The organism is Citricoccus alkalitolerans, from assembly GCF_039528175.1.
Lineage (GTDB): Bacteria > Actinomycetota > Actinomycetes > Actinomycetales > Micrococcaceae > Citricoccus > Citricoccus alkalitolerans.
On sequence record NZ_BAAALH010000002.1, the window covers coordinates 773,630 to 831,300 of the forward strand.

Consider the following 57,671-nt stretch of genomic DNA (forward strand, 5'->3'; position numbering starts at 1 on the left):
CCGGTCACCTCGCCGCGGTGCCCGGCCGGCCGCCGTCGGGCACCGGGGGCGGTGGCACCGCCGCCGTGCTGAAGTTGTTCCTGGGCAAGCTGTTCTCCGACCGCCAGGTCTGGGGGCTGCCGGTCACCGCCTTCGCGATCGTCGGCACGCTGGCCCTGCTCGTGGCCGGCGGCGCCGCCTCGTTCTGGACGATCGAGGGAGACCTGGCCGGCTTCTATCTGATGCTCTCCGTCTTCGCGCTGATGCTGCTCGTGTTCCCGATGGTCGGCCTGGCCGGCGCCGCGGCCAAACTGCTCGCCCGGCGCCGTGACGAACGACTGTCCTCCCTGCGCCTGCTGGGTGCCGGGACGGGAACGGTGCGCACTCTGGCCGTCGTCGAATCCGTGGTGCTGGCCGCGGCCGGGCTGCTGCTCGGCGTGGTCGGCTACCTGGTGTTCATGCCGCTCGTGGGGCTGATCCCGTTCGCGGGGCGGCCGATCGGGCTGGAGGGGATGTGGCTCGGTACCGGTTGGCTCTTCGCCGTGGTCGGCGCCCTGCTGGTGATGGCCGCCGCGAGCTCGATGGCCGGGTTGCGGCGGATCGAGATCACCCCGCTGGGGGTGCGCACCCGCCAGGAGGCCTCGAAGGTCCACTGGGTCCGCGTGGTGCTGGCCGTGGCGGGCCTGGCACTGGCCCAAGTGGTGCTCAATGCCTTCGGGGCAGCGAACATGATGGTGCTGCTGATCGTCATGCTGGTCGGCTTCAGCCTGCCGATGATCGCCCTGCACTTCATCGGCCCCTGGCTGGTGGGCGTGGTGACGCGCCGGACCTGGCGCCGCGCGGACACCGCTGAGAAGCTCGTGGCTGCCCGCAACGTGCTCGAATCCCCGCAGCAGGCCTGGCGGCAGATCGGCGGGCTGGCCGTGACCGTGTACATCGGTGTGGTCGGGGGAGCGGGCATGGGACTGGCCGACTCTGTCTCGGCCGACGGCATGCGGACTGAGGACCTGATGCTGGTGGCCGACCTGCGTACCGGGGTGCTGCTGACCATGCTCATCGCCTTCGTGCTGACCGCCTGCTCCGTGGGCATCACCCAGGCCGCGCAGGTGCTCGACCGCGCGGACATGTACCGGGGCCTGGGCCGGCTCGGCATGACGGAGTCGAGCATGGAGGCCATCCGCCGGCGTTCGGTGATGGGGCCCTTGTGGATCGTGCTGGTGTTCACCCTGGTGGCCGCTGTGGTGACGACCCTGCCCGTGATCGGTGCCGCCGTGATCTTCAGCCCCCTCTCCATGGGCCTCGTGGCGGCCGTGCTGGTGCTCGGCGTGGTGCTCGTCCGCCTGGGCGTCACCGCCTCCCGGCCCACGCTGCGCGGGGTGCTGGCGGAGGGCTGACGCCCCTGAGCTGCGCTCGCCTGACGCTGTTCGGAACGGCCGTGGCGCAGGTCAGAGAGGCCGCGGTGACGAGATCGTCCCACACAGGGCCGAGGCGGGTGAGTGCGTCAGCGCTGGGTGTTGTCGTAGCGCTGGAGGAAGGCGGAGATCTCGCCGCGGGTGACGGGGTCGGCTGCGTTGAAGTGGCCGTGGGTGTCACCGATGGTGATGCCCTGGGAGGCCAGCCAGGTGATGGCTTCGTAGTGGTGGTTGGTGGTGGGCAGGTCATCGAAGGGGCTGGTCTGGGGTGCGTTGTGTTCCGGGGTGGCCAGTCGGTAGAGGAAGGTGGCGAACTCTCCGCGGGTCACGGGGCGGTGGGGTTGGAAGGTGCCGTTCTGATAGCCGAGGGTGATCTGCTCGGTGGCGGCCCAGGTGATGGCCTCGTAGTGGTTGCTGCCAGGGTTGAGGTCGTCGAAGGGGCTGGTGTCGGGGGCGGTGAAGTCGGGCTTGATGTAGCGGTGGAGGAAGGCGGTGGTCTCGGCGCGGGTGACGTCGTTGCCCTTGCGGAAGGTGCCGTCGGTGTAGCCGGTGGAGATGCCGTGGGTTGCCATCCACTGGACAGGGGCGTAGAACGCCGAGCCGGGCGCATTGTCCGAGAACACCAGGGCGGCCCCGGGTGTCACCCCGGGCGACACGGCACCGGCGGAACTGCCCACCACGTTCGCTGCACTCACCGAGAAGGAATACTCCTCTCCGTTGGTGAGCCCCTCAATGGTGCACATCGTGGCGGACGTGGTGCATATCGCTGCGCCGTCGGCGTTCCGCACCGTGTAGGTGACGTCCGGCAGAGGTGAGGCCGATGCCGGCCAGGAGAGCAGGACGGCGCCGTCTGCGGCCGCCGCCTCGACGTGGTCCGGTTCCGAAGGATTGGTCAGCTCGTGGTCGCCTCCGTCGAGTCCGAGGGTGACGGTGTCCTCGCCGCGGGCCAAGGTCAGTTCGGTCTCGCCATCCGTGGCCACTCGAACCGTGCCCGGAGCGGACCGGTCCAGCTGCGCCCGATCCAGATCAACCGCCATGGTCGCCACGTTCTCGGCGTTCAGGTCGACTTCGTTGCGCGGGGCCCTGTCCCCCTGGGCGACACGCTGTTGCTCCCGCACATTGACGGTCCATCCGTCGATGGTCTGCATCGTATCGGTGTGGACCGGTGCGAACTCGGTGGTGTCCAGCACTCCCGAGGTCGCAGTGGCCCGGCTCCACCGCGCTGAATCATCGCGGGGGTCGAGTCCGGTGAGCCAGTAGGCACCGTCCGTCTCCAGGCCCAGATCCGGGCGGTCATCGCCCGGTTCCCAGCGGTAGACGATGTCCGCCGGGTCGGTGGTCCGGGTCATTCCGGACAGGTACCGGGCCGCGTCCGACCATCCGAGCCAGCCGAACGCACCATGGTCGGCACCCTCGTAGTAGTTGGCCTGATAGGGCACACCGGCGTCTTCCAGCTCGGCGTCCCATACCCGTGTGTTGGCCAAGGCGATGTCCTCGCTACCCGAATCGATGAAGGTGTTCACGTGGCCAAGGTTCTCCACCCGCCCGGGAGCTCCTTCACGGTCGCGCTGGCCCGCGGCGTTGTAGTAGCCCGCACCGGAGGCGATGACCGCACCGGCGAACACGTCGGGATAGTTGGTCAGCAGTCGAGTTGACCCCACTCCACCCATGGAATGGCCGCCGACGACCGTGGATTCGCTGTCGAGGGTGAAGGTTTCCGCGGTTCGGTTCCACACTTCCCAGACGTCCAGTTCTGCGTGGTTGATGTACCAGGTGGACAATCCTCGGCCGAGCGGGGAGACGCAGATAGATCCCCGCTCCTCACACATCGGACCGTAGAGCTCGTCCTTGCGGCTGCCGAGGAAGGCGTTGTGATTCGAGTCGCCACCGTGCAGCAGGATGGTGAGCGGGGCGGGCTCGTCGGCGGAGTACGTCGTCGGAACATAGACCGTGTAGGGCTGGACACGGCCCCAGAAGCTGGCCGGGAGCAGCCCTGGTCCCGGACTCTTGCGCGCCTCCGCGTCCATGCCCTGTGCCAATTCAACTGAGGAGACGAACCATCGGGTCGAGTACCCGGTCGGTGCCGCCTCCGCCGTGGACTCGCGAGCGTCGATGGCGCTCCAGTCGAGGTCGAGCGCGAAGTCGGACAGGTCCCCGTCGGCCAGCAGTTCGGACTGCCTGCCGTTGTTCCAGTGCGTGGCGGCGCTGGAGTAGTCGCCGACCAGGTGCGGCTCGTCCTCCATGTCTCGGAAGGAGGCGTTGTAGATCCGGGTCCCCTCACCGGACTGCGGTGCGGGGGCGAATGCCGTACCGGTGGAATCCGCGAGTCCCGACGCCAATCGGGTCGTCCAGGAGCCATCGGCGGGGAGCACGTCCCTCGGTACCGCGACGACGAAGGACCTCGCGTCCGCGTCCACCGTGATCTGGCCGCCCTCGGACACGACGTCGATCTCCTCGCCGGACTGCAGATCCGTGACCCACGCGCCGCGAGATGACACCACGAGAGACGTGTCGATTCCGGGGGAGCTCGCTCCGGCAGCGGCCGGCCAGTCCTCCACTCCTGTGGTGGTGTCCCGGTCCGTATCGAAGGTCCAGGCAGCGATGGGCACCTCGGGGTCAATCAGGGTGTTCCAGTCGATGCGCCAGTACGTGAACGAGTCGTCCGCCGCGATGGCGGCTCGGAAGATGTCTGCACCGTTGGATCCGGTTGACTCTGGATCGTCGTAGGTGAAGTTACCGGTACCGGTGTCGTCATAGAGCCAATCGGTCCACAGGTAGGCGCCGTCGTCATAGCGGCCCGTCCCCGATGTCCGTGCGAAGGTTTCGGAGAAGTCCCATCCGGAGGCTTTCGGGAGAGTCGGCTCTGGTGCCAAGGCGGCGTCCGGAACACCGTTGGGCAGGCCCGTGCCGCCGGGCGCCGTAGGCCGCTCCAGGGGTGCCGTCGGGTTCGCGGGACCGGATGCGGCGACGGCGGGCAACGCCGCCAGTGGTGTCACCGTGAGGGCCGCAGCCGCGGTGGTTGCGACGATGACTCGCTGCCGCGATGTCGTGTGCCGACGTGTGGGTGCCTGGGACCGGTGTACGGGCGGGATCATCGCGGCTTCTCCTCGGGGTGAGACCGATAGGGATATCAAGTAGCATGAGATTCTGCATCGGGACGCTATTCGTTGAGTGTCAGCGCGTCAATGGTCGACTGGCGCGCGCAGCACGGGGCCGCATTGCCATGGGTATCGTTTAACGATAGGTTGTCATCGATACGCAATCGATGGAGGTCCCTTTTGCCCGCTCCCGTTCCGCGTCCGCTCGTGATCATCCTGCGGGCCATGTTGGTTTTGGCCGCCACTGGCTCCCTGGTCGTCCTGGCGGTGATCCTGCCCTTGTTGTGGATCGACCTCGGCGGTGTGACCGTGGCGTATTCCATACCCCTGGTGGGCGCCCTCGGCCTGGGGGTGCTGTGCCTCCAGGTGGTCGGGGTCTGCCTCTGGCATTTGTTGACGTTGGTGCTGCGCGGTCGGATCTTCTCCCGCGCGGCGTTCCGCTCTGTCGATGTCATCACCGGAGCGGTGGCCACCGGCGGTCTGCTCCTGGTGCTCCTCGGTGTGATGCTGAGCGGGGGGACTGCGGCTCCGGGGATCGTCCTTCTGATCGGTGGGGCCGCCCTGTTGGCCTTCGCGGCGGCCCTGACGGTGAACGTCGCCCGGCGCCTGCTGGCCCAGGCGGTCGATCGGGACGCCCAGGCCAGAAGGCTCGAGGACGAGCTCTCGGACGTGATCTGATGCCGATCATCGTGGACGTGGACGTGATGATGGCCCGGCGCAAGATGTCGGCCGGAGAGCTGGCGGAGGCCGTCGGGATCACCCCGGCGAACCTGGCCGTGTTGAAGAACGGCCGAGCCAAGGCCGTCCGGTTCACCACGCTGGCGGCCTTGTGCCGCGTCCTCGACTGCCAGCCCGGTGACCTCCTGCGCTGGGAGGACCCTGGTCAGCGCACTCTGGAGGACGAGGGCCGGGAGGGTGATGCTGGTGGCGGGTGAGCGGACCGCGAGCGTGGACATCCTGGTCATCGGAGCGGGCCTGGCCGGACTGCACTGTGCCACGCAGTTGGCTCGCGCCGGCCACCATGTGCTCCTGGCGGAGCGACGGCCCACGCTGACGGGCACCGTCCGGACCACGGGAATCTTCGTGCGCCGCACCCTCGAGGACTTCGTGCTGCCCGAGGAGCACCTGGGACCGGCCATCCGCCGCATGGTGCTCTACCCGCCCGGGTTGGCCGGCCCCGTGGAGTTGGCGAGCGATCGGGATGAGTATCGGGTCGGTGACATGGGGCCGCTCTATACGGCGGCCGCCGACGATGCCGTACGTGGTGGTGTCGACTCCCGGCTGGCCACGCGTTTCATCGGCCGGTGGGACGGCGGCTATCACCTGGAGGATGCCGCGGGCCCACTCGAGGTCCGCGCGCGCTTCGTGGTCGGTGCCGATGGCGCGCGGTCCAGGGTGGCGCGGGAACTGGGATTGAGTCGTAACCGCCACCTGCTGGTCGGGGCCGAGGAGGTCTTCGTCGATCGCCCCGATGGTTCTAACCCCGCCTTCCACTGCGTGATCGATCCGAGTGTGGCTCCCGGATACCTCGCGTGGGTGTTGCGGGACGGTGAGCATGTCCACGTGGGCACGGCAGGTCATGCACACCGTTTCCCGCGGGGTCTGTACAGCGCCTTGCGCTCCTTCCGCGAACGGGCGCCGGGATTGCAGGGCTTCGTGAGGCCGGAGCAGGTGGAGAAGCGTGCAGGGCCGATCCCGGTGGGGGGAGTGCTGCCCCGGATCGCCTCCCCGGCGGGGTTGCTCGTGGGTGATGCCGCCGGGGCGGTGTCACCCCTGACGGCCGGCGGCCTCGATCCGTGCCTGCGGCTGTCCGGGCATGCCGCCGAGGTCCTGGACGCGGCACTCCGAGAGGGTCGGCCTGGCGGGCTGGCGGCGTATGACGGCCAGGTCCTGCGGGCCCGGTTTCGGAGGCGGTTGCTGATGCGTAAGGGTCTGGACGGATTGCGTACCCCCGCTCTTGCCTCCACTGCCTTCACCGCGTTGAGGACGCCGCCCGGACGGGCCCTGGCGCGCCGCATCCTTTTCGGCGACGGCTCCTTCCCCTTGCCGTAGCCGGTGCGCGGTCCAGCGCGCCGGGGCCTGCGGCGGCGCCCCGGCCTGGAGCCGCCACCGCAAACTCCCGACCCTGGGCAGAGGTTCGCGGCGAGAGGGCAGTTCATTGAAATCTCAAGGAATGAATGCCGGTGGGGCGGCGTTCCCCTGGTGTGACCGAGAACCCCATCCCTCAGCCCGAGTCGAGGCCCCGAGCGGCAACACCACGCGCCGAGCACTCTGAGCCCGCGACCACCGCCGAACGTCCCGCAGCCCTGACCGCCCCGAGGCCCAACCCGTCCACTGAGCACGCCGACTCTGTGCCCGCCGGCACGGTCGAGTTCGGCTTGCACACCTTCGGTGACGTCACCCAGGATCTCAGCGGTCATCGGCTCGAGCATCCCCAGGTCCTCCGCAATGTCGTGGCGGAGGCGGTGCTGGCGGACCAGACTGGCGTGGACGTCATCGGGATCGGTGAGCACCACCGCCCCGACTATGCAGTGTCCTCGCCGGAGATGGTCCTGTCCGCGATCGCCGGACAGACTGAGCACATCAAGCTGATCTCCGCCGTCACCGTGCTGTCCTCGGATGACCCGGTCCGCGTCTACCAGCGCTTTGCCACGCTCGATGCCGTCTCGAACGGCCGCGCCGAGGTCTCCCTGGGCCGCGGTTCCTTCATCGAGTCCTTCCCGCTGTTCGGTTATGAGCTCTCCGACTACGAGATGCTCTACGAGGAGAAGCTGGATCTCTTCGCCCGCCTTCGGACCGAGAGGCCGGTGACCTGGCAGGGCAACACCCGGGCCGCTTTGCAGCGCCAGTCCGTGTTCCCGACGACGGCCCACGAGTTCGGCCTGCCCGCCTGGGTGGCGGTGGGCGGCACCCCGACCTCGGTGGTGCGCGCGGCCACCTACGGGCTGGGGCTCGAGTTGGCGATCATCGGCGGCACCCCCGATCGGTTCCAGCCCTTCGCGCAGCTCTACCGCCGTGAGATCGAGGCCCGCGGCTTCGAACCGCGCCGGGTGGCCCTGCACTCCCACGGCTTCGTCGCTGCCACGGATGAGGAGGCCGCCGAGCGGTACTACCCGTACTGGGAGGCCGCTATGACGAAGATGGCCGCCGAGCGGGGGTGGCCCGCGCCGACGCCCACTCAGTTCCGACAGGAGATCAGTCACGGCGCCCTGCATCTCGGGTCCCCGGAGACGGTCGCCCGCAAGGTCGCGACCAGCGTCCGTGCGCTGGAGGCCGGCCGCTTCGGCATGAAGTACGGCAACGGTCACCTGCCGCACGAGTACATGATGGAATCGATCGAGCTCTACGGCTCGAAGGTCAAGCCACTGGTCCTGGACATGCTCGCCGGTTCCTGAGGGTTCGGCGGCCGGCTCGTGATGCGATTTCGGGGTCTACCGGCGGCGGGAGAGTGAAGTCGCCGGGTCGGGTGAAATTGTGGGTGAAGTGGGGTGTAACTTTCTGGGTACATGCCTCGTCGAGGCCTGCGATTGCCTAAGCTTCCGTGGGTGACCTCGACGCGTCACCGTCTACGACGCACTGAGTGCTGGCGATCCGCCGAGCTCTGCTTATCTCTCAAGCTTAGGAAACCACTTGTCTGTGCAGACCTTGCCCGTCCCCTCTCAACAACCCCCGACGGGAGCGGTGGAGAAGCAGGATCGGATTCTCTTCCGCCGAGCGCTGGCCTTCAGCGTCAGCCTCGCTGTGCTGGCCGCCAGCTTCGTGGCGGGGATTGCGCCCGCGAGCGCCGTGGAATCCTCGACTCCTCCGGATCCCAATCCAGCGGGAATCCAGCAGTGCGAAGACATCAACCTGGCTATCAGCATGGACCTGTCCAACTCGGTCACCGATTCCCAGTTGACCCAGATGAAGAACCAGCTGGAGAGCCTGGTCAATGACCTGCAGCCCTACCCGATCAACCTCTCCATCCACAACTTCGCGACGAATGCGCCGGCGACGACGCAGACCTCCAACCGCGCCTTGCCGCTGACCTCAGTCGGTGACAACGGCCAGACGGTTGTCAACCACATCCAGGGAGTCCAGCGGCCTGCGAGCAGTGTGGGTGGGACGAACTGGGACGCCGCTTTCGACGCCATTCGCACCAGCCCCGAGGACTACGAGGCGCTGCTGTTCCTCACGGACGGCAACCCGACGCAGTACACGACCTCTAGCGGTGGAATCGGTGGTCCGGGCAACTCCACAGACGTAGCAACCATTACCGCCGCCGTCGAGAGTGCGAACGCGCTGAAGGCGGAGGGGACCCGCATCGTCACTGTCGGCCTGACGGACAATCTTTCCGGCCCCGGCCTGGAACAGTTCCATGAGCACGTCCGCCAGGTCTCCGGCGAGGTGTTGGACGAGGACTACTACGTTGCCGACTTCGCCCAGATCGCACGGCAGATCGCCAACGACCTGAACACGCACTGTGCCACGGTCGACTTCTCGAAGTCCGGGGCGTTCGAGCCGGGGTCCTACGGTTCCGTCGGCGAGATCGTCACCTTCGATTTCACGGCCCACAACTCCGGCGCGGTGCCGATGTCCGATGTCCGCGTCTCCGACGCGATGGAAGGCCTTTCGGACGTCGTTTACGGCGAGTGGCCGACCGAGGAGAACGTGCTCTATGGCGGCGAGACGATCACTGCCACCGCGACCTATGCCATCACCCAGGAAGACATCGACCGTGGCTACGTCCGCAACGTGGCGACCTTCACCGGCGCTCCGCCGGCCGGCGACGAGGTCGATACGCCAGACGAAGTCGAAGTCCCGGTCCCGGCTCCGAGCGTCACCCTAACGAAGTCCAATGCACTGGTGGAGGGTTCGACCGGCCGGGCCGGTGATGAGGTCCAGTACACCTTCACCGTGACCAACGACGGCAACACCGAACTGACCGACCTTGTCATCGACGACCCCCTCGAAGGGCTCTCCGAAATCAGCTTCGGAGACTGGCCCTCCACCGAGGGAACGCTCCTGGCCGGCGAATCCGTCAGGGCCACCGCCACCTACACTCTCACCCAGGCGGACGTGAACCTCGGGGCCGTGGACAACACCGCCACGGTGAGCGCCAACCCGCCGACGGGTCCGCCCGAGTCGGTCGTGACCGACGAGGACAGCTCCAGTCTCCCGGTGGACGAATCCGCTGCCCTGACCGTGGAGAAGAACGGTTCTCTTGCCGTCGGCGCGACCGGGGTGGCCGGCGACACCGTTACCTACGACTTCACCCTCACCAATAACGGCAACGTCACCCTCACCGAGGTGGGCCTTGATGACCCGCTCGATGGGCTCTCCGAGATCAGCTTCGGGGCCTGGCCCGCAGACACCGGAGTCCTCCAGCCGGGCGAATTCGTGACTGCCACTGCCACGTACGGGCTCACCCAGGAAGACGTGGACGCTGGCGGCGTGGACAACACCGCCACCGCGGCCGGCACCACTCCCTCCGGCAACCCTGCCACGGGCGAGGACACCGAGACCGTTCCGGTAGCGGCCGCCCCGCAGGTCTCGCTGCTGAAGTCCGGCGAACTGCCGGACGGCGCCAATGCCGCCGGGGAGACGATCGACTACACGTTCGATGTCACCAACGACGGCAATGTCACCCTGTCCGGCGTCACCATCGCCGACGAACTCGAGGGTCTCTCTGACATCACCTACGGTGCATGGCCCAACGCCGAGACTCCCGGAGTGCTCGCCCCCGGCGAGATCGTGACCGCGACCGCGACCTACACCCTGACCCAGTCCGACGTGGACGCCGGCGGAGTGGACAACACCGCGACCGTGACCGGCACCCCGCCGGCCGGCGATCCTGTCACGGACACCGCGAGCGACACCGTGGAGGTCTTCTCGAATCCGCTGATCGACCTGATCAAGACCGGCGGACTCGATGCCGCTGCGGAGGGCCGGGCGGGCGACACCGTCACCTACGGTTTCACCGTCACCAACAACGGCAACGTCACTCTCGGCGGCGTGGGCATCACGGATGAGCTGGACGGCCTCTCCGGCATCAGCTACGGCCAGTGGCCCGATGCCGAGGCCCCGGGCGTCCTGGCCCCCGGCGAACAGGTGACCGCCCAGGCCACCTATGACCTGACCCAGGCGGATGTGGACGCGGGCAGCGTGGAGAACACCGCCACCGTCACCGGCAGCACCCCGGGCGGCGACCCCGTCGAGGATGACGACGGCAACACCGTGTCGGTCGAGCCCGGCCCCGTGCTGGAACTGGGCAAGACCGGGGCCCTGGCTGACGGATCCACCGGTTCCGCGGGCGACACGGTGGAGTACACCTTCCAGGTGACGAACTCCGGCAACGTCACGCTGTCCACCATCGACATCACCGATGAGATGGACGGCGTCTCCGGCATCACCTTCGGCGCATGGCCAGGTGCCGAGGGCACCCTGGCCCCGGGCCAGCAGGTCACCGCAACCGCCACGTACGTGCTGACCCAGGACGATGTGGACGCCGGCGCTGTGGAGAACACTGCCACGGTGACCGGTACGCCGCCGAACAGCGACGATCCCATCGCGCCGGGCGACGGCGTCAGCACGGTACCGATCCCCGCCACCCCGGGCGTGGAGATCACCAAGACCAGCGACCTCGAGGGCAATGCCGGCGACGGCTACCGCATCAACTACACCTTCGATGTGGTCAACACCGGCAACGTCACGCTGACCGCCGTGGCCGTCACGGACGGATTGCTTGACGAGCGCGGCATCGCCCTCGAGTACGGCAGCTGGCCGGATGCCGACGGTGTACTCGCACCCGGTGAACGAGTCACGGCCACCGCGACCTACCCGCTGACCCAGACCCAGGTGGACTCCGGCAGCGTCGAGAACACCGCCTCCGTGACCGGCACCCCGCCGAACGAGCAGACGGAACCGCCCACGGACGAAAGCACCGTCCTCACGAGGGTTCCGGCTGAACCGTCCCTGGAGCTCACCAAGTCCAATGCCCTCGCCGAGGGTGCCGCCGGCATCCCCGGTGATGAGGTGACCTACACCTTCGAGGTGGAGAACACCGGCAACGTCACCATCGCGGGCGTCGAGGTCACCGACGAGATGGAGGGTCTCTCCGAGATCAGCTTCGGGGAGTGGCCCGATCCCGAGGCAGCCGGCTCCCTGGCCCCCGGGCAGACGGTCACCGCCACGGCGACCTACGCGCTCACGCAGGCCGACCTGGATGCCGGTGTCATCGACAACACGGCAAGCGTGACGGGGACACCGCCGAACTCGGACACCCCCGTGGAGGACGAGGACGGCAGCACCCAGCCGCTGCCCCAGGCCCCGACCATCGACGTGGCCAAGTCCGGGGCCATCGACGAGGCCGACGAGCACGTCGCGGGAACCACCGTCGGGTACGACTTCACCGTCACCAACACCGGCAACGTGACCCTCACGGGCGTCTCCCTGTCCGACGAGCTCGCGGGGATCTCCGAGATCACCTTCGGAGCATGGCCCACGGACGGCGCTGCGGGAACGCTGGCCCCCGGTGAATCCGTCACCGCCACGGCCACCTACACCCTGACCCAGGCTGACGTGGACGCCGGCCAGGTGGACAACCTCGTCACCGCGGCGGGCACTCCGCCCTCCGGGGACCCCGTCGGGGATGAGGACACCGCAACCGTGCCGGTGAACGCGAACCCGGCCCTGGCCTTGGCCAAGACCGGCCTGCAGGACCCCGACGCCGAGGGTCGTGCCGGCGACGTCGTGACCTTCACCTTCTCCGCCACCAACACCGGCAACGTGACCCTGAGCGGCGTGGCCATCACGGATGAGCTCGACGGCCTCTCGGGGATCACCTACGGTGCGTGGCCCGCTCAGGCCGGTGTGCTGGCGCCGGGTGAGCGGGTCGAGGCCACCGCCACCTATGAGCTGACCCAGGCGGATGTGGACGCCGGCAGCGTCGTCAATACCGCCACGGTGACCGGTACGCCTCCGAACAGTGACGAGCCGATCGACCCCGCGGAGGCAGACAGCACCGTCCCCGTCGAACCCGGTCCCGGCATGGAACTGGACAAGATCGGGATGCTGTCCCCAGGCGCCTCCGGCACGGCCGGTGACACGGTGGAGTACACCTTCACCGCCACCAACACCGGCAACGTGACCCTGAGCGGCGTGGCCATCACGGATGAGCTCGACGGCCTCTCGGGGATCACCTACGGTGCGTGGCCCGCTCAGGCCGGTGTGCTGGCGCCGGGTGAGCGGGTCGAGGCCACCGCCACCTATGTGCTGACCCAGGCGGATGTGGACGCCGGCGGCGTCGTCAATACCGCCACGGTGACCGGTACGCCTCCGAACAGTGACGAGCCGATCGATCCGGCGGAGGACGGCACGACCGTTCTGGTCCCGCAGGATCCGCTGATCTCGGTGGACAAGGATTCGGTCCTACCCGAGGGCGCCACGCCCCACGCCGGCGACCGGGTGGACTACACCTTCACCGTGACCAATGAGGGCAACGTCACGCTGGATGGCGTCACCCTGTCCGACGAGCTCGCCGGACTGTCCGCACTGGAGTGGGGTGAATGGCCCGGAGTTGAAGGCGTGCTGACGCCAGGCCAGACCGTCACCGCCATCGCAACCCTGACGCTGACCCAGGAGCACATCGATGCCGGCGGTGTCGAGAACACCGTCGACGTGCGCGGCACGCCGCCCACCACCGATCCGGGGACTCCTGCGGACCCGGTGACCGGCGAAGACACCCGGGTTCAGCCGTTGGCGCAGAACCCGGGCATCGCGGTGGAGAAGTCGAGTGAGACCGCCGCCGGCGCCGGCAGCGTCGCCGGGGACACCGTGACCTACACCTTCGAGGTGGAGAACACGGGCAATGTCACCCTGGAGGACGTCGCGTTGGCCGACGAGCTCGAGGGGCTCTCCGGCATCACGGTCGAGAACTGGCCGAATGCCGAGGGCGTGCTAGCTCCGGGCGAGACTGCCGCGGGCACGGCGACCTACACGCTGACCCAGACTGACGTGGATGCCGGCGGTGTGGACAACCGGGTCTCCGCGACCGGAACCCCGCCGAACGACCTGCCCGCTCCAGTGGCGTCCGATGAGGATCACCTGCCGCTGCAGGGGACGCCCCGCCTGTCCCTCGAGAAGTCGGCGTCCCTCGATGACGCTGCGAACACCGCAGCCGGGGACACCGTGACCTTCACCTTCGAGGTGGAGAACACCGGTACCGTCACCCTCTCGGACGTGGGCATCTCGGACGGACTTGAGGGCCTGTCCGAGATCAGCTTCGGGGACTGGCCGGCCGGAGTGGGCACGTTGGCCCCGGGCGAGACCGTCTCGGCGACCGCCACTTATCAGCTGACCCAGGCCGATGTGGACGCCCACGGGGTGGACAACTCCGCCACCGTCACCGGCACCCCGCCGAACAGCGGCACCCCGGTCCGCGGCACCGACGACGTGCGGATCGCCGTCAGCCCAGAGCCGGCCATCTCCCTGGAGAAGACCGCAGACCTCGCTGAGGGCTCGACCGTGGCCACCGGGGAGACCGTGGACTACACGTTCCGGGTGGTCAACGACGGCAACGTCACCTTGACCGATGTGGCGGTTGCCGATGAGATGCCGGGCCTCTCCGAGATCAGCTATGGAGACTGGCCGGGTGCGGCCGGCACGCTGGCCCCGGGCGAGGAGGTCGTCGGCTCGGCCACCTATGTGCTGACGCAGGCGGACGTGGACTCTGGCACGGTGGAGAACACCGCGACCGTGTCCGGGACCCCGCCCACGGGCGGTCCGGAGAACCCGGAGCCGGCCGCTCCGATCGAGGCGGAGGACAGCAACACGTACCCGCTGCCGCAGCTGCCGGAACTGGACCTGACCAAGACCGGCAGCCTGGCCGAGGGCGCCACCGGTGCGGCCGGTGATACGGTGCACTTCAGCTTCGAGGTGGAGAACACCGGCAACGTCACCATCACCGATGTCACGCTCACGGACCGGATGGATGGCCTCTCCGAGATCAGCTACGGGGACTGGCCGAGTGAGGCCGGCACGCTGGCTCCGGGCGAGACCGTCACGGCGTCGGCCACCTATCAGCTGACGCAGGCCGATGCGGACGCCGGTGGGGTGGACAACACCGCCAGCGTGATCGGAACCTCGCCCACCGTGGATCCGGGTGCCCCGGGTCAACCGGGGCAGCCTGAGGGTCCGGTCGACGAGGACAGCGTGACCGTCCCGGTCGGCGGCGCTGCCGGAATCGAGCTGGAGAAGTCGGCAACGCTGGACAACGGTGCGGCGTCGGTTGCCGGTGACACGGTGCGGTACACCTTCGAGGTGACCAACGCCGGCGCCCAGACCCTGAGTGGGATCGTCCTCACCGATGAGATGGACGGCCTGTCCGAGATGGCGTGGGGTGAGTGGCCGGGCGAGGCCGGCACCCTGGCGCCGGGTGAATCCGTCACCGCCGCGGCGGACTACCGGCTCACCCAGGCTGACCTCGATGCCGGAGCCGTGGTCAATACCGCGGATGTCACGGCCACCACTTCCGGTGGCGATCCGGTCAGCAGTACGTCGACCAGCAACCAGGACCTGCCCCGAGCCACGGCACTGGGCCTGGTCAAGCTCGGAGCCCTGACGGACGGCGCCATCGGGGCCGTGGGAGACGAGGTTGTTTACACCTTCGAGGCCGCGAACACCGGCAACGTCACCATCACCGACGTCGTCGTGCACGACGAGAAGGACGGGGTCTCCGAGATCTCCTACGGCGAGTGGCCGGCGGAGGTGGGGGTGCTCGCACCGGGTGAGAGCATCACCGCGACTGCCCTGTACCGCCTCACCGAGGCGGACGTCGCGGCCGGCACGGTGGACAACCAGGCCACCGTCACCGGCACCGATGCCCTACCGGGTGAGGACTCGCATCAGCTGGACCTGCCGCCGTTGGCGCCAGCGGACCAGCAGGACGACCAGCCAGCGGACCAGCAGGCGGGTCACCAGGACGGGACGTCGACGGACCTGGCGACCACCGGCACAGTCCTCGGTGGGCTGCTGGGAGTGGCTTTCCTGCTGCTCCTGATGGGCCTGCTGGCCATCCGGTACGCGAAGCACTCCACAGCAGGACACTGATCGGCTGACATAGCCGCCAGCGTGAGGGGCTCGGAGGGATTTCCTTCCGAGCCCCTCAGCGTCTCCGGGGCTGGTCAGGACCCGGCGCGCAGCGCGGCCGCGATGACCTGGACCAGGTGGCGGCCGTCGAGACCAGCCAGGTCCTTCACCTGGGTGCGGCAGGAGAAGCCGTCGGCCAGCAGGGCACGGTCGGGAGCCGCCTCCGCCTTGGAGAGGATGCCCTGGCGGGCGATCCTCTCAGAGACCTCGTAGTGCCCCTGCTCCATGCCGAAGTTCCCGGCCAGGCCACAGCAGCCGGACGAGGTCTCCACGTCACAGCCCATGGCGTCCAGGATCGCCTCGTCGGCCGAATAGCCCATGACGGCATGGTGGTGGCAGTGCGGTTGGACGAGGAGCCTCCCCTCCGCGCCCCGGACCTGAGGCGGCGTCCAGTCGACTTCGGTCAGCAGTTCGGCCATCGTCCGCACGGCCGACGCCACCTCCCGAGCGCTGGGAAGACCGGGCAGCAGCTCCACGAGATCCGAACGCAGGGCTGCCACACAACTCGGTTCCAGCCCGACGACGGCCCGTCCCGCCCGTACGTGCGGCAGCAGGATCTCCACGGTCCGGCGCAGCTTCTCCTTGGCCGCCGTGAGCTGCCCGGTCGAGATCAGCGTGAGCCCACAGCAGGCCTGCTCACCGGTCGACTGCCCGACCACCTGCACTTCGCACCCGGCGGCATCCAGCACCGTCAGGGCATCGGCGGGGATCTCCGGGGAGAGGGCGTCCGAGAAGGAGTCCACCCACAGCACCACCCGACGCCGGCCGGTGCCGTGCGGCGCGGGCGTCGCCGCCGCAACCCGGCCATCAGCGAACGGTGCCCGGCCGTCGTCGTGCTCCGGGTCCGCCTCGGCCGCCTCCGACCACCGGAAGGGTGCCCGCGGCAGCAGCGGCAGCGACCGCCGGGCGTCCGCCCCCATCAGCGTCATCATCGCTCGGCGCAGCACCGGCACCCGGCTGGCGGCATTGACCAGCGGCGCCATCGGTGCCGCGAGCCGTAGCCAGAACGGCAGCCGCCCCAGGGTGTAGTGAGCCAGTGGCCGCACCTTTCCCCGATAGGTCCGGTGCAGGGTCTCGGACTTGTAGGTGGCCATGTCCACGCCGGTGGGGCAGTCGCTGGCGCAGGCCTTGCAGGACAGGCACAGGTCCAGGGCCTCATGGACCTCGGGGGACTCCCACCCGAGCGTGACGACCCCGCCGTTGAGCATCTCCTGCAGCACCCGGGCGCGGCCGCGCGTCGAGTCCTTGTCATCGCCGGTGGCCAGGTAGGACGGGCACATGAAGGTGCCCTGCTGGCGCAGGTCCGCCCGGCACTTGCCGATGCCCACGCAGCGGTGCACGGCGTCGGCGACCGAGCCGTCGTCATCGGCGAAGGCGAAACCATCCGCGGCCCGCTGTTCGGAGGAGGCGGGGCGGCGCAGGGCCGCGTCGATCGGATCAGGGTCCACCAACACCCCCGGGTTCATCAGCCCCGCCGGGTCGAACAGGGCCTTGAACTGGGCGAAGGCGTCCAGGGCCTGCGGCGAGTACATGGCCGGCAGCAGCTCGCTGCGCGCCCGCCCGTCCCCGTGCTCACCGGCCAGGGATCCGCCGTACCGGGCCACCAGCTGGGCAGCGGCCTCCATGAACTCCCGGAACTCCGAGGAACCGGAGGCGAAGGGGAAGTCGATGCGCATGTGGATGCAGCCGTCACCGAAGTGCCCGTAGGCCAGGCCGGAGAGGCCGCGATCATCCATCAGCTCCTTCAGGTCCCGTAGGTAGGATCCGAGGTGCTCCGGCGGCACGGCGGCGTCCTCCCAGCCGGGCCAGGCGTGGGCGCCAGCGGCCGTCCGCACCGCCAGTCCGGAGCCGTCCGCGCGGATCTGCCACAGCCGGGCGGCCTCCGGGCCGGAGGGCAGCACCACCGCTTCCAGGCCGTGTGCGGCACGGACCATGGCCTCCGCGGCGGCCACCGCCTCCGCGGTGTCCGCTCCACCGACCTCGACCATCAGCCAGCCTCCGCCGGCCGGCAAGGCCGGCACGTCGTCACCGCCGGGGGACCGCCGCACCACCTCGACCATCTCGCCGGACAGGCCCTCCAGCGCCAGCGGCCGATGGGGAAGCAGTGAGGGGACGTCATCCGCCGCCGCGGGCATGTCCGGGTACCCGATCACCGCCAGTGCGGGTGCCGGGGCCCGGGGTACCAGCTCGACCTCGGCCTCGAGCAGCACCCCGCACGTCCCCTCTGTCCCCACGAGTGCCGCGGCCAGGTTGCGGCCGTTCTCCGGCAGCAGGTGCTCGAGGCTGTAGCCGGAGATCTGGCGGTTGAACCGCCCCAGCTCGGTGCGCAGCAGCTCGAGGTGTTGTTGGACGAAAGATTCCAGCCCGGGCACCTGCTCCAGCGCGTAGCGCCCCGGCACCACGTCCAGGATCCGCCCGTTCGGCAGGAGCCAGCGCAGGCGGCGGACGTTGTCCGCGGTCCGTCCGTAGGCGAGTCCGTGGGGGCCGCACGCGTTGTTCCCGATCATCCCGCCGATCGTGCAGCGGCTCGCCGAGGACGGGTCAGGACCGAACCGCAGTCCGTGCGGCGCCGCGGCGGCCTGCAGGTCCGTCAGCACCACTCCCGGCTGCACGACGGCGGAGCGGGACTCCGCGTCGATCCGCATGATCCGATGCAGATGCTTCCCCACATCCAGGACCAGACCGGGCCCGACTGCATTGCCCGCGATGGAGGTGCCGCCGCCGCGCACGGTCACGGGCAGCCCGTGCCGGGCCGCGATCCGGACGGCGGTCACGACGTCGGCCTCGTCCAGCGGGCAGACCACCACCTGTGGGGCAATCCGGTAGTTTGAGGCGTCCGAGGAGTAGAGGGCCCGCCGCAGCGCGGAGGTGTGCACCTCACCGCGTACCTGCCGTTCGAGTGCACGGACCACGGTGTCGGTGCCGGCCTGCTGATCGGAGTCCGGGCCGGCGCTCAGGTCGGCGATCGGGTCGCCAGATAGACGGTCATCGTGGCGTGCGGTCGGCTGGGCGTCCGGATCCAGGTCCGTCTCACGGTCCATGGGTGGGTCCCTTCGGGGTACGGGCGGAATCGGGTCCTGTCCCTGCACTGTGCCGGACCGCGAGGACACGGGCAAGCGTGGAGGACCCTGTCTGTTGTGCCGGGCTTGGGCAATACTGGTCCCATGAGTGATCCAGCCAACACTCCCGCCGCCCCGTCCCCGCACCCCTCCGACGCCGCCCCCGACTGGAAGCCGATCCTCGCCGCACTGGGCAACGAGGCTGCCCGCACGGTCTTCGCCCGGGCAGCCCTCGGCACCCTCGACCCCGTGGCCCGCGGGGACCTGACCACCAAGGAGCAGAAGTCCGTGGCGGGCTGGCTGAAGCTCGGCATCCTGACGGAGGATGACATCGGCTCCGTCACTGTGGACGGCAACGCCCTGCGGGCACCCCTCATCGTGCCCGCCAGTGGCGGTCGGCGGGAGGCGAGGGCCGGCATCGGGAGATTCCTGGTGGACGGACGCGGGCCGCGGATCGATACGATGCCCGCCTCGCCGGCCGAGCGCACCGAGGTGCTGCGGTGGGTCCGCGACCATGCCCTCGGGGCGGACGAGGTCCTCACGGAGGCGCAACTGAACCAGCGATTGCATGTGTTCCACTCGGACGTGGCGATGCTGCGCCGTTACCTGGTGGATGCGTCCCTGCTGGAGCGGACCGCGACGGGCACCGAATACGCGATCCCGGCGGATTCCCGGATCCCCTAGCCGCGGCGGGCGAGGGCCTCACGGATCGTGCGGGTCACCGAGAGGGCTGTCATGCCGGAGGTCTTGGGGTTCTCCGGGCTGGGCGCCGATTCGAAGCCCAGCTCGATCCGACCGGCAGGGCCGGTGGCCAGGATCTCGTGGCGGCTGCGCACGGCGGCCGCGTCAGCGACCAACTCCACCTGGACTCGCTCCAGGGACCGCCGCAACAGGTCCGCGTCCTCCGGCAGATCAGCGCCGCCAACTCCGACGTCGGCCCCCGGCCGCCCGCGCGTGGCCCACGCGAGCCCGACGGCGACGTTGACGTTGGCGGGGAACTGTTCGATGGCCTCGGTGGGACCTCCGGCGAAGACCGACCAGGGGCCGTCCTCCGGGCGGAGTTCGTGCAGCCGCTCCACTTCTGCTGGGGCCATCCAGGGCCGGACCAGGGAGGTGGGCAGCTTGGTGGTGCGGATGCGGACCGAGTCCAGGCCGCCGGCGTCGGCCGCCGCGGAGAGGGCGTCGAAGCCGCCGATGGCCCCGTTCGTGACCCAGAGCCGCCCGGGGCCGGCCAACAGCGTCCGGGCCAGGTTCGGATCGGCGAGGGCTCCGACGCTGGTCAGGACGAGGTCGATTCCTGCGGCGATGACCTCGGGGCCGTGCTCACCGGCTGCGTCGACGCCGGCACACTCCACCACCAGATCGGCCTCGGCCAACGCCTCGGGCCAGGTGGGGCAGCCGGTGTCCTGACCGGTGGTGACCAGCTCGACTCCCGGGACGGTCCGGTGACCGTGGGTGGCCACGTTGCGCTCGGCCGCGCGCAGTTGGAGCCGTCCGGCGTCCCGCTCCGGTGCCAGCAGGGTGGCGACGTGGCGGCCGATGGCGCCAAAGCCCAACAGGAGGACGCGGGCGGGTGAGGATCGAACGGTCGGGGACATGTGGAGTCCTTCGCGGGTGGGGTCTGAGATCAGAGGGGAAGATCTGGGCCGGCATGAGGGCCGTCCGGAGTTCCCAGTCCACACCATCGCCTCGAATGTTCAGACCATGTTGCGTCCCGCCGGTCCGGTGGTCAGGCGACCGCCCGCCGGATCGTCGGCTGCGCGGTCACACCATGTGGCGTGCCGCCTGCTGCACGGCGGCGGTGAGGCGGTCCAGCGCCTCGGTTCCCGCGGACCAGCGCTGCCAGTGCAGGGTCACGCGTGACTGACCCAGTTCGGGGATGGCCACCAGGTCTGGATGGGTGCCCTCCAGGACTCCCTCGGGCAACTGGCCTGCCGGGACCATGCCCCAGCCCAGTCCCGCTGCCACGGCCGCGTTGAACCCGCCGACGGTGGGGACCTGGTGGAGCGGGGGCCCGGCGCCGTCCGTTCCCACGCCGAACGTGCCCAGTCCGCCTGCTCCGGCATCGGACGGCCGGCCGGACTGGCTGGCGCGCCACGCGGCCAACCGGCTGCGTTGCAGGCTGTCCCGGGTACCGAACTCCTGCATGGGAACAGACCCGAAATCCACGGACCCGTCCTCGCGGCGGTACCGGTCCAGCAGGGTGGACGCCGCCACCGCGTGGTAGTCCATGACGCCCAGTTCCATGGAGAGGCAGCCCGAGACCGGAGCCGGGTCCTCGGTGATGGCCGCGATGACTGTGCCAGAGCGCAGCAGCTCGTGCGTGTGCTCCTGGTCCTCGAGGTGTAGTTGCAGCACCGCGTCATCCCAGGTGGCCGCCTGCCGCAGCACCTCCACGAACCAGGTCGCCATCGAGTCGGCGTTGACCGCCACGGACAGTACCGTGCGCCCGCCGGTGCCCTGGCCGAGGGAGCGCCTCGTCTCGTCCTCCAGCACCGCGACCTGCCGGGCGAGACGTAGCATCCGGTCCCCGGCGGACGTGGTGCCCACCGGAACGGTACGCGTGAGAAGGACCTGGCCGGCGTCCTTCTCGAGTGCTTTGATGCGCTGGGAGAAAGCGGAACCGGAGATACGCAGGGACGCGGCGGCAGCGTCGAACGTCCCCTCGTCCACGGCGGCGGCCAGAGCCCGGAGGTGGTCGGTGTTCATGAAGCAAAGCTTAATACCCTGAAGGATATGTAGGTGGAGCGGATAACTCGCCCCGTCCTACCGTGGCTTCGTGACGATCTTCCTTACCGGTCTGCTGACCTGCCTCGCCCTCATTGTGGCCATCGGTGCCCAGAGCCTGTTCATCATGCGCCAGGCCATTCGGCGCGACCACCTGTTCCTGGCGCTCGCGGTCTGCCTCCTCGGGGACTTCCTGCTGATCGGCGCGGGCACGGTAGGCATCGGCGTGATCACCGAGAGGGCGCCGTGGTTGCTCGAGGTGCTCAAGTGGGGCGGGGTCGCCTATCTGCTCTGGTTCGCCTACACCTCCTTCCGCTCGGCCTTCGGCAACCGGCGCCGCATGGCCGTGGAGCCCGACGACGGCACGCGCTCGGGTGCCGAGGCTCCAGAGGAACGGGGTGAGCCGGCGCTGGTGGGCGCCGGAGCCGGCGTCGGGACCTTTTCCGCGGCCGGCCAGGAGGCCCGAGACCCACAGGTCACGGGCCCGTCCACGGAAACGATGGCGGTGGTCTCGGCCCCATCGAAGCCATCCGTGACGTTACACCGTGATTCGCGTCCGTGGCGGGCTCTGACGCCCGCGCTCGCCGTGGTACTGACCGCCCTGTCCGTATCCCTGCTGAATCCGCACGCCATCCTGGACACCGTGGTCATGCTCGGCACCATCGCCAACTCCTACGGGGCGGAGAAGTGGGTGTTCGCCGGTGGCGCGTTGACCGGCTCGGCCCTCTGGTTCCTGGTCCTGGGCCTCGGAGTCCGGGCACTGGCACCCCTGCTGGACACGCCACGGACGTGGAAGATCGTGGACATCGTGGTCGGCTCGATCATGGTCTTCATTGCAGGGTCACTGGCACTGGGCTGATGGTGATCCATGGTGCTCATGCCCCGAAGCGGTGCGGGAATGGCCGCGGGCTGTGCGGCGTTGCCCTGGTGGTTGACCCATCAGCAGCACCCACGAGAATGACCAGGAGCGGGACATGAGAATCGGAATCATCGGCGCCACCGGCATGGCCGGCCAGGAGATCTACCGTGAGGCGGTGCGCCGCGGCGAGGACGCTGTCGCCATCGTTCGAGACGCCGCCAAGGCGAGGGAGGTGCTGGGGGCGGACACCGCGGTGGTGGAGCAGGACGCCTTCGCCTTGACGGCTCAGGATCTGGCCGGCTTCGAGGCCGTCGTCGATGCCTTCGGCACCACACCAGACCGGGCCCGGACCCACAACGAGCTGGTGCGGCAACTGGTGGAGGCCGCCCTGGCCATGGAAGAGTCCGCGCCGCGTCTCGTGTTCATCCTCGGTGCCGGATCCCTCACCGATCCGGAGACCGGTGCTCTGGCGATCGAGGGTATCCGGCAGGCTCCGGGCGCAGAGGCCTGGATCAGCATCCCCGAGGCGGCGTTGGAGCAACTGGAGTACCTGCGGACCGTGGACACCGCTGATTGGGTGGGCATCTCCCCGCAGATGATCTTCTCCCCGGGCAAGGCCACCACGCCGCAGCTCGGCACCGACTTCCTGCTGACTGCCGCCGACGGCGCTCTCACACCACGGCCGGCACCATGGCAGTGGCGATCCTGGACGAGTTGCAGAAACCGTCCCACCACCAGACCCGCTTCACCGTCTCGGACGCCTGAACCGGACTACCGGCGCTGGGACGGTTCGTGTCCTCGGGCGTCGAAGTCGTAGGCCCCAGAGCCCGCGAAGCGCTCGGCGGGCACCGGCCGGCCGGCCAGGGCGAGAATCAGGTCCAGGGCAGTGCCCTTGACCTCGGGTCCGGTGCCGACCCAGTGGTTCACATCCGTGGCCACGAGCGTCAGCCCTCGGGCGCGGGCCTTGGACGGGACCGTGAAGTTGGAGGACTCGAAGAAGTCGAGCAGGGTCACCAGGACCTCGTCCGAATAGGCGCGGCGCAGCCCCAGGGGCACCCGGATGTCCTCACCGTGGATCACCACCTCGCCGAGCCACGCCGGCAGCGTCCCGGTGGGGGAGACGGTCGAGTCGATGGTCTGACGGAACTGCGCCAGCGTTTCTCCGGGGGTGGTGCCGAGCCGTTCCTCCAGCCGGCGCTGGTTGTGCAGGTCGGGTTTGAAGCCAGCGCCGGCGATGCTCCGGATCCAGGCCCAGAAGCCGGTCGAGGCGCCCGCGGTCAGGTGCGCCACGACCTCCTCCACTGTCCACGCCGTAGACAGGGACTGCCGATGCCACTGCTCGTCGTCGAGTCCGGCCAGGTCGTCCGCGAGGGCCGCTCGCTCGGTGTGGATGAGGTCCCAGATGGCGTTCACGTTCCCACCCTAGGCCACTACACTCGGCCCATGGTTCTGCCCCCGAAGCCGGAGTCCCGTCCGACGCCCACTCTGTCCTCCCGCCCGTTCTCGCAGGTCAACGTGTTCTCGGCCCAGCCCGTGGCGGGTAACCCCGTTGCAGTGGTGCACAGGGCGGACGGGATGGATGAGGCGGAGATGGCGGCGTTCGCCCGCTGGACCAACCTGTCCGAGACCACGTTCCTGCTGGCGCCCACCGATCCCGCTGCCGACTACCGTCTGCGAATCTTCACGCCCGGTGGCGAGCTGCCCTTCGCCGGCCATCCGACCCTCGGCTCGGCGCACGCCTGGCTGGCCGCCGGCGGTCGTCCGGCCTCGGCCGGAACGGTGATCCAGGAGTGCGCCGCCGGATTGATCACGCTCCGGCGGGACAATGCCGGCCGCCTCGCCTTCGCCGCTCCGCCCCTGGTGCGCTCCGGTCCAGTCGACAGCGCCGCGGTGGAGCTCGCCCTGGCAGAAGTCGGCCTGGAGCCGGCAGACCTGGTGGATGCGGCCTGGGTGGACAACGGCCCCGGCTGGATGGGCCTGTTGCTCCGTGATGCCGAAGCGGTTCTGCGTGCCCGCGTGGACGGCGTGATCACGGCGGATATCGGACTCGTCGGACCGTCCTCGGCCGGCCCGGCCGACGTCGAGGTCAGGGCGTTCGTCCCGGGCGCCGACGGCCCCGAGGACCCGGTCACCGGGAGCCTGAACGCCGGCCTGGCCCAGTGGCTCATGGGCACGGGCCGGATGCCCGGGAACTACATCGCCTCACAGGGGACCGCCCTCGGCCGTTACGGCCGGGTGCACCTGGACCGGGACCCGCAGGATCCGGGCACCGTCTGGGTGGGCGGCGAGTGCGTCACCGTGGTCGAGGGCACCGTCCACCTGCCGGCCGGGTAGCCGCTCCCATCGCTACCACCCGGTACAACACGCCCTCCGGTGGCGCGTACGGCCAATCCGGCGGAGTCGCGAGAAGATGAATCAATGGAGAACAGAGCCCCGGACGGAGTCAGCGCCCCTCAGCCGATCGAGGTCGCCGCAGTGGTGCTGTACCGTCCGGACGGCAGGGTGCTGACGGTGCGCAAGGCCGGCACCACCATGTTCATGTTCCCGGGTGGCAAGCACCAGGACGACGAGACCCCGTTGGACACGGCGATCCGCGAGTTGGCGGAGGAGACGGGCCTGGCCGTGCCCCCAGAGGACCTCGAGCACATCGGTGCCTGGAACACCCCGGCCGCCAACGAGAACGGTCACCAGCTCCACTCGGAGGTCTTCGTCCTCCTGCGTCCGCTGGCCCGCAATGAGGTCCCAGAGGCCAATGCCGAGATCGAGGAACTGGTCTGGATGGACCCGGCAGCCCCGGTTGCCCCGGCCGGGCACGGCATCGCGCCGCTGCTGCGGGCCGTCTTCCCGGAGCTGGCGCGGCGCCGCCCGTTCTGAGCCGATTCTGACCGGTTCAGAGCCCCCCGCGCCAATCAGGCTCCTGCTGTCCCCGTGTCGGCTGGGCCGTGCTGGCCGTGCTCACGCAGGAACCGCTTCTGCATCCTCGCATCCACCAGGAGCAGGACGGCGACCACCGCAAAGCCGGCCAGGAACAGCAGCGCCACCAGGCCTGCGCCCTCGCCGGGGGCGTGCAATGCCCGGCTCTCGTCCTGCCAGGGCCACAGGGTGCGCAGACCGCCGACCATGACACCGCTCAACACGGCCAGGGTGACCGTGTGGCGGTGGTCCAAGAGCCACTTCAGCAGCTTCACCACCAAGACCATGCCCAGCACCATGCCGAGCGCGAAGACGCCCAGATAGGCGAGATCGAGCTCGTCCACGGCGCGCAGGGTCGGCTCATAGAGTCCGAAGGTCAGCAGCAGGAATGAGCCGGAGAGTCCCGGCAGCACGAGGGCGGACACCGCCACCATGGCGGCCGGGACCAGCACGAACGGGTTGGCCTCCACGGACGCCGGCGGCAGGGAGACGAGCAGGAACGTGGCCACGGCGGCCCCGAGGCCCGCGACAACGTGGATTGCGCGCAACCGGACTCCAGCGGGATCGCGGCCGGACGCCACGGCCTTGAACCGTTCCGTGGTCAGCCCCTGGAGCATCATCCGCACCGGCACGGCCACGGACGCCAGGACCATGCCGAAGAACAGGGCACGCATCTGCACCGGGTGGTTCTCCATGGCATCCGCCATGGGGCCGGCCACCGTGAACACGGCGATCAGCATGCCGAGGGCCACCGGAAGGACGACCTTCCAGTGCACCAGAGCCAGATGCTCCCGCATCCCGGCGGCGCGGTCCGGGCCGGTGATGAGCCGGCGGATCGCGGAGATCACGTGCGCCGCGGAGTCGATGATCTGGTGGTAGATGCCCACCACCAGCGCGACAGTGCCGCCGGAGACACCAGGAACGGTCTCCACGGTTCCGATCAGTGCTCCGCGGACGAGGTTGCCCAGCAACGACGTCGGTCGCTCGGCCGGAATGGAGGGTCCGGCTGCCGGGGTGGTCACGGATCCCGCGGCTGACGTGGATGCTTCAGAGGATTCCGATGCGGAGGTGCGTGCGGTTGCAGGCACGGGATCGGACGCGGGGGTGTGTTCGGAACTGGACATGAGGTGGTGGGACTCCGTGGGTCGCTGCGGGTCGCGGACGGCGGTATGGGCGAAGTCCTGAGTGTACCGATCCTGGTACTGGTCGGATTCTCCAACAGGTGGGACCATGTCACCCATGACTGACGCGCCGCCGCCCTCGCCCACAGATGCGCCATCCGCGCCGCCCACCGGCGCGGAGGCTGACGGTGGGAGCAAGGCCGTCCTGCACTGGTACCTGAAAAGCGCCCGCCGTAACCTGCGCTGGAAGCTCGAGGGGCTCACGGAGCGTCAGCTCCGCACCCCCATGACCCCCACCGGCACAAACCTCCTGGGAGTCCTCAAGCACGTCTGCTCGGTGGAGGTCGAGTACTTCACCGACTGCTTCGGCCTGCCCTCCGGGATCGAGATGCCATGGTTCGATGATGACTGCGAGCCCAACGCGGACATGTATGCCACCGCCGAGGAATCGGTGGAGTGGGTCTTCGCGCTCGCGGACCGCTGCGCCGCAGCGTCTGACGCGGCGATTGACCGGCTGGACCTGGCCGCCGTCGGGACCGTGCCGTGGTGGACGAACGGAACGGTGACGCTCGGCCGGCTGCTGGTGCACATGGTGGCCGAGTACCAGCGGCACCTGGGGCACGTGGACATCCTGCGGGAACTGCTCGACGGTGCCGCGGGACTGGCCCCTGGCAACTCCAACCTCCCCGGCGAGGTTGACGGTGCTCCGGAGGTCTGGTGGGCCGGTTACCACGAGCGGCTGCGGCAGATCGCGGCGGACGCGCCGGACACGCTGCCGAAAACGCCCACCACGTGAGTTCGCTACCCGGCCGGTAGCTCTGAGATCTGGAACGTGGCCCCGGCCGGATCGGCCACAGTGGCCAGGCGTCCGAAAGGCGTGTCCATCGGGCCGTCCAGCACACTTCCACCCTGCGCGCGGACCACGTCTGCGGCGGCATCGGTGTTCTCGACGATGAAGTACGGGCGCCAGTAGGAGTCGGTGCCCTCGGGGAACCAGTCGCGGGGGGCATCGCACAGCCCGGCCGTTGCGGTCTCCCCCGGGTGGTTGTTGGCGTAGCGTCCACCCTCACCACCCTCCTCGGCCTCCCCCGGCTGCTCGCTCGGAACGGCGCCGGCATCCGCACCGGCCTCTTCGCCATTCTCCCCGAGTAGCGTCGGCTCCCATCCCCAGACCGTCCGGTAGTACTCGGCATCGGCGTCATAGTCGAAGCTCATGACCTCGAACCAGGCCGGGGCGCCGACGGCGCCGTCCAGGACGAAACCCTCGAAGCCGTCCGCCTGCCAGATGCCCATGCCCTCTCCGCCAGGGGTGATCACCACGCCCATCGAACCGAGTCCGGGCATCGGCATGGCGGGGACGATCACGCTGCCGCCGGCCGCGGCGGTGTCCGTCAGGGATTTCTCGATGTCGTCGCTCTTGAGGTAGACGGTCCACGCGGCGGGCTGGTCGGCGTCTGACTCCATCTGGGACATGGCCCCGCCCACGGGCGCACCGTTGCGGGTGATCATGTGGTAGTTGGCGAAGTCAGGGCCCATGTCCTCGAACTCCCAGCCGAACAGGGACTGATAGAAGCCCTGGACGTCGCCGAGGTCTGGGACGCCGAGGTCCACCCAGACGGGGGAACCGGCGGTGATGGCGGTCGACTCGGGATAGCGGGGGGTACCGGAGGTGGGGACGGCGTTCTCGGTCATGGCGGTCTCCTGGTGTGGCGCAGGGTGGTGGGGTCGATTGAATGCGGCTGGGTGGTGCGGCCGGCTGGTCGGGCGCGATGCGGACGGTTCAGGCGAGGGAGCGGTAGTGGGGCATCATCGACGGGAGCGCGCTGAGCATCGGGAACTGCCAGGGGGCCGCGACCTTCAGGCTGAGTTCCACGGTGGCTGAGGCTGTGAGGGGCTGGGGATGGACGCCGACGGCGGGTCGAGGGTTGGCCAGGTGCTCCACCGGTTCGGCGGTGGCCGGCACGGCCGTGGCCAGCAGCCACGGTGCGGAGGAGACCAGGGGCAACCGGAACGAGCCTTCGCCGAGGCGGAGGACTCCGGTCACCGGCAGCCCGGCCGGGGACGGAGCCGGGTAGAAGCCGATCCAGACCAAGGACTCCAGTCCCGGGCCGCCGCGTAGGTGAGGCGGCAGGCGGACGGTGCCGTGGACAGTCCCGAGCTGACCGGTGGTGGGATTCGGCATCCCTGCGGTCAGGTCGGCCTCCGTGATACCGGGCGGGAGCACGGCGAACGGGGAAAGCGTGGTGGTGGTGAGGGTGTCCGCGAGGCGGCGCAACTCCGAAGGGGCCACGCCGACCGCGTCACGGAAACGACGGGTGAAGGTACCGGGGGAGGAGAATCCCACCTCGTGGCAGATGTCCACCACCGAATGGTCCTCGGTCAGGAGTAGTTCCTTGGCCCGGTGGAACCGGACTCCGGCGAGGAAGCGGTTGGGGGTGACATGCAACCGCTCGGCGAACATCCGGGTGAAGTGGAACTGGCTGTAGCCAGCGGCATCGGCCATGTCCGCTACGGTGATGGGCTCGGTGGCATGGTCAGCTATGAACCGGGCAGCCCGCTGCGCGGCGGCCTCGTGCTCTCCACGCTGGTCTTTCACGGACCTAGTGTGGTGGCGGGCCACAGTTGATGTCATCATGTCACGTGCTCCAAATCCGGCCTGACCCGAGTGGCCGTTCAGCCGGAGGGCATCTCCGAGGACATCCAGAGGATCTCCCACTGGTGGCCGTCCGGGTCCGTGAAGGTGCGCCCGTACATCAGACCGGCATCCACCATCTCCTGCGCGGGGTTCGGATCACTGGGCGGAACCTCGGTGGCCCCGGCGGCCAGGGCTGCCTCCACGAAGGGGTCCACGTTCTCCTGGGCCACCGCGTCCAGGGCGATGATCGCGCTGTTGGCGGCCTGGGTGTCCGCCACCGGCTTGCCGTTGAGGAAGGTGGCGTAGAAGTCCCGGGTCAGCAGCATCACGGTGACATGGGGGCTGAAGGAGAGCGCGAGTGCGTTCTCATCGGAGTAGTCCTCTGAGATGCGCACTCCCACCGCGGTCCAGAACGACCTCGCGACCGCTACGTCCTGGATGGGCAGGTTGACGTAGATGTTCGAGCCGATTCCCGTGCTGGTCTGGTTCATGGAATCGACCCTAGGACCGTGTGGTCCCAGGGCCGACTCCAATCCTGCGCAGCCAGCCCTGGTCAGGCCAGGGCGAGTCCCTGCACCGGGGCCAACTTGGCCGCCCGCTGCGAGGGGGCCACCGAGGCGAGCAGCCCGGCCAGCACGGACACCCCCACGATCACGGCCAACTCCCACCAGGGAACCACCGGCCAGACGATCGACTGACCGATCCCGGCCGCCATCGGCCCGAAGACCGTGTGGGCGCCCAGGCCGCCGTAGACGGTGCCCAAGGCGCAGCCGATCAGTGCGGCCACTCCCGAGATCAGCACGGCCTCCAGGGCCAGCATGCCGCGGAGTCCGCGCCGGGTCAGGCCAAGGGCCCGCATCAGCGAGTTCTCCCGTGAGCGTTCGATGGCAGACAGGGACAGGGTGTTGGCCACACCGATCAGAGCGATCAGCACCGAGACGGCGAGCAGGGCCGTGACCACCATGAGCATGCCGTCGATCACCACGGAGAACATCAGTCGCATGCTGAGATCCCCGGAGATCTTGTCCTGGGACACCCCGGCCGCCTGCGCGATGCCGGTGTTCAGTTCCTGCAGGCCGTCCATGGTGACGGTGTCCGAGGCATTGAGCCAGAGCTGCGGTGCCGTGGCGGCCACGGCGGCAGCAGCAGCATTGCCCGCCCCTGCGCCGTCCTCGGATCCTTGCCCGGCACTGCCGTCGGCGTCCTCCGCCAGTCCGATCGACCTGGCATCCTCGAGGGTGATCACAGGCCGCACGGTGGATGAGGCACTCTGGATGACCTCGAGCTCGAGGGAACCGCTGGTGCCGGTGACGGTCACGGTGTCCGATTCGACGGTGTTGGGCATCAGGATGGTCCCGGATTCGCCGAGCCGATCGGCGCCCGTGCCCTGCGGCAGGCCGGAGACGACGGACCGCAGTTCCGTGGGGTCGGCGGCGTAGACGGGAATACCGCCCTCGGAGCCGTCGCCCGAGGCCACGAAGTCGGGTGCTGCAAGCTCGGTCACACCGGCCGGTAGGAGCAGGGCCGCGGCGTCGATACCATCCACCTGTGCCACGTCGTCCCGGGCCGTCTGGGCCTCTGCGGCGTTCAGGCCTGCGACGCCGGCCGCGTCGGATCCGGAGGCAGCGGAACCGTCACCGGACTGTGCGGCGGCGTCCAGTGCGGATTCATTGCCGTTGCCGGGCATGAGTTCCACCTGCAGGTCCACGGGGAACTCCGCGGCGAAGATCGTGTCCATCTGCTGCTGGGCGGTGCGCCCGCCCGTGAGCATCATGGCCACCAGGGTGGTGCCGATCAGCAGGGCCGCGGCCGTGGAGGCGGTCCGGCCTGGATTGCGGGTCGCGTTGAGGCGGGCCATCCGGCCGGGCACTCCGGCCGGGCGGGCCGCCAGCCCGGCGACGGAGACGACCGCTGGCACGAACAGCACGGCGAGCATGAGCACGCCCACGAAGGACAGGGCTCCTCCGGCCACGGCGATCGCCAGGTTGGCCTCTACAGCGCCCCAGACCAGTCCGGCCACGCCAGCCGCCAGGAACAGGGTGCCGAAGACCAGACGCAGCGTACCGGCCCGGTTGCCGACGGCGGCGTCCTCGCGGGGGCGCATGGCTTCCAGCGGGGAGACGCGCGTGGCCGCCAGGGCGGCGGACATCGAGGCGATGATCGTCATGACCATGCCCACGGCCACACAGGCGATCAGATCGCGGGGGTTGGCCTCGAAGGTCAGGAAGCCGAAGCCCTCGTTGGTGGAGCCCCAGAGGACGAGGGCGGCCACGATGCCGCTGGCCAGGGCCGAACCGATGATCGCGCCGAGGATGCCGATGACGCCGGCCTCGACCAGCACGGAGCCGCGCACCTGCCGGCGGGAGGCGCCCAGGGCCCGCTGCAGGGCCAGGTCGCGGGACCGCTGGGCCACGAGCACAGAGAAGGTGTTGGAGATGACCAGCGCGGTGACGAGCAGGGCGATCACGGCGAAGGCGCCGAGCACCCAGACGAAGACGTTGGAACCGGCCATCTGGGCGACCTGCTCCTGGGCCTGCACGTCCGGGGTGGCAACGGTGACGGCCATCCCCTCGGCCTCGGCGAACTCCTGCAGGGCGACCTGGACGGTGGCCAGATCGGCCCCGTCCTCCAGGCTGACCAGGATGTACTCGGCGTAGTCCTGACCGAGGATCTCCTCCACATCGAACGCCTCCTCGCCGTCGGCACCGGCGTCCGAGGTCATCGCCTGGACGGAGTCGAGCTTCAGTGCCTCGGCCAGGGCGTCATCCATCTTCAGCTGGATCGCGCCGATCGCAGCAGGATTTTGGGAGACCTCGGTCAGCCCGGACACGGTGACCTTGCGGCCGGCCGCGTCGGCGGACATGCCGGACATCAAGAAGGTGGATGAGCCGACGTCGAGCCCGAAGTTCTCAGCGGTGCGCTCATCCACGGTGACCTCCGTGGTGGAGCCGGTGGCAGGGTACTCGCCGGCCGTGAGACCTTCGGCCACCAGAGAGGTGTCCTCGGGGACGGTGGAGGCCATGGCGAAGTCGGAGTCGGGGCTCCAGGTCCCCCCACCCTCCGCGTCGGAGGGTCGCTGGACCCCCACCGAGTTGGTCACGTGCGCGTAGGCGTCCTTCACGCCGTCGATGTCCTGCAGGGGGCCGGGCTCGGAGGAGGTGCCGGCCACCTCGGCCATGGAGGTCATGGCACCGTACCGGTCGGCGGAACCGGAGGACGGGCCGACCACCAGGTCGGCCTGTGAATAGGTGGCCCCGATGGAGTTGCGCAGGCTGGCCGTGGAAGACGAGCCCACGAGCAGGGCGGAGGCCAGGAAGGTCACGCCGATGGTGATGGCCAGCAGCACTGAGATGTAGCGGCGCGGCTGGTCCCTCAGTTGGGACAGGGCGAGCTTTAGCATGGCTCAGGCCACCCCCAGCTTCGCCAGGGAGGCCAGCACGTTGTCCGGGGTGGGGTCGGTGATCTCGCCGGCGAGCTGTCCGTCGGCGAGCAGGACCACGCGGTCGGCGTAGGCGGCGGCGGCCGGATCGTGGGTGACCATGATGATGGTCTGCCCCATCTCCCGGGAGGAGCGCCGCAACAGGGAGAGCACCTCGGCGCCGGTGGCGGAGTCCAGGTTGCCGGTCGGCTCGTCGCCGAACACCACGTCCGGGCGGGTCAGCAGGGCCCGGGCCACGGCCACGCGCTGCTGCTGTCCGCCGGAGAGTTGGTGGGGCTTGTGCTTGAGCCGATCCGTCAGCCCGAGGACCCCCACGACGTCGGCCATCCAGGCCCGGTCCACCGGCTTGCCGGCCAGGTCCAGGGGCAGCACGATGTTCTGCTCGGCCGTCAGGGTGGGGACCAGGTTGAAAGCCTGGAAGACGAAGCCGATGCGGTCGCGGCGCAGGCGGGTCAGCTCGGTGTCGTTCAGACCGGTGATCTCCTGGCTGCCGAGGACGATGGAGCCGGAGTTCGCAGTGTCCAGGCCGGCGAGGCAGTGCATGAGAGTGGACTTGCCGGAGCCGGAGGGGCCCATGATGGCGGTGAAGCGTCCCTCGGCGAAGTCCACGTCCACGCCGGCGAGGGCGTGGACCACGGCCTCGCCTTTGCCGTAGGTCTTCACGAGGCCGCGGGCCGAGATGGCGGTCGAGGGCGTGCCGGGGGAAGAGGGAGTGGTGGAGGCGATGACGTCCGTACTGGTATCCATGACACCCACTCAACCGGTTTCACCGCCGCAATGAATCCACCGACGGGCCCGTTCCGTGGCCGATCAGGGTCATCCTCAGGGATGACTCGGGGTCCTCCCGGACTCAGGGGTAGCATTCGACGGTGCGGGGGCCGAGACCGGAGCCCGTGAACAGGGATGTCCAGCAGAAAGTGGAGGCCGTCAGTGGATGTGGTCATGGCGGCTCTGCCGATCGTGCTGACCCTTGGACTACTCCCGACGAAACTACCCTCCTGGGTGGCGCCCGGTGCCGGCTTGAGCGCCGCCTTGGTGATCGCCGTAGCCTGGTTCTCCACGCCGTGGGCTGACCTGGGGGAGGCCTTCGGCGGTGGCGCCGGGACGGTCGTGGAGGTGCTGGCCATCATCGGCGGTGGCATCCTGCTGTCCCGGGTCATGGACCGCACCGGCGGCCAGCAGCGGATCGCGATCTGGCTCTCCGCCGGCGGCGGACCCACCGTATCCACGGCGCTGCTGATGGTGACGGGCGTGGTCCCGTTCCTGGAGTCGGTGACGGGCTTCGGAGTGTCCGTGATCATCGGATTGCCGCTGCTGCTCGCGTTGGGCTTCACGCCCCTGCGGGCCGCGTTGCTCTCCCTGCTCGGCCTGACCGTGGCCCCGTGGGGCTCCATGGCGCCGGGCACCCTGCTCGGCGCCGAGATCGCCGGTGTCCCGCTGATGGACCTGGGCCTGACCTCCGGAGCATTCAATATCGTGGCCTTCGTGGGCGGGGGCACCCTGGCCGCCATCGTGGCGGGCCGCGGCTCCCACGAGGCGGGGGCCCACCCGGGTGAGCTGACGTGGAAGGCCTACGCCGTCTGGGCCGGCACCGGATTCACCGCCGGGCTCGTCCAGGGTTCGGTCATCGTGGTGGCCAACCTGATGCTCGGCACGGCGGTGGCCGGCGCCGTCGGCTCCCTCGTCATGGCGGGACTGTGGGCCGTGATCATCAGCCGGGGCAAACTCCAGCCCACTCCCTGGCGGTATCTGGCCCCGTACCTGATCCTGCTCCTCGGGACGATCGCCGGACAGGTCATCGAGCGGACCCTCCTGCCCAATGGCATCGGGGCCGTGTTGGGCTCCCCCGCCCTGTGGTCCATCAGCGGTGCCGTCGCGGGCGTGTGGATCCTGGGCATGGAACGGCACCACCGCTGGCTGCTGCCGCGCGAGACCGGGCGGATGTGGCTGGGCACGGCCATCCCGACCGGGCTCTATCTGCTGCTGGGCTACGCCATCTCCGGTGGTGGGCTGGCGGGCAGCCTGGCCGCCGCGTTGACCTCCCTCGGGGGTGGATTCCTGTTCCTGGTGCCGTGGATCGGCGGACTCGGCGGATACATCACTGCCTCCAACACGGGGGCGAACTCCATGTTCGGCGGCACCCAGACCGCCGCCGCGCACGCCCTCGGGGTGGATCCGCTCTGGGTCATGGGCGGGCAGAACGCCGCTGCCGGCCTCGGCTGCCTGACGAGCCCCGCCCGGATCGAGCTGGCCTACCGGTTGGCCCAACCCCACGTTCGCGAGGACACTCCCGGGCGGACGCTCAGCCGGGGCGCCCTGCTGCGGATCACCATGCCGTTCTTCCTGTCCTGCTTGGTGATCTGGGGCTTCGCCTGCCTGCTGCTCCTGCCCGCCGCTGGATGATCCCGGCTACGGCGTGACCAGACCCGCCCGGTAGGCCGTCACCACGGCCTGGACGCGGTCACGCGCACCGAGCTTGGCGAGCACCCGGCCCACGTGCGTCTTCACGGTCGCCTCGGACAGGAAGAGTCCTGCGGCGATCTCCTGGTTGGAGTCACCGCGCGCCATCAACCCGAGCACCTCGCGCTCACGCGGCGTCAGCGAGTCCACGGCGGCTGTCTCCGACTGGCGCCGATCGTCGGCGGCCTGATCACGGCGCAGGGTCGGTGCCATGTGGTCCAGGAGGCGGCGCGTGGTGGAGGGGGCGATGACCGCATCGCCACGGTGCACGGTGCGGATCGCCGCAAGCAGCTCCTCCGGGGGCGCATCCTTCAGCAGGAAGCCGGACGCCCCCGCTTCGATCGCCTCCAGCGCGTATTCGTCCAGGTCGAAAGTGGTCAGCACCACGATGCGCGGGCCCACCGGTTCCCCGGCCGCGGCACCGCCGAGAGAACTCGGGTGGGTGGCGCGGCCGCTCCCCAGGCCGGCGGAAGAGGCGCGACCGCCCGAGGTCCCGCGACTGGCAGCGGCCGGCGCGGCGCCGGCGTCGTGCGCCTGGGGCAGCAGGGCACGCGTCGCCGAGATGCCGTCCATCTGTGGCATCCGGATGTCCATCAGCACCACGTCGGCACTGCGGACGGCCGGGGAGGCCACGGCGTCCCGGCCATTCGATGCCTCGGCCACGACCTCGAGGTCCGGCTGGGAGTTGATGAGCATGGCCAGGCCGGAGCGGACGAGCTGCTGATCGTCCACCAGGGCCACGCGAATGGCTGCAACTTGCTGGGTCTCGGTCACGTGTCCATCATCTCCTGTCCGGCTCGTCGGGCTGTCCACATCCGGAGGACTTGTCACATGGTGGAACCGGTGAGGCGAAGTCCTGTGGATCTGGACGGGTGTGCACAGACGCCATCTCAGACCTCCTGGTACGGGACGGCGGCGCGGACGGAGAAGCCGCCGCCCTGCCGGGGTCCGGTCTGGACGGTGCCACCGAACAGGGCGATGCGTTCGCGCAGTCCGAGGAGGCCTTGCTGGGAGCCCTTGGTGGACTCTGAGGCGGCGGCTCCGCGCCCGTTGTCCGTGACCTCGATCTCGAGGCCGGTGCTGGTCCAGCTCAGCAGCACCGTGGCCCGGGCGTTCGGGCCTCCGTGGCGGACCGTATTGGTCAGGGACTCCTGAACGGCCCGGTAGGCCGCCAGTTCGCCGCCCGTCGGCAGGGCCCGGCGGGCGCTGCCCTCCACCTCGAAGTCCACGTCCAGGCCGGTCAGGCGGATGGTGTCGATCAGGTCCTCGAGGTCCACCAGCCCGGGCTGCGGGTGGAACTCGGTGGCCTCCGGTCCGCGCAGCACACCCAGCAAGCGGCGCATCTCCCCGAGGGCCTTGCGGCCGGTCTCTGAGATGGTGCCCAGGGTGGCGACGGCGACCTGCGGGTCGTGCGCGCCGGCGTACCGGCCGCCGTCCGCCTGGGTGATGACGACCTGCAGCGAGTGGGCGACGATGTCATGCATCTCCCGCGCGATGTGGTTCCGCTCGTCCGCGGCCGCCAGCTCGCGTTCCTGGGCCGCCTCCACCTCGAGCTGCCGGGCCCGGTCCCGCAATTGCTCCATGGCCAGGCGGCGGGTGCGGGCGAGGTCACCGAAGGCCCACGCCGCCAGCACGATCGCCGCGGCTCCCACGGCGAAGGACACGGCGATCACGGCCTGTTGGGTGGGATCGCCATACATCGACGAGTCGTTGGAGATCAGATCCGCACCCGGATCCAGGAAGGACGGCGGGGCGTAGGCGATCTTCACCCCGTTGAGCACGGCCCCGGCCAGCGCTGTGCTGATGCCGGCGAACGAAGCCCACCGGGGCCCGTTCGCGGCGAGGTTGTGCACCATCATTGGCACGATCACGATCGACGGCAGCAGGTCCGGGCCGATCAGTAGCTGCACGAGGCAGAAGAACACCGTGGTGCCGGCCGCCAGCACGGGTCTCCAGCGGCGGATGGCCCACGGGGCGAGTTGGCCGACGGAGGTGGCGAACGCAAACAGCACCCATGGCAGCGCCGAGGCCTCCGGGTTCCCCACCGGGGCGGCGGCGCCGATGGAGATCAGGGAGAAGAAGGACACCAACACACAAGCCACCAACACATCCGTGAGGACGGGATGGTCTCGGAAAAAGGTGTCGATCCGGCGCAGGGGATTCACGGAGTGAGGTCTCCCAGGATCTCCGCGGCCGGAGCCACACGCGTCTGGGCGGCCCCGACGCCGGCCCACAGGCTCACGGCGTCCGCATCACCGGCCGCGGTGGCCGCCGCCCGCAGGGGCTGGGTCAGGAGGTTGACCTCCGGATAGGCGCCGGGGGCATCGGCGTGGTCGCGCATGAACCGGTTCTCCAGGCCCCGCGCCCAGCGCCCGGAGAACGCCCGCGTCAGCGCGGTGCGGGCGGAGCCGTTGTCGTGGGTGAAGCGGGTACCGTCGGCGGCCTGCTCCAGGGTCGCGCGTTGCAGGGCGGAGGTGCCGGCTTCCTCTGCCCGCAGGAACGCGGTGCCGCACTGGGCGGCGGCGGCCCCGGCGGCCAGCACGGCACGCACCCCGTCGGCGTCCATGATCCCGCCGGCGGCGAACAGGGGGACCTCGGGCCCGACGCCGGCCCGTACCTCGGCGAGTAGCTCGGCCAAGGCGGTGGTGCCCGGCGCGGCCTGGGGATCGTGGACGGAGCGGTGACCGCCGGATTCAGGCCCCTGGACGCTGAGCACATCGGCGCCGTGGGCCAGGGCGGCGGTGGCCTCTTCGACGGTGGTCACGGTGACCCCGAGGACGCAGCCGGCGGCGTGCAGGCGGTCGAAGACCTGAGAGGCGGGCAGGCCGAAGGTGAATGTGACCAGGGGCCAGGCGCCGGCCGCGGCTGCCTCGAGCTTGGCGTCCCAGCCGTCCATCCCGTCCGGGTCCAGGGGGGTGGCCTGTGAATGGTCGCCGGTCCCGGGCAGGTTCACACCGAGTGCTGCTGCCTCGGTGAGTAGCGCGGAACGGTACGCGGCCACCTCGGCCGCGCGTCGGCGTCGCGCCTCGGAGCCGGGTGTCTTGCGGGAGGTGGGGATGGCGGTGTTGGCCGGCTCGGGGACGAAGAGATTGATTCCGATGGTCCGGTCCGTGGCCTGGCGGGCCGCCTCGACGTCCGCGACGAGCTGGTCCACCGGACGCATGCCGCCGGCCAGGAAGCCCAGGCCGCCGGCAGCCGAGACCGCTGCGGCGAGCTGCCAGGTGGAGGGTCCGCCGGCCATCGGCGCGGCGATCACGGGCGCCGCTGGAGGGGTGAACCGCGGGGTGGTGTGAGTGGACGTAGATCCGCTGAGTGGGCCGCCGGGTGAATCAGTGCTCATGGGTGGATTCTGGCACGGAGCGCGAGTGCCCGCGTGATGCCGGCCGTGGCGAGCCCCGAGACCAGCATCGCGGCCAGGACGAGCTCCTGGCCGGCCTCCGTGAACTGGGTCAGGAAGGCACCCACGGCGATCATGGCGATCAGCATGCCCAACAGGGCCGGGCCGCGACCGGTGGACTCGGGGTGGGTGGGGAGGGTCTCGGCCGCCGGGTCGGTGATGTCCGCGGCGTAGCTGGAGGCCGAGATGACGTGGTGCACGGGCTCGGAGTCGGCCATTCCGTCCGAGGCCGGGATCGTGATGACACGGAGGTCCTCGGCGGGGGTTGCGGTGGTGTTGGAGGCAGCGAAGGTGGCGTCAGTGTGGGTGGCGGTGGAGGGGGCGGCGGACGAGGCGTTGGCATTGGCGGCGGCGGAGGTGGGGGTGAGGGTCGGCGTGCTCATGTCCTCCAGAGTGCCCGCCGGGGCCGGTGCCGCAGAAGACACTGGAGGGTGAACCTGGGGCCCGCGGTGTACAACCAGGGGATGATCCCGCCCGGAACCGGCCCCTACCGTTTTGCGGGCAGGAACTAGTACTAATTGCTGCCCGCAAAACGAAGGGACGGGGGTCGGAGAGTGCGTGGGACGTGGATCAGAGGATGCCCAGCCGGTTGGCGTCCGGGGAGACGCACGCCATGGGGTCCGCGGAGGCGGTCAGGGACGGGTGGCGATTCAGCAGCGGCACGGTCCACTTCTCGCCCGGATGCATGGTCTTGTCCCGCCCCTCCACGTTGAGGTGGATGGGGCGGGCAGAGCCGTCCAGCAACTCCAGGGTGATGCAGTACTGGGTGATGCGCACACTCAACGGCTGGCGGCGGAACCGGATGGTGAACTGCAGGCCCGGCAGTTCCACGGGCAGCAGGGGGTGCAGCCACAGGGTGTCCGCACGGGTCTCCACGCCGGCGTAGCAGCGGATGATCATGTCCACGGTGCCCGCCATGGCCCCCAGGTGGATGCCCTCGCGGGTGGTGCCGCCCTGGGTGTCGGACAGGTCCGCCTCGAGGGCCTCCTGGAAGAGCTCCCAGGAGCTGGAGCGGTCCGTGCGGGCCGCGACCCAACCGTGGACGAGCCGGGACAGGGTGGATCCGTGTGAGGTGCGGGCCAGGTAGTAGTCCACGGTGGCGGCGAAGTCCTCCGAGGTGAAGTGGTATCCCATCCGGTCGAGGATGCCCTGGAGCTCCTCGGAGGAGAACAGATAGGTAAGCATCAGCACGTCCGCCTGCTTGGAGAGCTTGTAGCGATTCGTGGTGTCGTTCTCGGCCTGCAGGATGAGGTCGAGCCTCCCGATGTTGCCGTACTTCGCCCGGTAGGCGTCCCAGTCGAACTCCAGCAGGTCCTCATAGCCGTCGAACTGGCTCATGATGCCGCCGGCCTGGAACGGCACCCGCAGCTTGAGGCTGATGTCCGTCCAACGGTCCAGCTCGTCCTCGAAGACGTCCAGCCATTCGGTCAGTGGGTCGTCCAGTCCATCCAGCCAGCGCACCAGCCGCACGGTCTCGGAGAGCACCCAGGACAGCAGCACGTTGGTGTAGGCGTTGTTCCGCACACCGGATCCAGGAGCGTCCGGGTAGCCGTCGTGGTACTCGTCCGGGCCCATCACGCCGTGCAGCTCGTACCGGCCGCGCTCGGGGTTGTCGTGAGTCATGGACACGAAGAACCGGCAGATCTCCACGAGCATCTCGGCACCGTAGTCCGAGACGAAGGTCTGGTCCTGCGTGGCCTCCACGTAACGCAGCACGGAGTACGCCACGGCCAGGGAGACGTGCCGCTGGTGGTGCGAGTTGTCCGGCATCCACTGCTGTGAGCGTTCGTTCCACAGTTCAGTGGGGGTCTCCTCGCGGCCGTCGGACCCGGACTGCCACGGGAACATGGCGCCCTGGTATCCCTCGGCTTGGGCGTTGGCGCGGGCTTCGCCGAGCCGACGGTAGCGGTACATCAGCAGGCCGCGGGTCAGTTCCGGGCGGCGCAGCGTCAGCATGGGATAGATGAAGATCTCGTCCCAGAAGATGTGCCCTCGGTAGCCCTCGCCGTGCAGTCCACGGGCGCCCAGACCGGCGTCCAGGTCACGGCGCGAGCCGAAGCTGGTCTGCAGCACATGGAAGGTGTGCAGGTTCAGGGCCAGCTGGTGGCGCTGGTTGGCCCCCTTCCGGACCAGGGCCTCGGTCGCGTCGAGCCGGGTGGCCGGAGGGAGCAGGTGGCCGTGCTGCTCCGGGGCCTGGTCCAGCTTCACGGCGAAGCGGGACCAGTTGATGCCCCACATCTCCTCGTGATAAGTCAGCAGCTGGCGGAACGAGCTGGTCCGCTCGATGCGCTTGGCCGCGTTGTGCCAGACCGAGGAGATGGCGTGATCGTGGGTATTGGCCACCGCCGCGATCTTGTCGAACATCACCGGGACGCCCTCGGCGAGCTCAATCTCGATATCGTGTCCGATCACCATGGGACCCAGCTCCACCGGGGTGCGGACCGGCTCGGGTGCATCGGCGGGGGACTGGAAGCGGGTCCGGGCGGCGGTGGCCACGTGCACCCGGGACTGGTTGGTCACCGTCTCCAGCAGGACGGTCTCCCCATCGATCTCCCGGGCCTGGACCGGATCCCAGTGGTCGGAGGCGAGCTCGCGGTCATCGGCCACATTCTGGTTGGACACGCGGCCATCGACCATGGACCTCACCGTGGCCGTGCCGCTCCAGTCCTCGGCCTCCACGGTCAGTTCCATGGCGGCCAGGTGGTGGCCGGCGAAGGACTGGAACTGGCGGGTGCTGACCCGGGTGGTGCGGCCACGCTCATCCCGGAACCGCATGGTGCGGCTCAGCAGGCCCCGGCGCAGGTCCAGCTCCTGGCGGTAGGAGACCATGTTCGGGTTGCCCGGCACCAGCTCCTCGCCGTTGTCCAGGGTGACCAGCACGAAGGTCCAGTCGGGGGCGTTGACCATGTGTTCGGTCTCGACCGTCCTGCCCTGGACCGTGGACGTCAGCCGGTTGAAGACGCCGGCCACGTACGTCCCGGTGTAGTGGGTGGGGCCGGCGGTGGTGCCGGGGACGGAGCCGCGCGTGCCCCAGTAGCCATTGGCCAGGGCACAGAGGGCTTCCCGGGTGCCCTCCTCCGCCGGGTTGAACTCGTCATAGGCCAGCACCCAGTTCGGGTCGAAGGGCCTGGTGGTGCGCTGCTCCAGGTGCAGCGTGGCGATGTCCTCCACCACCACGTCCGCGCCGGCGTTCTTGAGCCGGTCCGGGTCCCGCGCCCGGTCCACGCCGACGACCAGGCCGAAGCCGCCGTCGTGCGCTGCCTGCACTCCGGAGGCCGCGTCCTCGAGGACGATCGCATCCACCGGTTCCACGCCCAGCTGCTGGGCGGCCAGTCGGAACGTTGCCGGGTCAGGTTTGCCGGGCAGGCCTCGTTCCAGGGCGGAGTTGCCGTCCACCACCACGTCGAAGAGCTTGTCCACGTGGCCCGCTTCCAGCACGGCCGCGGAGTTGCGGGAGGAGGTGACGAGGGCGGTGGGCACGGAATCGTGGCGCAACTGCGTCAGCAGGGCGAGGGCCTCCGGGAAGACCGCCACGCCCTCGCGCGCCAGGACCACCTCGAAGAACCCCTGCTTGCGGGCCGCCAGGGCCTGCACGGTCAGTGCGCCGTCGGCGCCGACGTCGGCCCCCGGACCCGACCACTCCGTGAGCTCCGTGAGCGAGTCCGGGGCTTCCGGCACCCTCAGGCCGCGGGAGGCGAAGAAGGCCCGGACACCGTCCTCTCGGGGCCGGCCGTCCACGAACTGCAGATAGTCCGTGACCTGGTCGAAGGGGCGTAGCGCTCGCGGGTCCGCGGTCACCCTGGCCAGGTTGTGGGGCAGGGTCCCGACCGCCGCGATCGAGGCGTCGAAGAGCTCTTTCCACGCCCGGGCGTGCACGCCGGCCGTGTCCGTGACCACCCCGTCCATGTCGAAGATGACCGCCCGGAAGTGGCGGAGGGTGTGGCGGCGGGCGGAGCCCGTCAACTGGACGGGACGAGTCAGTGGATGCATGAAGCCTTCTTGTTCCTCGGGCGGTTGCCTCGGCATGTCGCGGTCAGTCCCCAGCATGGACCCGGCCACAGGTCTTGGGGTCAGCCTAACGAGGGGGACGCGCCGTGGATCAACCCGAGGCCACCCGGGCACGGCGATCGCAGGGGTGGGCGGTCAGCGCCGTTCGAGGAGCATCAGCACCTCGTAGTGCTCGGTCTGCGGGAACATGTCCAGCAGCCGCGCCCGCACCGGGCGGTATCCAGGCAGGTGCTCGAGGTCCCGCGCCAGTGTGGCCGCGTTGCAGCTCGAGTAGAGAACGTGCGGAATCCCGGAGGCCTGGATCCAGCCCGCCAGCTCGGATCCGATCCCGCGCCGAGGCGGATTGACCACGACGGCGTCCGGCAGCTCCGCGGGCATCTCACCGGCACCGGTGCCCACCGGCGGCACCTCCGTGGCCCGGTGGGGTACATGGTCCGGTGTCCGGCCCGTGGGGATCGCGGTGGCATCCCCGACGGCGAAACGGACGCGGTCCTGCACGCCGAGGTCCCGTGCCGTCACCTGGGCGGCGGCGACGGCGTCAGCGGACGTCTCGAGGCCCCACACCGTGCGCTCGGTGCCGGCCGGGAGCGGACCGGTCCGGCCATCGCCGTGCGAGCGGACCTCGGCGAGCTGGAAGCCGAAGCCGCCCACGCCGCAGTACAGGTCCCAGACGCTGGCGGCATCCGTGGTGTCCAGCCACTCGGAGGCGAGGGCGTAGAGCGTGGCCGCCAGGGCCGTATTGGTCTGGAAGAAGCCCTGCGGCCGCAGGTTCAGGGGGATGCCGTTGAGGAGCATCGGCAGCGTCGGCGCGCCGGCCAGGTGAATCTCCTCCGGGCCCTCGAGCAGGGCGCGGTGCTCCGGAAGCAGGTTCGCGGTGACGACCTCGGTGGCCGGCAGGGCCGCCAGCAGGGCGGGTACGGCCGCGCGGAGGGCCGGCAGCTGGTCCCGGGAGCGCAGCACGAACCGGATCATGAGCCGGCCCGAGGGGGAGAGGGTCAGGATGACGTGCTTGAGCTCACCGGTGCGCGAGCCGACGTCGTACGGGGTGAGCCCGGCAGCGGTGATGACCTCCGCCACCACGGGGAAGGCCGCCCCGAGCGGCGGCTCGTAGAGGCCGCAGTCGCGCAGGTCCACGCCGGTGCCGTCATGGTGCTTGGGGTGCTGGCGGGGATCGAGGATGCCCAGCCGGGGATGCTCCGCTGAGCCGGTGACGACCATCTTGGCCTTGTTGCGGAAGCCGGATTCACGCGAGGGGACGGGGTTCAGCCACAGCTCCGATCCATCCGGCTCCCGGGTGCCGGCCACCGGATCCAGGAGGCGGCGGACGCCGGCCTGTTTCCGGTTCAATTGCTCCGCGTACGGCACGCCCATCAGGGGGCAGGAACGGCACGTGCCGGCGTCGAAATGGGGGCATTGCATGGTGTCTCCAGGTTAGTGGCTGAAAAAAGTTCTGCCGATCCACCATCCGGACCCATCCGCCGGGCGGGTGGCTCCGAATACTCCATGACAGCCCGCCCGGAAGACCGGGGGGAGGCACCCGTGGGACAGCACGTTCCACACACTTCAAGGAGTAGTCATCATGAAGACCACGATGCGCAACACCATGCTGGGACTGTTCGCTGTGACGGCCCTCGGACTGACCGCCTGTGGCGGCGCCGCAGACGAGCCGGCCTCCTCCTCGGCGGCCGCCTCGTCCGAATCCTCCATGTCCTCCTCGCCCTCCATGGACGAGTCCATGGAGTCCGGCTCTGGATCTGCCAGCGCCTCGGAGTCCATGATGGACCCGGCCGCCAACCTCGTCGGCCCGGGCTGCGCCGCGTATGCCGAGGAGGTCCCTGACGGTGCCGGCTCGGTGGAGGGCATGGCCATGGACCCCGTGGCCGTGGCCGCCTCGAACAACCCCATGCTGACGACCCTCACCTCGGCGGTGTCCGGCGAGCTGAACCCGGACGTCAACCTGGTGGACACCCTGAACGGTGACGAGTTCACCGTGTTCGCCCCGGTGGACGACGCGTTCGCCGCCATCCCCGAGGCAGACCTGAACGCCGTGGTGGAGGATGCCGACATGCTCTCCACGGTGCTCACCTACCATGTGGTTCCCGGCCAGATCTCCCCGGACGAGATCGCCGGCACCCACACCACTGTGCAGGGCGATGACCTCGAGGTCGCCGGCAGCGGTGACGAGCTGACCGTCAACGACGCCAACGTCATCTGCGGTGGCGTCCAGACCGCCAACGCGACCGTCTACCTGGTCGATTCCGTGCTGATGCCGGCCATGGACTGATCCTCCACTGGCTCGACCACCGACGGCGCGGAGGTGGCCGGTCCAGTACCGAAAGCGGTACAGGGCCGGCCACTTCCTGCATCCGCCACCTTTGACCTTCGAAACTGTCAATATCCGCCACCGGGTGCATCCGCCGCCCGAGGCCGGCGCCGTCTGGCGCCACCGACGAGAGAAGAACGATGGCCATGACGAGGCACGCTGAACCAGGCTCCGCCCGCGGCTGGCCCTTCGCCGCCTCCGGCGCGCTTGCCGCCGCCCTTCTGCTGGGCATCGCCGAGATCGCCTCGGCGCTGTTCTCCCCGGTGTCCTCACCCCTGGTGGCTGTGGGGGCGGCCTTCATCGACATCACCCCCGCCTGGCTGAAGGACTTCGCGATCGACGTCTTCGGCACCGCGGACAAGTTGGTGCTGATGGTGTCCATGGGCGTGGTGGCCCTGGCCCTGGCCGCGGTTCTGGGTCTTATCGCCCGGCGCCGGCTGGCCCTCGCCTCGGTGCTCTGTGCGGCCATCGCCGTACTCCCGGGCGCCGCCGTCCTGAGCCGGCCGGCCACCGGGTTGCTTGACCTGCTGCCCACCGTTCTCGGTGGTGTGTGTGGCATTGCGGCGCTGAACTGGCTCGTGCGGCTGGCGCACCGACGCACCGTCCTGGCCGGCGCCGGACCCAGCCCGAGGATCGTTGAGGGGGGCGCGGCACCTGACGCCGGGCCGGAAGCGGCGCGGCGGACCTTCCTGATCGGCGCCGGCCTGACGGCGGTGGTGGCCGTGGCGGCCCTGGTCGGTGGCCGCGCCCTCTCCGCCGTCAGCACGGCCGCGGTGGCCACCCGTGACGCCTTACGCCTGCCCGGAGCGCGCCGTACGGCCGCCCAGCTGCCCCAAGGGGTGGGTTCACCGGCCCCCGGGATGCCACCGTTCGTCACCCCGAACGGCGACTTCTACCGCATCGACACGGCCTTGGCCGTGCCCCGGATCGACCCTTCCACCTGGGAGCTGCGGGTCCATGGCTTGGTCGAGGAGGAGTTCACCCTGAGCTTCACCGAATTGCTGGAGCTGGACCTCCAGGAGAGCTGGGTCACCCTGACGTGCGTGTCCAATCCCGTGGGCGGAGACCTGGCCGGCAACGCCAAGTGGCTGGGGTACCCGCTCCAGGACCTGTTGGCCCGGGCGCGGCCGCAGGAGGGTGCGGACATGGTGCTCTCCACCTCGGCCGATGGCTTCAGTGCCTCGACCCCCCTGGAGGTCCTGACCGACGGCCGGGACGCTTTGCTCGCGGTCGGCATGAACGGGGAGCCTCTCCCGCTGGAGCATGGTTTCCCGGTGCGGATGGTGGTGCCGGGACTCTACGGCTACGTCTCAGCCACCAAATGGGTGGTCGACCTGGAGGTCACCCGATTCGAGGACAAGACCGCCTACTGGACGGACCGCGGTTGGTCGGAACGAGGGCCCATCAAGCTGGCCTCGAGGATCGATGTCCCGCGGGGCTTCGAGGCGGTGCCCGCCGGCGGCATGGTCCTGGGCGGCACTGCCTGGTCCCAGACCATCGGCATCGACCGGGTCCAGGTGCAGGTGGATGACGGGGCCTGGCAGGACGCCACCTTGGCGGCCGAGGCCACCGTGGACACCTGGCGGCAGTGGTCCTTGGACTGGGAGGGCGAGCCCGGCAACCACAAGGCCCGGGTCCGCGCCGTGAACCGCGACGGCGAGGTGCAGACCTCGGACCGCGCGGACACCGTGCCGGACGGCGCGAGTGGCTGGCATGAGGTCCAGTTCAGCGTCGAGTAGCCGACCGCCCGGGGTGCAGTCCAGCGGGCGGCCCGGCCGTGAGCGCGGATGCCGGCTCAGTTCTGCGGCTCAGTACTCCGGTTCGGCGCGCAGATCCGGCCGGGCGAAACGCTCGGCCAGGCGGTCCAGGGCCTCTTCGGCAGCTGAGGCCAGCACCGAATCGGGGTCCATGAGCAGGCTCTGCAGGGCGGAGGCGGTCGACTCCCCGCCAACCTCACCGAGGGCCTGTGCCGCGGCGCTGCGCACCCGAGGATCCGGGTCGGACAGCAATGACTCGACGGTCCGGGCCGTGGGTATCAGGCCCTCCACTCCATGGGCCGCGACGACCCGGCAGCAGGTCCGGCGCACCGCCGCGCTCTCGTCCGCCAGGCCAGCCAGCACGGCATCGGCGGCCCGCGGGTGCCAGTGGTACACCAGCACGCGGGCGCCCAGCATCCGGGGCAGATGCGGGTCCAGGGCCAGCTCCGGGTCCAGGCTGCCGGCCTCGCCGCGGATCAGCGCGATGTCCGGATCCCCGGCATCCCCCGGACGAGCACGGCCGCTGAGCAATCGCACGGCCCAGTCGGCGAGCTGGCGGCCACCCACCTGCTCGACGGCGGCCGTCACCATCGCGGCCTCCTCGCCCTCGGCGGGGCCCGGAAGGTTCACATCCCAGTAGTGGTCGGCCATCAGTGCTGTTCCCCTCTCGACATCTCGGCTGTCTCGACTCGTGTTTGAATGCTGGGTTCCGTGCCCCCTGAGGCCCGTGCGCGGCCGGCGTCGTCCCTCTGTTCTTCCAGCAGGTGGTTGGGCAGCCGGTTCCCCGGTGCCCGGCCGCGGATCTCCAGCAAGGTGCGGGCGTGCTGCCACAGCCTCCGGTCCTCGTCATTGACCGGCATCCATGCGGGGACGGGCACGGACGTCCCGGAGCTGTCCCGGGCCACCATGACCGTGATGCAATTCGTGGTCTGGGCCAGCTCTCCGCCCTTCGGATCCCCGGAACGGACCTCGACGGCGATGTGCATGCCCTTGGTCCCCGTGTAGATCAGGCGGGCCTCCACCTCCACGAGATCCCCGATGTGCAGGGGGCGTAGGAAGCGGATGCCACCGGAGAACACCGCCACGGTGTCCCGGCCGCAGTAACGGGAGGAGCAGAGGTAGGCCGCGGAGTCGATCCACTCCATGACGATCCCGCCGTGGACCTTGCCACCCCAGTTCACGTCCGTGGGTTCGGCCAGGAAACGCAAAACCACCTTCTCGGCGGTGCCGGCCTCGGTGTACTGCTGCCCGCGGAGCTCGGCCGAGATCTCGTCCCGGACCGAGACGCGGGACATGGCGTAGTCGCGGGCCAGCTGCTGCTCCAGGGTGCGGGGGACGAACTCCGGCACGGGCGTGGAGTGGCCCTCCGCATCCACGGCCACGAAGATGACCAGGCAGCGGGCACGTTCGTCGAGGCGGCCCGTCCTGGGATCCCCGGAACGCACCATGGTGTTGATGTGCATGGAGGACCGGCCCGTGTAGAGGACCGTGGCCGTGATCTCCACCATCTCGCCGACCTCGACGGGGTATTCGAAGTGGACATTGCCCACGTAGGCGGTCACGCAATAGCTCTCGCTCCAGCCAGTGGCGGCGGCGAAGGCGGCCTTGTCCACCCACTCCAGCACCCGGCCGGCATCCACCGTCCCCGCCTTGCCGCGGTCGGTGGGGGCCGCGAGGAAGCGCAGCGTGATCTCGTGCCGGCGGTCCGCCGGTGGCGTCGGCGGTGAGGGGGCAGCCGGCGCTGGGTGAATCTCCATCCCACCATTGTGACCTGCGGCCCGGGGCTGGGCGTTGGCTGTGGACTTGCCGGAAGTTTCCACTGGGCGAGAATCCAGTGAACGTGGCGTCCGTCACGGGTGCTAGTTTCGGTGGTATGCCCACCCACAGTTCTGTCGCCCTGCAGTTCAGGGCCGAATCCTATGACCACCCTGATGGCTCCGTGGATGCTGGCACGGTCATGACCTGGATTGACAAGACTGCTTACGCCTCTGCCGCCTCCTGGTCCGGGACCAACGTGGTCTCCTCCTATGTGGGCAACATGCACTTCGGCAACCCGGTGCCGGTGGAGACCCGCGTGGTGGTGCAGTCCCGGGTGGTGCACACCGGCCGGACCTCGGTGCACGTGCAGACTCGCGTGGTGCTGCCGGAGATCAAGGGGGCCGACGGCAAGTCCACGGTGTGCACCGAATGCGTCATGGTCTACGTGGCGGTGGATGCGCAGGGCAACTCCATTCCCGTCCGCCCCTGGGAGCCGGACACCCCGGAGGAGCTGGAGCGGGAGCGCCTGGCCAAGCTGCGCGGCACGGTTCGCCGTGAGGTGGAGGAGGCCATGATCGAGGCCCCACCGCCCGCCGGTGAGCTGACCAGCGAATCCGTGATCATGAGGTTCCTGGCCCACACCCGTGAGGTGTACCCCGGCGAGAAGGTCCAGGGCGGCACCGTCATGCGGTGGATCGACGAGGCGGCCAACGTCTGCGCCTCCCGGTGGTCGGGGGTGCCCGTGGTCGCGGTCTTCGCCGGCGGCGTGCGCTTCTACCAGCCCGTGCGCGTGGGCGACCTCGTGGAACTGGAAGCCCGGCTCGTGCACACCGGCCCGCGGTCCATGCACCTGTCCGTCCGCGCCCGCGCCGGTGACCGGCGTGAACGCGAACCGATGCTGATCGCCCACGGGCTGACGGTGATGGTGTCCGCCGGAGCGGACGGCAAGGCACTGCCCGTCAAGCAGTGGACCGCCGTGAGCGAGCAGGACCAGGTCCTGGAGCGGCGCGCCCTCGAGCTCGTAGGCCTGCGGAACAAGGCCGCTCACGAATGGGCCGGTGGCTGACAGGGAGTCCTGCCCCTCGGTCGAGGGCCGTGCGGAGACGGCCGGCCCTTCACAGGTGAAGCGCCACTCGCGGGTGGCGATTCAGGCGACGGGGATCAGCTGTAGAACCCGTCCCGCAGATTGATCCCGTGTTCCACCCAGGCCTTCAGGGCCGCCAGCATTCCGGTCCAGCCCATGCAATTGCCGAATGCGTTGCGCGCGCCGTCCTGGGTGGGATGCCAGGCGGACTCCGTGATCGAGACCAGCGTGCGGGTGTCCCCGTCCAGCGGGGAGAACGTGAACGTCACCGTGGTCATCCCGGACTCATCCACGGCCGACTCGCCGTCCCACCGCAGGACGATCCGTTGCGGCGCGGAGGCCTCGACCACCTCAACCGGGAACGCCCCGGGGAAGTCGGCGAAGTCCCATGTCACCTCGGTGCCGGACTCCAGCCGGCCCTGAGCTCCGCCGGTGGTGAAGTACCGCGAGAGCCGGTCCGGGTCCGCCACTGCCTCATAGGTCTCCACCACTGGCCTGGCGATCCGCCCGGTCACGGTGAAGGACAGCTCGGTGAGATCGGTGGCGGAAGAGCCCGCTGACTCAGTCATGCGGTGAAGATACCGCCTCCGACCGGCGTGGCGATAGGGTCCACCCATGGACGTCTCCCCAGCCGAGTTCGAGGTGGAGGTGCCTGTCACCGCGCCGTACGACGCCCCAGGGATCTTCCGGTTCCTGGCGGTCCGCGCCGTCGCGGGTGTCGAGGCCGCCGACCTGACGCGGCCCGAGGATCTCCGGTACGCCCGCACCCTGACACTGCCGGGCGGACCGGCGTCGGTCCTGGTCGTCGCCACCCGCACGGAGAACCGGAGGTGGGTGCTGCGGGCGAGGCTGCACCTGAGCTCCGCCGCGGACCAGGTCCCGGCGCTCGACGCCATCCGGGCGCTGTTCGATGTGGATACGGATCCAATGGAGGTGGATGGCGCGCTGGCCGCCGACCCGGCCCTGGCTCTCTTCGTGCAGTGCATCCCGGGCATCAGGGTCCCGGGGGCGGTGGACCCCCACGAACTCGTCGTCCGAGCCCTGGTGGGTCAGCAGATCTCGGTCGCCGCCGCCCGCACCCATCTCGGGCGGCTGGCCGGGGCGCTCGGCACCCCCTACGCTGCTCCCGGCCACCGAATCAGCTTTCCGTCCAGTCTCCCTCCCGGCCTCCCGCCGATGCGCCTGTCCGGCGAATGCCCGGATGAAGGGTCGCTCTTGTCCCAACTGCACCGGCACTTCCCGACGGCTGCCCAGATCGCCTCCGGGGTGCCCGAGCCGGTCTCCGGTGAGAGACCTGACCCTGAGCGACCCCTGAGGCTGCCAGGCCAGGCCGTCCGGGCCGTCGTCGGCACCAGCCGTGCGCTGGCCGACGGTGAACTGACCGTGCACGCCGGGGTCGAGCCGGACGTGCTGCGCCGGGAGCTGCTGGCCCGGCCGCGCATCGGACCGTGGACCGCGGCCTACGTGGCAATGCGTGTACTGCGGGAACCGGATGCCTGGCTCGACGGCGATGTGGCGCTGCTGGCCGGAGCGCGGGCCGCGGGGCTGCTGGAGCCGGGCCTCACCGGGGCTGCGGCGCACCGGTCCCTTGCTGTCCGGGCCACTGACTGGTCACCCTGGCGGTCCTATGCCGCCATGCACCTCTGGCAGCCGGCGGGCCGTCGCGCCACCATGGGAGGGGACGGCCGACCACGAAGGAGCGCTCCATGACGGACCTGAACCGCGACGCGATCGACCAGGAGGCCATCGACCGGGACGCCATCGACGCGGGCACGACCGACCACGCCGCCTGGGACGGCCTCGTCTTGTGCGCCACCTGTGGGGTCGAGCAGGCGGGCGCCATCGACGAAGCCCTGCCGTCCGTATGCGCCATCTGCACGGACGACCGGCAGTGGGTTCCGGCTGACGGGCAGCGCTGGACCACGGTCGGTGAGCTCCGCACGTCGGGCGCGAGCACTGAGGTGGCCGAGCTGGAACCGAACCTGTGGACTGTGCGCGTGAGCGGCGGCGTCGGGATCGGCCAGCATGCCAAGATCGTGATCACCGAGGTCGGGAACCTCATGGTGGACGTTCCCGCGTACATCGACCGCGTCGCCGTGGATACCGTGAAGGGTCTGGGCGGGCTGGCGGGGATCATCGCCTCCCATCCGCACATGTACGGCGCCCAGTCCGCCTGGGCCGAGGCCTGTGGAGGGGCGAGCGGCCCGGCGCCCGTCTACATCTCCGAGCCCGACGCCGGCTGGCTGGCCCGGCGGCCGGCGAACACCATCGTGTGGTCCGGCTCCTTGACGCCGCTGCCCGGACTGTCCGGCTCACACGTGACCGCCTCCCAGCCCGGTGGCCACTTCCCCGGCAGCGTGGTGGTGCACTTCACCGGCCAGGACGGGGCGGGAGTGCTGCTGGCCGGGGACACCGTGGGCGTGGCCCGGGACCGGAAGTGGGCCACGTTCATGCGCTCGTTCCCGAACTACCTGCCGCTGTCCGGGGCCGTGGCCCAGCGGATCGCCGGCCACCTGGACCGGTATGACTACGAGCGGCTCTATGACAATTTCTCCGGGGTGATCTCCTCCGATGCCTCCGCGGTGGTGCACCGGTCCGCGGGGCGGCATGCCGACTGGGCGGAGGGCCGGATGGACCACCTGACGTGACCCCCTGATGAGGGCGGTTGACCCTGACGCCACGTGAGGCTGTTCAGTAGGAGCCATGAAGAACGAGAAGCAGTGGACGCGGCCTGGCGCCCATCCGGAGATCGCACTGATGACGGTCGGGGAGACCGCCTCCGCCACGGGCGTCACTGTGCGCACCCTGCACCACTATGACGAGATCGGGCTGGTCTCCCCGGCCGCCCGCTCCTCGGTGGGCTACCGGCTGTACGCCCCTGCCGACCTCGAGCGACTGCAGCAGGTGGTCGCCTACCGGCGGCTGGGACTGGGGCTGGAGGACATCGCCGCAGCGCTCGCAGAGGGGCCCACACCCGACGACGGCACGCACCCGGGTGCGCGGGGCACCCGGCCCGCCGGCCGGCGTCGGGCCCTGGAACGCCAGCGCGAGCTGGTCGAGGAGAAGATCACCGAACTCACGCGGCTGCTGGCCGCGTTGGACACTGCACTGGAGAAGGACATGAAGGACATCGACTTGAACGAAGACGAGATGCGCGAGCTCTTCGGGGACTCCTACACGGAGCACTTCGAGGAATATCAGGCCGAGGCCGAGGACCGTTGGGGTCAGACCGAGGCCTGGAAGGAGTCACAACGCCGGACGGCGGCGTACACGCAGGAGGACTGGGCCAGGATCAGCGCTGAGACCGAGGAGAACAACCAGCTGATCCTGGACGCGATGGACGCCGGTCTGCCGGCCGGCTCGGAGCAGGCCATGGCCGCGGCCGAGGCCATCCGCGAGCACATGGACCACTGGTTCTTCCCGATCGACGGGGAGTTCCATCGGAACCTCGGGGACATGTACGTGCAGGATCCTCGGTTCATGAAGACCTATGAGGACCTGCGGCCCGGGTTGGCGCAGTACCTCCGGGACGCCATCCACGCCAATGCGGACCGGACGGCGCGGTAGTCAGCCGCTCACCACCGGGACCTGCAAGAGAGTTCTCCAATTCTGCTCGGTGGTTTCACTGTCAGCAGAGAGACGCCCATCTCCAGCGATCTTCGGGCATGATATCGGTGGACCATTTTCGGCTCCGCGATCCCGCCGTCCACGCCCTGTCGGTCACAGCGGCATCCCCCTGCCCGGAAGCGGTCCCATCATCAACATCCCTCCTGCCTGATCGGCAGGTGGGCGGAACGATCCGGAAGCGAACCCCATGCTGTGGAAACTCGTCCGGCACTACGGCAAGCCGTACTGGCGCCATGTCGTGGCCGTCCTGGTGCTCCAGCTGGCCGCCACCCTGGCCACGCTGTACCTGCCCAGTCTCAACGCTGACATCATCGACAACGGTATCGCCACGGGCGATACCGAATACATCTGGCGTGTGGGCGCCGTCATGCTGGCGGTCGCCCTGGTCCAGGTCATCACCGCCATCGCAGCGGTCTGGTTCGGCGCACGCATGTCCATGTCGATCGGACGGGACATCCGCCAGGCCATCTACACCCGGGTGGACCACTTCTCCGCCGAGGAGATGGGCCGCTTCGGTGCCCCCACCCTGATCACCCGCGGCACGAATGACGTGCAGCAGGTGCAGATGGTCGTCCTGATGGCCCTGAACTTCATGGTCATGGTCCCCATCATGTCCATCGGCGGCATCGTGATGGCCATCCAGGAGGATCCGGGCCTGTCCTGGCTCGTGTGGGTCTCCGTCCCGGTGTTGCTGGTGATCGTGGGCCTGCTGGTTCGGCGGCTGATGCCGCTGTTCGAGCGGATGCAGACGAACATCGACGACGTCAACGGCGTGATGCGCGAGCAGATCATGGGCATCCGTGTGGTCCGGGCCTTCGTGCGGGAGCGCCACGAGACGGCGCGCTTCACGGGCGCCAACGCCACGCTGACCAAGACCTCCGTGAACATCGGTCGGCTGTTCATCCTGATGGGGCCGCTCATCACGATGGTGCTGCACCTGGCCACCGCCGCCGTGCTGTGGTTCGGTGGCCACCGCGTGGACGACGGACTCGTGGAGGTCGGCGCCCTGACCGCGTTCATGCAGTACCTGCTGCAGATCCTCATGGCCGTCATGATGGGCACGTTCATGTTCATGATGTTCCCGCGCGCGATCATCACCGCCCGCCGCATCGGCGAGGTGCTGACCACCACCGGTTCCGTCCAGGAGCCGGAGTACTCCATCGAGCCGCAACGCAAGGACGGCACGGTCGAGTTCCGCAACGTGTCCTTCGCTTACCCGGGAGCCGAGGCGCCCATCGTGGACGGCGTCTCCTTCACCGCCGAGGCCGGCCAGACCACTGCGATCATCGGGTCCACCGGCTCCGGCAAGACCACCCTGATCAACCTCGTCCCCCGGCTCTACGACTCCACCGGCGGCACCGTGCTGATTGACGGTGTGCCCGTGGCGGAGATGTCCAGGGCCTCCCTCACCGAGGCCGTGGGGTTCGTTCCCCAGAAGCCGTTCCTGTTCTCCGGTTCCGTGGCGGACAACCTCCGCTTCGGCAAACCGGAGGCCGCCGAGCCCGAGCTCTGGGCGGCCCTGGACACCGCCCAGGCCACCGAGTTCGTCCGGGACCGGACCACCGGCGAGGGCGAAAGCGCCGCATCCGGCCTGGATTCGGCCATCTCCCAGGGCGGCACCAATGTCTCCGGCGGCCAGCGTCAGCGCCTGTGCATCGCCCGGGCCCTGGTGGCGAAGCCCCGCATCTACCTGTTCGACGACTCCTTCTCCGCCCTGGATGTCACCACGGACGCGCGGCTGCGTTCAGCTCTGACCGGTTACACCGAGGGAGCCACCACGATCATGGTGGCCCAGCGCGTCTCCAGCATCACGGAGGCGGACCAGATCATCGTGCTGGAGGAGGGCCGGGTCGTCGGCCGAGGCACCCACCAGGAACTCCTCGACACCTCGGAGACCTACCGGGAGATCGTGGACTCCCAGATCAGCGCGGAGGAAGTGGCATGAGCACGGGCGAGAGCAGCAACGGCACCCAGTCCAGCCAGCGAACCGGCCGTCCGGAGGATCTCTTCCCGAAGGTCCAGCGTCCCGCGTACCGGTCCACCGCCTTCCGGTCCACCGCCTCAGGTGCCTCGAAGGACGAGGGTGCCGCAGCCGACGTCGTCTCCGAGGAGGAGATCGCCGAGCTGCAGGACAGCGTGGGGACCGGCGAGTGGGGTGAGGGTTCCGCTCCGCGCAAGGCCAAGTCCTTCTGGCCCTCCCTCGGGCGGCTCTTCGGCACCCTGAAGGACCACAAGTTCGGGGTGGTGATGGTGTTCGTCTTCGGCGCCATCTCGACCATCCTGACCGTCTGGGCTCCGGCCATCCTCGGCCAGGCCATGGACGTGATCTTCGACGGCTGGTTGGGCGACGGCATCGACTTCACCACGCTCTCGCGGATGTTGGCGATCGTGCTGGGCATGTACGTGGTGGCGTCCCTGTTCGACTGGCTCCAGGGCTTCGTCCTCAATGAGATCGTGATGCGCGTGGTCTACCGGATCCGCCAGCAGATCGAGGCCAAGGTCAATCGCCTGCCCCTGAGCTACTTCGACACGCGCCAGCGCGGGGACCTGCTGTCCCGGACCACCAATGACGTGGACAACGTGCAGACCGCCATGCAGCAGGCCTTCGCGTCCCTGTTCTACGCGGTCATGACCATCATCGGCATCACCATCATGATGTTCGTGCTGTCCTGGCAGCTGGCGCTCATCGCCCTGGTCGCCTTGCCGATCGCCGGGATCGTGGTGGGCCTCATCGGCTCGAAGTCGCAGAAGCTGTTCACCGCCCAGTGGAAGAACACCGGGCGGCTCAACGGGCACATCGAGGAGTCCTTTACCGGGCACGAGCTGGTGACCGTGTTCGGCCGCCAGGAGTCCATGCGCGAGCGCTTCGACGAGCGCAACGAGGACCTCTACGAGGCTTCCTTCCGGGCTCAGTTCTACTCCGGCATGATCATGCCGATCATGCAGTGGGTGACGTACCTGGGGTACGTGGGCATCGCGGTGGTCGGCGGACTGCGGGTGGCCACCGGGCAGATGTCCCTGGGTCAGGTCACTGCTTTCATTCAGTACTCCCGCGAGTTCAACGCCCCGCTGGGCGAGATGGCCGGTATGGCCAACATGCTCATCTCCGGCGTGGCCTCAGCCGAGCGGATCTTCGAGCTGCTGGACGCCGACGAGCAGGAGGAGGACCTCTCCGACCAGGCCGAGGACGGCACCCTGGACCCGGACGGCAAGCAGCCCGGGCAGCTCGCCCAGCCGGTGCACGGCCGGGTGGAGTTCGATCACGTGCAGTTCTCCTACACCCCGGAGAAGCCGCTCATCACGGACCTGTCCCTGGATGCCCACCCCGGGGAGACCGTCGCCATCGTCGGCCCCACCGGTGCGGGCAAGACCACCCTGGTCAACCTCATCATGCGGTTCTACGAGATCGACGGCGGTCAGATCCGGCTCGACGGCGTGGACATCGCCACCCTGGACCGAGGGGTGCTCCGCGGCCAGATCGGCATGGTGCTGCAGGATGCCGTGCTCTTCGGCGGGACCATCCGGGAGAACATCCGCTACGGTCGGCTCGACGCCACGGATGAGGAAGTGGTGGCCGCGGCGAAGGCCACCTTCGTGGACCGCTTCGTGCACACGCTGCCGGACGGCTATGACACGGTGATCGAGGCGGAGGGGGCCAACATCTCCGCAGGTGAGCGCCAGCTCATCACGATCGCCCGCGCCTTCCTCGCCGATCCCGCGCTGTTGATCCTGGACGAGGCCACCTCCTCCGTGGACACCCGCACCGAGGTGCTCGTCCAGGAGGCCATGGCGGCCCTGCGCTCGGACCGGACGTCCTTCGTGATCGCGCACCGGCTGTCCACCATCCGCGATGCGGACGTGATCCTGGTGATGGAGCACGGGGACATCGTGGAACAGGGCTCGCACGAGCAGCTGCTCGCCGCCGAGGGCGCCTACTACCGGCTGTACATGTCCCAGTTCACCCAGGGTGTGGACCTGGACGCGGAGGAGGCGGCGGTCTCCGTGGGTACCGGTGCCATCCCGCTGGTGGACGCCCAACCCGTGTCGGCCGGAGAATCTCCCGTTCCCGTGGCGACTGGACCGCTTCCCCTCCTCGCTGAGTCGGAGGACGGTGTCAACCCGCCGAAGGGCATCCAGACCTGAGGATGTCAGGTCCGTCATCGAGTCGATTCCTGAGCGAAGAGTGGGGCTAACCTTAAAATTTCCTGTGTGTTAGCGTCGCCCGCAAGCACAGAAGCTGTCACGCACTGATCAGGTGAACCGCACGGTCATCACGATGCCGGCGTCAGGGGGCCGACAATGAATCAGGGTCAAGAACGCACCTTTCTCGGAGCCACGATTCCCCGCCGTTCCCTGTTCACCCTCCCCTTGGCCGTGGGTGGCCTCTCGCTCGCCGGCTGTACGCCGACGAGCGAGCGGGAGATCCCCGACGAGCAAAGCATCCTCGCACCTGACCGGGAGCCCACACCGCCGGGCGACCTCGGCGCTGAGGAGTACACGTTCTTCACGGAGGAGCAGTCACGGACGATCGAAGCGATGGTCGCGCGAATCATCCCAGGGGACGATGCCGACCCGGGTGCCCTCCAGGCTGGCGTGCCCTTCTACATCGACCGCAAACTGGACGCGTTCGAGGCCTTTGCCGAGCCCACGTACCGGCACGGCCCTTTCGCGCAGGGCTACGAGGACGGCGAGGAGCCGCCCGCCGACCCCGAGTCTGTACCGGTGCCCGAGGATCAGCTGTACCGCTATGGCTATCAGGCGGAGCTCGGGCCCCAGGAGCTCTATGGCCTCGGACTCGCCGGGATAGACCGCCTGGCCCAGACCCGATCCGGGTCGATGTTCGCCGATCTCGATGCCAGCCAGCAAGATGAACTCCTCATGGTGCTCG

At 69.5% G+C, this 57,671-nt stretch carries 41 protein-coding genes (1 of these 41 cut by a window edge); 21 read left to right on the forward strand and 20 right to left on the reverse strand.

Translation table 11 applies throughout. The features are described from left to right. Window positions 1–1,480: 1,480 nt before the first annotated feature. A complete protein-coding gene (locus ABD134_RS09510; RefSeq protein WP_344228929.1) occupies window positions 1,481–4,486 on the reverse strand; it encodes an S-layer homology domain-containing protein in 3,006 nt (1,001 codons plus the stop codon). Between the two features lie 183 nt (window positions 4,487–4,669). Here ABD134_RS09510 and ABD134_RS09515 point away from each other — a divergent pair, with 183 nt between their 5' ends. From ABD134_RS09515 to ABD134_RS09535, 5 genes are all read left to right on the forward strand, one after another. Next, window positions 4,670–5,167 (forward strand): DUF2975 domain-containing protein, encoded by a 498-nt coding sequence (locus tag ABD134_RS09515; RefSeq protein WP_344228931.1) that lies wholly within the window; start codon window positions 4,670–4,672, stop codon window positions 5,165–5,167. Continuing rightward, the gene (locus ABD134_RS09520) at window positions 5,167–5,424 is read left to right on the forward strand and encodes a helix-turn-helix domain-containing protein (RefSeq protein WP_344228933.1); all 258 of its coding nucleotides are present in this window, start codon (window positions 5,167–5,169) and stop codon (window positions 5,422–5,424) included. Before ABD134_RS09515 ends, ABD134_RS09520 begins: the two co-directional genes overlap by 1 nt. Then, window positions 5,414–6,541 carry an NAD(P)/FAD-dependent oxidoreductase gene (locus ABD134_RS09525; protein ID WP_344228935.1) on the forward strand — a complete coding sequence of 376 codons (1,128 nt, stop codon included), beginning with the start codon at window positions 5,414–5,416 and terminating at the stop codon, window positions 6,539–6,541. The genes ABD134_RS09520 and ABD134_RS09525 overlap by 11 nt, the downstream gene beginning before the upstream one ends. 152 nt (window positions 6,542–6,693) lie before the next feature. Further along, a complete protein-coding gene (locus tag ABD134_RS09530; RefSeq protein ID WP_378108232.1) occupies window positions 6,694–7,884 on the forward strand; it encodes an LLM class flavin-dependent oxidoreductase in 1,191 nt (396 codons plus the stop codon). Between the two features lie 241 nt (window positions 7,885–8,125). Beyond that, complete coding sequence (locus tag ABD134_RS09535) at window positions 8,126–15,577, forward strand: DUF7507 domain-containing protein (RefSeq protein WP_344230833.1); 7,452 nt, start codon at window positions 8,126–8,128, stop codon at window positions 15,575–15,577. Between the two features lie 74 nt (window positions 15,578–15,651). Here ABD134_RS09535 and ABD134_RS09540 read toward each other — a convergent pair whose 3' ends face one another. Then, complete coding sequence (locus tag ABD134_RS09540) at window positions 15,652–18,657, reverse strand: FAD-binding and (Fe-S)-binding domain-containing protein (RefSeq protein ID WP_344228936.1); 3,006 nt, start codon at window positions 18,655–18,657, stop codon at window positions 15,652–15,654. 123 nt (window positions 18,658–18,780) lie between these two features. On the opposite strand from ABD134_RS09540, the gene ABD134_RS09545 reads away from it, so the two are divergent. Then, window positions 18,781–19,359, forward strand: coding sequence for a DUF2087 domain-containing protein (locus ABD134_RS09545; RefSeq protein WP_344228937.1), 579 nt, complete (start codon window positions 18,781–18,783; stop codon window positions 19,357–19,359). Here the strand turns inward: ABD134_RS09545 and ABD134_RS09550 are convergent. Together ABD134_RS09550 and ABD134_RS09555 are read right to left on the reverse strand one after the other, a co-directional pair. Next, a complete protein-coding gene (locus ABD134_RS09550) occupies window positions 19,356–20,273 on the reverse strand; it encodes an aspartate dehydrogenase domain-containing protein (protein WP_344228939.1) in 918 nt (305 codons plus the stop codon). The genes ABD134_RS09545 and ABD134_RS09550 overlap by 4 nt on opposite strands. Window positions 20,274–20,439: 166 nt before the next feature. After that, a complete protein-coding gene (locus tag ABD134_RS09555; RefSeq protein ID WP_344228941.1) occupies window positions 20,440–21,384 on the reverse strand; it encodes an ArgP/LysG family DNA-binding transcriptional regulator in 945 nt (314 codons plus the stop codon). Window positions 21,385–21,454: 70 nt separating this feature from the next. Here ABD134_RS09555 and ABD134_RS09560 point away from each other — a divergent pair, with 70 nt between their 5' ends. Further along, window positions 21,455–22,261: a LysE/ArgO family amino acid transporter gene (locus tag ABD134_RS09560; protein WP_344228943.1), complete on the forward strand. Its 807-nt coding sequence runs from the start codon at window positions 21,455–21,457 to the stop codon at window positions 22,259–22,261. A 115-nt stretch (window positions 22,262–22,376) separates the two neighbouring features. Next, window positions 22,377–23,078 carry an NAD(P)H-binding protein gene (locus ABD134_RS09565; RefSeq protein ID WP_344228945.1) on the forward strand — a complete coding sequence of 234 codons (702 nt, stop codon included), beginning with the start codon at window positions 22,377–22,379 and terminating at the stop codon, window positions 23,076–23,078. On the opposite strand, the gene ABD134_RS09570 is transcribed toward ABD134_RS09565, so the two are convergent. Then, complete coding sequence (locus ABD134_RS09570) at window positions 23,033–23,674, reverse strand: maleylpyruvate isomerase family mycothiol-dependent enzyme (protein ID WP_344228946.1); 642 nt, start codon at window positions 23,672–23,674, stop codon at window positions 23,033–23,035. The two genes, ABD134_RS09565 and ABD134_RS09570, sit on opposite strands and share 46 nt — an antisense overlap. 30 nt (window positions 23,675–23,704) lie before the next feature. Here ABD134_RS09570 and ABD134_RS09575 point away from each other — a divergent pair, with 30 nt between their 5' ends. Continuing rightward, window positions 23,705–24,595, forward strand: coding sequence for a PhzF family phenazine biosynthesis protein (locus ABD134_RS09575; protein ID WP_344228947.1), 891 nt, complete (start codon window positions 23,705–23,707; stop codon window positions 24,593–24,595). Window positions 24,596–24,679: 84 nt separating this feature from the next. After that, a complete protein-coding gene (locus ABD134_RS09580) occupies window positions 24,680–25,135 on the forward strand; it encodes an NUDIX hydrolase (protein ID WP_344228949.1) in 456 nt (151 codons plus the stop codon). Between the two features lie 35 nt (window positions 25,136–25,170). On the opposite strand, the gene ABD134_RS09585 is transcribed toward ABD134_RS09580, so the two are convergent. Continuing rightward, window positions 25,171–26,196 (reverse strand): DUF368 domain-containing protein, encoded by a 1,026-nt coding sequence (locus ABD134_RS09585; protein ID WP_344228951.1) that lies wholly within the window; start codon window positions 26,194–26,196, stop codon window positions 25,171–25,173. Between the two features lie 217 nt (window positions 26,197–26,413). Between ABD134_RS09585 and ABD134_RS09590 the strand changes: the two genes are divergently transcribed. Then, entirely contained in the window at window positions 26,414–27,091 is a 678-nt protein-coding gene (locus tag ABD134_RS09590; RefSeq protein WP_344228953.1) for a DinB family protein, read from the forward strand. A 5-nt stretch (window positions 27,092–27,096) separates the two neighbouring features. Here the strand turns inward: ABD134_RS09590 and ABD134_RS09595 are convergent, their stop codons facing one another. The 5 genes from ABD134_RS09595 to ABD134_RS09615 form a co-directional block, all read right to left on the reverse strand. Then, on the reverse strand, window positions 27,097–27,987 hold the full coding sequence (locus ABD134_RS09595; RefSeq protein ID WP_344228955.1) for a VOC family protein: 891 nt from the start codon (window positions 27,985–27,987) through the stop codon (window positions 27,097–27,099). Between the two features lie 88 nt (window positions 27,988–28,075). Beyond that, a complete protein-coding gene (locus tag ABD134_RS09600) occupies window positions 28,076–28,891 on the reverse strand; it encodes a helix-turn-helix transcriptional regulator (RefSeq protein WP_344228957.1) in 816 nt (271 codons plus the stop codon). Between the two features lie 77 nt (window positions 28,892–28,968). Next, the gene (locus tag ABD134_RS09605) at window positions 28,969–29,421 is read right to left on the reverse strand and encodes a VOC family protein (RefSeq protein ID WP_344228959.1); all 453 of its coding nucleotides are present in this window, start codon (window positions 29,419–29,421) and stop codon (window positions 28,969–28,971) included. Between the two features lie 62 nt (window positions 29,422–29,483). Beyond that, window positions 29,484–32,330 (reverse strand): FtsX-like permease family protein, encoded by a 2,847-nt coding sequence (locus tag ABD134_RS09610; protein WP_344228961.1) that lies wholly within the window; start codon window positions 32,328–32,330, stop codon window positions 29,484–29,486. Between the two features lie 3 nt (window positions 32,331–32,333). After that, window positions 32,334–33,116 carry an ABC transporter ATP-binding protein gene (locus tag ABD134_RS09615; protein WP_344228963.1) on the reverse strand — a complete coding sequence of 261 codons (783 nt, stop codon included), beginning with the start codon at window positions 33,114–33,116 and terminating at the stop codon, window positions 32,334–32,336. Window positions 33,117–33,311: 195 nt separating this feature from the next. Between ABD134_RS09615 and ABD134_RS09620 the strand changes: the two genes are divergently transcribed. Next, a complete protein-coding gene (locus ABD134_RS09620; protein ID WP_344228965.1) occupies window positions 33,312–34,772 on the forward strand; it encodes an L-lactate permease in 1,461 nt (486 codons plus the stop codon). 6 nt (window positions 34,773–34,778) lie between these two features. On the opposite strand, the gene ABD134_RS09625 is transcribed toward ABD134_RS09620, so the two are convergent. From ABD134_RS09625 to ABD134_RS09650, 6 genes are all read right to left on the reverse strand, one after another. Then, on the reverse strand, window positions 34,779–35,525 hold the full coding sequence (locus ABD134_RS09625; protein WP_378108314.1) for a LuxR C-terminal-related transcriptional regulator: 747 nt from the start codon (window positions 35,523–35,525) through the stop codon (window positions 34,779–34,781). A 194-nt stretch (window positions 35,526–35,719) separates the two neighbouring features. After that, window positions 35,720–36,994 (reverse strand): sensor histidine kinase, encoded by a 1,275-nt coding sequence (locus tag ABD134_RS09630; protein WP_344228967.1) that lies wholly within the window; start codon window positions 36,992–36,994, stop codon window positions 35,720–35,722. Next, window positions 36,991–38,169 (reverse strand): nitronate monooxygenase, encoded by a 1,179-nt coding sequence (locus ABD134_RS09635; RefSeq protein ID WP_344228969.1) that lies wholly within the window; start codon window positions 38,167–38,169, stop codon window positions 36,991–36,993. Before ABD134_RS09635 ends, ABD134_RS09630 begins: the two co-directional genes overlap by 4 nt. Then, window positions 38,166–38,609 carry a hypothetical protein gene (locus ABD134_RS09640; RefSeq protein WP_344228971.1) on the reverse strand — a complete coding sequence of 148 codons (444 nt, stop codon included), beginning with the start codon at window positions 38,607–38,609 and terminating at the stop codon, window positions 38,166–38,168. Before ABD134_RS09640 ends, ABD134_RS09635 begins: the two co-directional genes overlap by 4 nt. A gap of 187 nt (window positions 38,610–38,796) precedes the next feature. After that, window positions 38,797–42,216 (reverse strand): HAD-IA family hydrolase, encoded by a 3,420-nt coding sequence (locus ABD134_RS09645; RefSeq protein WP_344228973.1) that lies wholly within the window; start codon window positions 42,214–42,216, stop codon window positions 38,797–38,799. 153 nt (window positions 42,217–42,369) lie between these two features. Then, window positions 42,370–43,653 (reverse strand): methyltransferase domain-containing protein, encoded by a 1,284-nt coding sequence (locus ABD134_RS09650; protein WP_344228975.1) that lies wholly within the window; start codon window positions 43,651–43,653, stop codon window positions 42,370–42,372. 160 nt (window positions 43,654–43,813) lie between these two features. On the opposite strand from ABD134_RS09650, the gene ABD134_RS09655 reads away from it, so the two are divergent. Continuing rightward, window positions 43,814–44,518, forward strand: coding sequence for a fasciclin domain-containing protein (locus ABD134_RS09655; RefSeq protein WP_344228977.1), 705 nt, complete (start codon window positions 43,814–43,816; stop codon window positions 44,516–44,518). 179 nt (window positions 44,519–44,697) lie between these two features. Further along, entirely contained in the window at window positions 44,698–46,296 is a 1,599-nt protein-coding gene (locus ABD134_RS09660; RefSeq protein ID WP_417282002.1) for a molybdopterin-dependent oxidoreductase, read from the forward strand. A gap of 69 nt (window positions 46,297–46,365) precedes the next feature. Here ABD134_RS09660 and ABD134_RS09665 read toward each other — a convergent pair whose 3' ends face one another. Together ABD134_RS09665 and ABD134_RS09670 are read right to left on the reverse strand one after the other, a co-directional pair. Next, on the reverse strand, window positions 46,366–46,965 hold the full coding sequence (locus ABD134_RS09665; protein ID WP_344228981.1) for a HEAT repeat domain-containing protein: 600 nt from the start codon (window positions 46,963–46,965) through the stop codon (window positions 46,366–46,368). Next, window positions 46,965–48,071, reverse strand: coding sequence for an acyl-CoA thioesterase (locus ABD134_RS09670; RefSeq protein ID WP_344228983.1), 1,107 nt, complete (start codon window positions 48,069–48,071; stop codon window positions 46,965–46,967). The genes ABD134_RS09665 and ABD134_RS09670 overlap by 1 nt, the downstream gene beginning before the upstream one ends. A gap of 116 nt (window positions 48,072–48,187) precedes the next feature. Here ABD134_RS09670 and ABD134_RS09675 point away from each other — a divergent pair, with 116 nt between their 5' ends. Beyond that, a complete protein-coding gene (locus ABD134_RS09675) occupies window positions 48,188–49,138 on the forward strand; it encodes an acyl-CoA thioesterase (protein WP_344228985.1) in 951 nt (316 codons plus the stop codon). Window positions 49,139–49,233: 95 nt separating this feature from the next. Here the strand turns inward: ABD134_RS09675 and ABD134_RS09680 are convergent, their stop codons facing one another. After that, complete coding sequence (locus ABD134_RS09680) at window positions 49,234–49,725, reverse strand: SRPBCC family protein (RefSeq protein ID WP_344228987.1); 492 nt, start codon at window positions 49,723–49,725, stop codon at window positions 49,234–49,236. A 46-nt stretch (window positions 49,726–49,771) separates the two neighbouring features. Here ABD134_RS09680 and ABD134_RS09685 point away from each other — a divergent pair, with 46 nt between their 5' ends. From ABD134_RS09685 to ABD134_RS09710, 6 genes are all read left to right on the forward strand, one after another. After that, window positions 49,772–50,866, forward strand: coding sequence for a DNA-3-methyladenine glycosylase family protein (locus ABD134_RS09685; RefSeq protein WP_344228989.1), 1,095 nt, complete (start codon window positions 49,772–49,774; stop codon window positions 50,864–50,866). Beyond that, window positions 50,863–51,804, forward strand: a complete 942-nt coding sequence (locus ABD134_RS09690; protein ID WP_344228991.1) for an MBL fold metallo-hydrolase — start codon at window positions 50,863–50,865, stop codon at window positions 51,802–51,804. Before ABD134_RS09685 ends, ABD134_RS09690 begins: the two co-directional genes overlap by 4 nt. 55 nt (window positions 51,805–51,859) lie before the next feature. After that, on the forward strand, window positions 51,860–52,723 hold the full coding sequence (locus ABD134_RS09695) for a MerR family transcriptional regulator (protein WP_344228993.1): 864 nt from the start codon (window positions 51,860–51,862) through the stop codon (window positions 52,721–52,723). Between the two features lie 247 nt (window positions 52,724–52,970). Next, entirely contained in the window at window positions 52,971–54,728 is a 1,758-nt protein-coding gene (locus tag ABD134_RS09700; RefSeq protein WP_344228994.1) for an ABC transporter ATP-binding protein, read from the forward strand. Next, a complete protein-coding gene (locus ABD134_RS09705; RefSeq protein WP_344228995.1) occupies window positions 54,725–56,926 on the forward strand; it encodes an ABC transporter ATP-binding protein in 2,202 nt (733 codons plus the stop codon). Before ABD134_RS09700 ends, ABD134_RS09705 begins: the two co-directional genes overlap by 4 nt. Before the next feature lie 156 nt (window positions 56,927–57,082). Next, window positions 57,083–57,671, forward strand: the 5' portion of a protein-coding gene (locus tag ABD134_RS09710; RefSeq protein ID WP_344228996.1) for a gluconate 2-dehydrogenase subunit 3 family protein. Its footprint extends 398 nt past the window's final position; 589 of the gene's 987 nt are visible here — the first part of the coding sequence; its start codon is at window positions 57,083–57,085; the stop codon falls past the right edge of the window.

Excerpts from the sequence above, each read along its gene's own strand:
- ABD134_RS09510 (WP_344228929.1), bottom strand. The coding sequence starts at position 4,486 with ATGATCCCGCCCGTACACCGGTCCCAGGCACCCACACGTCGGCACACG.
- ABD134_RS09520 (WP_344228933.1), top strand. The coding sequence starts at position 5,167 with ATGCCGATCATCGTGGACGTGGACGTGATGATGGCCCGGCGCAAGATG.
- ABD134_RS09540 (WP_344228936.1), bottom strand. The coding sequence starts at position 18,657 with ATGGACCGTGAGACGGACCTGGATCCGGACGCCCAGCCGACCGCACGC.
- ABD134_RS09545 (WP_344228937.1), top strand. The coding sequence starts at position 18,781 with ATGAGTGATCCAGCCAACACTCCCGCCGCCCCGTCCCCGCACCCCTCC.
- ABD134_RS09550 (WP_344228939.1), bottom strand. The coding sequence starts at position 20,273 with ATGTCCCCGACCGTTCGATCCTCACCCGCCCGCGTCCTCCTGTTGGGC.
- ABD134_RS09555 (WP_344228941.1), bottom strand. The coding sequence starts at position 21,384 with ATGAACACCGACCACCTCCGGGCTCTGGCCGCCGCCGTGGACGAGGGG.
- ABD134_RS09565 (WP_344228945.1), top strand. The coding sequence starts at position 22,377 with ATGAGAATCGGAATCATCGGCGCCACCGGCATGGCCGGCCAGGAGATC.
- ABD134_RS09575 (WP_344228947.1), top strand. The coding sequence starts at position 23,705 with ATGGTTCTGCCCCCGAAGCCGGAGTCCCGTCCGACGCCCACTCTGTCC.
- ABD134_RS09580 (WP_344228949.1), top strand. The coding sequence starts at position 24,680 with ATGGAGAACAGAGCCCCGGACGGAGTCAGCGCCCCTCAGCCGATCGAG.
- ABD134_RS09590 (WP_344228953.1), top strand. The coding sequence starts at position 26,414 with ATGACTGACGCGCCGCCGCCCTCGCCCACAGATGCGCCATCCGCGCCG.
- ABD134_RS09595 (WP_344228955.1), bottom strand. The coding sequence starts at position 27,987 with ATGACCGAGAACGCCGTCCCCACCTCCGGTACCCCCCGCTATCCCGAG.
- ABD134_RS09605 (WP_344228959.1), bottom strand. The coding sequence starts at position 29,421 with ATGAACCAGACCAGCACGGGAATCGGCTCGAACATCTACGTCAACCTG.
- ABD134_RS09610 (WP_344228961.1), bottom strand. The coding sequence starts at position 32,330 with ATGCTAAAGCTCGCCCTGTCCCAACTGAGGGACCAGCCGCGCCGCTAC.
- ABD134_RS09615 (WP_344228963.1), bottom strand. The coding sequence starts at position 33,116 with ATGGATACCAGTACGGACGTCATCGCCTCCACCACTCCCTCTTCCCCC.
- ABD134_RS09620 (WP_344228965.1), top strand. The coding sequence starts at position 33,312 with ATGGCGGCTCTGCCGATCGTGCTGACCCTTGGACTACTCCCGACGAAA.
- ABD134_RS09625 (WP_378108314.1), bottom strand. The coding sequence starts at position 35,525 with ATGCTCATCAACTCCCAGCCGGACCTCGAGGTCGTGGCCGAGGCATCG.
- ABD134_RS09635 (WP_344228969.1), bottom strand. The coding sequence starts at position 38,169 with ATGAGCACTGATTCACCCGGCGGCCCACTCAGCGGATCTACGTCCACT.
- ABD134_RS09640 (WP_344228971.1), bottom strand. The coding sequence starts at position 38,609 with ATGAGCACGCCGACCCTCACCCCCACCTCCGCCGCCGCCAATGCCAAC.
- ABD134_RS09645 (WP_344228973.1), bottom strand. The coding sequence starts at position 42,216 with ATGCATCCACTGACTCGTCCCGTCCAGTTGACGGGCTCCGCCCGCCGC.
- ABD134_RS09650 (WP_344228975.1), bottom strand. The coding sequence starts at position 43,653 with ATGCAATGCCCCCATTTCGACGCCGGCACGTGCCGTTCCTGCCCCCTG.
- ABD134_RS09655 (WP_344228977.1), top strand. The coding sequence starts at position 43,814 with ATGAAGACCACGATGCGCAACACCATGCTGGGACTGTTCGCTGTGACG.
- ABD134_RS09660 (WP_417282002.1), top strand. The coding sequence starts at position 44,698 with ATGGCCATGACGAGGCACGCTGAACCAGGCTCCGCCCGCGGCTGGCCC.
- ABD134_RS09665 (WP_344228981.1), bottom strand. The coding sequence starts at position 46,965 with ATGGCCGACCACTACTGGGATGTGAACCTTCCGGGCCCCGCCGAGGGC.
- ABD134_RS09670 (WP_344228983.1), bottom strand. The coding sequence starts at position 48,071 with ATGGAGATTCACCCAGCGCCGGCTGCCCCCTCACCGCCGACGCCACCG.
- ABD134_RS09675 (WP_344228985.1), top strand. The coding sequence starts at position 48,188 with ATGCCCACCCACAGTTCTGTCGCCCTGCAGTTCAGGGCCGAATCCTAT.
- ABD134_RS09680 (WP_344228987.1), bottom strand. The coding sequence starts at position 49,725 with ATGACTGAGTCAGCGGGCTCTTCCGCCACCGATCTCACCGAGCTGTCC.
- ABD134_RS09685 (WP_344228989.1), top strand. The coding sequence starts at position 49,772 with ATGGACGTCTCCCCAGCCGAGTTCGAGGTGGAGGTGCCTGTCACCGCG.
- ABD134_RS09690 (WP_344228991.1), top strand. The coding sequence starts at position 50,863 with ATGACGGACCTGAACCGCGACGCGATCGACCAGGAGGCCATCGACCGG.
- ABD134_RS09695 (WP_344228993.1), top strand. The coding sequence starts at position 51,860 with ATGAAGAACGAGAAGCAGTGGACGCGGCCTGGCGCCCATCCGGAGATC.
- ABD134_RS09700 (WP_344228994.1), top strand. The coding sequence starts at position 52,971 with ATGCTGTGGAAACTCGTCCGGCACTACGGCAAGCCGTACTGGCGCCAT.
- ABD134_RS09705 (WP_344228995.1), top strand. The coding sequence starts at position 54,725 with ATGAGCACGGGCGAGAGCAGCAACGGCACCCAGTCCAGCCAGCGAACC.